Below are 57,017 nucleotides of genomic sequence, written 5' to 3' on the forward strand. Positions count from 1 at the left end.
GACGCCGTATAGGCGCCAGTATCCATCTTGGCCTTGAGCGTCTGGCCAATCTCCGGCAGCGCGATATTCTCGTAGCGCCCGTACAGCGTAGGTTCGGCGGCCATCACCGGTAGCGTCAACAACGTCAGCACGGCAAACAGTGATTTCACAAGCAAGCTTCCTTGATCGATTTACGGGTTAGACCGCACAAGCAGCCCAGGTTCGCGGTCCAAAGCCTAACCAACATAATGTGAAACATTTGTCCGTGCCGCCGGGCATTGGAGGTTTGGCGTAGTCCGCAAGCCTGCTTATCATTGCCGATCGTTATGGTTCTGACAGAAAGAGTCTCCTTATGCGTCGCGTGCTGACCGGCATACTCACAGCCACCTTGCTGCTGCTCAACACCTTGGTGTTGATCGGGCCCCTGCTGGTGTTCGCCTTGTTCAAACTGGTGCTACCTGGCCGTGGGCGCGACCGTGCATCAGGGGCCGTGATGTGGGTGGCCGAAACCTGGTCGGAAATCGACAAAGCCATCTTTGCCTTGTGCACACCCACCCAATGGGACATTCGCGGTATCGAAAACCTGCGCCGTGACACCTCGTACCTTGCAATCAGCAACCACCAGAGCTGGGTGGACATTCCCGCCTTGATCGAGAGCCTCAACCGACGCACCCCCTTCTTCAAGTTCTTCCTGAAAAAGGAATTGATCTGGGTGCCGCTGCTGGGCCTGGCATGGTGGGGCCTGGACTATCCGTTCATGAAGCGCTACAGCAAGGCCTTTCTGGAGAAGCACCCCGAGCTCAAGGGCAAGGATCTGGAAATCACCAAGGCTGCCTGCGAGCTGTTCAAGCGCCAACCGGTGACCGTGGTCAATTACCTGGAAGGCACCCGCTTCACCGAGGCCAAGCGCCAGGCGCAGCACTCACCCTACCGCCATCTGCTAAAGCCCAAGGCCGGTGGCGTGGCGTTCGTGCTCGCAGCGCTGGGTGAGCAGCTCGATGCGTTGCTGGACGTCACCATTGTGTACCCAGGCGAAAAGGCGCCAGGTTTCTGGGACTTGCTCAATGGCAGTGTCAGCCGGGTAATTATCGACATTCAGGTGCGCGAGCTCGATTCAGCGCTATGGGCGGGCGATTACGAAAGCGATCCTGTTTTCCGTCAGACAGTTCAGGCGTGGGTGAACCAGCTGTGGCTGGAAAAGGATGAGCGGATCGAGCGGTTGCGTTGGGAATGAATGCACTTTATTGCTTCTGTGGCTCTAGCGCCGGCAAGCCGGGGCCTGAAGGATCATGACAGCCATCGGGACATTCAGGCGGTAGGGCTACTTGACGCTGGAACAGCCTGCCAATGCCCGCCAAGCTTTTATTCGGCCTCCTGATACTTCTTGTCACACACCCCTTTTGTGGATAAAGATCGATCACAGACAACTACAAAAACTCTGGATCGACCGATGACCCAACCATCAAGCTCAGTCCCACCCCAGCTCCGTCGAGTTCTGGGCCTTCCTGCCCTGGTATTCTTCGGCCTGGTGTACATGGTCCCGCTGACCATCTTCACCACCTACGGCATCGTCACCGAGCTTACCGGTGGCCGCACGGCAGGCGCCTATCTGATCACGCTGATGGCCATGCTGTTCACAGCCGCGTCCTACAGCTTCATGGTCAAACGCTTTCCTGTCGCAGGTTCGGCCTACTCCTACACCCACATGGCTTTCGGCCAGAACACAGGCTTTCTGGCGGGCTGGTCGCTACTGCTCGACTACCTGTTCCTGCCGATGATCAACTACCTGCTCATCGGCCTGTTCCTGAACATCGCCTTCCCAGCAGTGCCGGCCTGGGCTTTCGTACTCGCCTGCATCGCCTTGGTGACCGTTCTCAACGTGGTCGGTATCAGCTCGGTGGCCAAGACCAGCAATCTGATCGTGGGCGCGCAAATCGTCTTCATTGGGGTGTTCATCGCGCTGTCCTGGCAGACCCTCAACCACGGCCAGCCCATCGACTGGCTGGCGCCGCTGCACGGTGACGGTAGCGCACCTGGCTTTGGTCCGATGATGGCAGGCGCGGCAGTGCTATGCCTGTCCTTCCTGGGGTTCGATGCCGTCTCCACCCTCGCCGAGGAAAGCCGCGATGCTCGGCGGGACGTGCCTCGGGCAATCATCCTCACCACGCTGTTCGCCGGCCTGCTGTTCACCGTGCTGGCCTATGTGAGCCAACTGGTGCTGCCAGGCAGCACCTTCGCCAATGCCGATGCTGCTGCGAACGAGGTCATGCTCAAGGCAGGCGGGCAGTTCCTGGCCAACTTCTTCACTGCCGCTTATGTCGCCGGTAGCCTCGGCTCGGCCTTGGCATCGCAGGCCGCAGTGTCGCGCATCCTCTACACCATGGGCCGTGACCGGGTGCTGCCGCAGCGCACCTTCGGTCACCTGTCGCCACGCCTCGGTACACCGGTATTCGCCATCGTGGTGGTGTCGGCGTTCTCACTGCTGGCGCTGGTGATCGACTTGTCCACCCTGGCCTCGCTGATCAGCTTCGGCGCCTTGGTGGCGTTCTCGGCGGTGAACCTGGCGGTGGTGAAGACGCATCTGATGGACGATGCCAGCCTGCGCACTGCGAAAGGGCTATTGAGCTATGGCGTAGTGCCACTGGTGGGCTTGGGGTTGACGCTGTGGCTGTGGACCAGTCTGTCGGCGCTGACCTTGGTGATTGGCCTGTGCTGGTTTGCGCTGGGGCTGGCATACCTGGCAGTGCTGACCGCCGGCTTCCGCCGCCCGGTGCGCCTGGTGGACTTCACCGAGGCTGCCTGACCCAATCATCTCGCGGCCTGCGCGGCCCCTTGAGCGGCCTTGCCGGGGCGCCGGACCGGTCGGAAAGGGCCGCGCAGCTGTCCCGGCAATCTCCGAGGCGAAGCTGAAATTCCGGAGCCGCTACGCCAGGGCGGCTCCCCTGAAGTAGTCTGAAGCCAGCGGCGTGCACTAGTAATTCTGCTAGTTGTACCGGGCCTCGAAAGCGCCAAGACTCAGGCTTACCGACTTGCAAGGCCAAACCCTGTGTCAGCAGCGCTGCGTGCCTATTGCCCTTACGGGTACTACCAAAATCAAGCAAGCCCTGCATCCATGCTTGGCTTCAATGGTGAGCGGTACGATCCGTTTACTTATGGGTATGCCTTGGGTCAAGGCTACCGTTGCTACAGCCCGACATTGATGCGTTTCCAAGGGCCAGACGACCTCAGTCCGTTTCTAGAAGGAGGGTTTAATACCTATGTTTATTGCAAGGGTGATCCCATTAATTACCTAGACGACTCAGGGCATGCTCCGACGCCAGCGCAACTGAATGCGGCCATCAATAAGCTGAAGCCTGTTCAATCGGGCCGTGCCAAACAGCAACCCTCTACCAGAATAAATAGACGCAACGAGCAACCCGCCGCCCTTGCGATCAAAATGGAGAAGAAGGCAAAAAGCGTGAGTTTTGCGGGAGACACCATCTCTGATAGGAACCGCCCTGCTCATTACAGGGAGTACCAAGAGCGAAAAAAACTTATCAACAAAATGAATCGGCTTCATGCCTTTAATGAGTTACTGAATAACGACCTCAATCAACTCTGGAGCCCTGTCACTCGAAGCACCTATCGAGCGTATAACCTCTTACCCGCTTATCGGCGCCGGCTTGAGTCGATCAATCACAGCCTCCGCGAAGTGCAGTTGGAAAAGGAAGCAATCCAGTTACGCCTGCAACAAATCCGCCGATAAAGCACGCTATTTCACACCGACGGAGTGGCTGCCGCTGCTGGCATAGTCCATAGACTACCCAGATTCTGCAACAACGACCCGGCTATCCCCTGCTGCCCCAGGTACTGCAGCAGCAACGGCGCGAACTGCCCGATCATCCCGGTATCCATACCCAGCGCCTTGAACGCATTATCCAGGTCGCTGCGGTTTTCCACGTCGTTGCCCAAGGCATTGCTCAAGGCCAACTGGCTTTCGCTGTTCTTGCCCAGCATTTCACCCAGCCCGCTCAAGCCAACCAGCGCATTGGCCCCGGCCAGCAGGTCCAGCCCCGGTACCGCCTTGGCCAACTGGCCATAGTCCTCGCTGCTGAGGTTGTTACGCGCCAACCCCATCATCGCTCCCGCCCCGCCCACGGCCTGTTCGGGGGTGATCTTCAATTCGCTGCCCAATATGTTGAGCAGGTTGGCCTGCGCCTCGGGCGCCTGCACCTGGCCCTGCTGTTTCTGGTTCTGCACGGTCGACACGGCATTGGCGGCATCGCTGAGATTGAAGGCAAACACCGGGCTTGCGGCCAAGGTCATCAGGGTTACCAGGGTGGATGCTTTCATCGGGAGGGACCTCATGGGCCGGGCTGGCCTAGGAAACGAGGCTTTAGACTGACCTTAAGGGGGATTGTTCCCAGCCAACTGACGGGGCTTCGGGATGGCTTGCAGAGGCGACCTACCTGATATTTCTACTAGTTGATACCTGTCATGGAATGCCAGAAGCTGACCGATGTGACTTATCAGGTTCGAAAGGTGAGAAAATGAACAATCATAAAATGCGAACTTACACTGCGTACGGCTACTCAAACAAGACGTTATCACCAAGTTCCATTCTTGAATTTAATGGTGAACCTGCGGATGTTTTCACGGGATTTTACATTCTCGGCGCCGGATATAGGGCTTATTGGAATTATTTGATGCGATTCCTATCACCTGATAGCTTAAGTCCATTTTATGCCGGCGGCATTAATGCCTATTGCTACTGTGCCAATGACCCGATTAACAGCGCTGACCCTTCAGGTCATGTTGGAGTGCGCCTTACTATTTTGAGACGACAGCAAAAACCAATGCTCCAAAGTCGATCACAAATACTGGCTCAACTAGACAGCCCTGCGCAAGTCAATACAAGCTATCGACGAGATGCACCTCCTTATCTCACTACCCATCCCCATGCTTTCTCGACATCAGGTACTCCACCCTCCTACGATCCAGGCACTCTACCAAGCTATTCAAAGCGGCTACCAGCTGGACACAAGCGATTGGTTACTCCTACCCTATCGCCCACTGGGAAATTTGTAGAACAAAGTAAACCACCCAGCTACGAAAGACCTAAACTCCTTCAGCCTCCTGAAATCCAAAAATATCGAGCTGAACTTGAAGAAATCAATTCCCGACATAAAAGACTGAAAATGGCACGTAGAGAGCTTAAGCGCAGAAACCTGTATATTCCAGACTATTATAGGCGAGATATTAATGAACTACGCAGTGAGCGCACTCGTATCCGAGAACTGCTTGCAGCCTGATGGGAATCCGCTGCGCCGCGTGATGTCACTCTTACTAGGCTCTGTGTGAAAAGTCTTGAGACGAAGGTCAGGCAAGGCGAAAACAGCCGAGGAAGCGGAGTTTACGGGTTGTAAATGAGCATTCCGAGGCTGTTTTCAACGCAGCATCACCGAGTATCAAGGCTTTTCACACAGAGCCTAGGGGCAGTCCCCGTTTTTTCAACCACAGGGCCAGATATGAAAAAAGCCCCTCAATCTGAGGGGCTCTTGTTAAGCAAAACTCCTTACGCCGCCCCCCACATCTTATGCGGGTCAATCACAAACTTCTTCGGCACACCCGCATCGAACTCGCCATACCCTTCCGGCGCCTGATCCAGGTTGATCACCTGCACGCCCACCACTTCGGCAATGTTGATGCGGTCCCACATGATCGCCTGCATCAGCTGGCGGTTGTACTTCATGGTCGGGGTCTGGCCGGTGTGGAAGCTGTGCGACTTGGCCCAGCCCAGGCCGAAGCGGATGCTCAGTGCACCGATTTTTGCAGCGGCGTCCACCGCACCCGGGTCTTCGGTCACGTACAGGCCGGGAATACCGATCTGCCCAGCCACACGGGTCACCTGCATCAGCGAGTTCAACACAGTTGCCGGTGCCTCATGCTTGGCGCCTTCATGGCCATGGCCGCGAGCTTCGAAGCCTACGGCATCGACGGCGCAATCCACTTCCGGCTCGCCAAGAATGTCCACGATCTGTTCGTGAAGCGGCGTGTCCTTGGACAGGTCGACCACTTCGAAACCCTGGGACTTGGCGTGGGCCAGGCGCGCAGGGTTCAGGTCACCGACGATGACGCAGGCAGCGCCCAGCAGGCGGGCCGAAGCGGCAGCAGCCAGGCCTACTGGGCCGGCACCGGCCACGTAGACGGTGCTGCCAGGGCCGACCCCAGCGGTCACCGCACCGTGGTAGCCGGTCGGCAGAATATCGGACAGGCACGTCAGGTCACGGATCTTTTCCATGGCCTTGTCGCGCTCAGGTAGCTTGAGCAGGTTGAAGTCGGCGTACGGCACCAGCACGTATTCGGCCTGGCCACCCGTCCAGTCACCCATGTCGACATAGCCGTACGCACCACCGGCACGGGCCGGGTTGACGGTCAGGCAGACGCCAGTGTGCATTTCCTTGCAGGAGCGGCAGCGACCACAGGCGACGTTGAACGGTACCGAGACCAGGTCGCCGATCTGCATACGCTCGACGTCACTGCCCTTCTCGACGATTTCGCCAGTGATTTCGTGGCCCAGCACCAGGCCGACCTGGGCAGTGGTACGGCCGCGGACCATGTGCTGGTCGGAACCGCAGATGTTGGTGGAAACCACCTTGAGGATCACGCCGTGCTCGATCTTCTTGCCGCGTGGGTCTTGCATTTTCGGGTAGTCGATTTTCTGCACCTCGACCTTGCCCGCGCCGAGATACACCACTCCACGATTGCCAGACATGCTCTTACCTCGCTTTATTTGTATTTATGCAGCGGTGGTGAACGCGCCGCCATCCATGGGCGGCATGTGTTACTGGATGGGGGAATTGTGGGCTCGATGGGCGATGTCGCAGTGACTGGTTGCGACAGGGGTATATCTGTTTGCGGCGCCTACCGCCTGGAGGGTGAGCGGTCGCAGCCAAGCCGCTACCTGACATTATTTGTATTCAGGCAGCGGTGGTGAACGCGTCACCCTCCATGGGCAGCCCATGTCATTGAAGTGTTAAGCCACTGTGCGGTGGCTGGAAACAGCAGGGGGATACTTTTTCACCGTGGCCCGTTTGGCAACCTATTAGTTTTGCCAGTGGTAGAGGCACGGTGGGTGTTCAAAATGGACGTGTGTCAACCGCACACATCCGTTGCACAGAGACGTTCATCATGACGACAACGAACCGTTTGCTTTATTTCTACCAGGCTAACAGGCTCATCGCAGTGCAACAGAGCGGCGACCACCGCTCTGTTTTTCGCATCGCAGGCACGCCCTTAGCCGAACAACTATCAGGACAACTGGCCATGAGCCTGCTCGCAGCCGAGGGGAGCGGGACCGTACTGCGGGCCGGCTGTGCTGGTCAGAACGAACCACACCACTACACAGCTTACGGGTACGATCCGAAACTGCCTTCCTCCATGACGCTGCTGGGGTTTAACGGCGAAGTACTAATTGCGTTGCAAGATGACTACGCCCTTGGCCAAGGCCATCGCTGTTTCAGTCCGGCGAGAATGCGCTTCAATACACCCGATAGGTTGAGCCCTTTCGAAGCGGGCGGTTTGAATACTTACTGTTACTGTGAAGGGGATCCAGTCAACTACATAGACCCCAGCGGAAAAATGAAAGGCTTAGGGAGGAGCGCCAAGCCGTCCGTGAATGCTCCTAATGCAAGTACCCGACGACCCCGCCACTCACCGCCTCCCACCACCAGGCTGTCAAACTTAACGAACAACAACACGGTGGCGGCCGCACAACCGTCTGCGTCAAGGAAACCCGTTGGGCTTTTACCCCGGCAGGCCGTATTACGTTCTGACAACCCTAATCCCAGCCCTAGGTCTGACTGGATAGAGGACCCCAGAAGTGACTCATTTATATTCAACGTAAATACAAACCCAAAACCCACGGCCGTGATCACACCCATTCAAACTTCGCAGTCATCAGGCCCCTACCCGCAGCAGCCCCACTCCCCTGCATCTTCAGCGAACTCGTCAAGGGACTCGACGCCCGCTGAAAGTCGATCATCCAGTCCTCCACCTGGACTGATACCCGACTTCGTTCAGAGAACTATCGATATTCGCCAAAGCCCTTTTTACAGCCGTCGACACGACCCATCTAATTTTTATGGCTCATAGCCAGCATGCCGGCTCCCACACGGGCGTCAACTGCCCTGATGTCCAAACAGCCAGCACAACCGGTCAGAGCACAACCGTCCGATTGGCGTTCAGAAACACCCGTCTTTCTATGTGATACCCCACCGCCCGCGCCAGGGTCAGGCACTCGATGTCTCGTCCCTTGGCGATCAGGTCCTCGGGGTAATAGGTATGGTCCACCACCTCCACGCCCTGGGCGATGATCGGCCCTTCGTCCAGGTCGTTGTTGATGTAGTGCGCCGTGGCCCCGACCATCTTCACACCCTTGTTGTACGCCTGGTGGTATGGCTTGGCGCCTTTGAAACCGGGTAGCAGTGAATGGTGGATGTTGATCGCGCGGCCATCGAGCTGCCGGCACAGTTCGGGCGAGAGCACCTGCATGTAGCGGGCAAGGATAACCAGCTCTACGCCGGTCTGTTCGATCACCTGCAACACCTTGCGCTCCTGCGCAGGCTTGTCTTTGGGATCGAGCGCGAAGTGGTAGTAGGGAATCTTGTGCCAGTGTGCCAAAGGCTCGAGGTCGGGGTGGTTGGAAACCACTGCCACCACGTCCATGCCCAGTTGACCGATGCGCTGGCGATACAGCAGGTCGTTCAGGCAATGATCGGCCTTGGAGACCATGATCACCACCTTGGGGCGATGGTTGGGCGCCGTCAGCTCGAACGCCATGCCAAACGCCTCGCTGCGCTCGGCAAGGCCTGCACGCAACCCGTCTTCGTCGAAGCCATCAGGCACGCGAAACTCCACGCGAATGAAGAAGCGCCCTGACAGCCGATCATCGAAGGAGTGGTGCTCCGTCACGTAGCAGCGTTGCTCGAAGAGGTAACGCGTCACCACGTCGACGGTACCGAGCATGCTCGGGCAGTCGGCGGTGAGAATCCAGGTATCCGGTGCCCGACTCATGGTGGTTCTCCTTAAGCCTCGATGGCCAGTCCGTACTCGGCCGATGCGTCCTGCAGCCACAGCCACCAGTAATCGGAGAAGCTGCGGCGGATGACCAGTTCCCAGGTGTCTTCGGCGGTGCGCCGAATCACCAGCTGCGACTTGGCGAACACCGTACCGACAGCCTTGCCGACCGGGAAGTTGTTCGGATGCACGTCGTAGCTGGTGGATTTCATCAGCACTTCACGCACGTTCGGGCCGCGCAGTTCCAGCAGGCTCTGCCCACCGCTGACGTTGACCACCTGGATGTGTTGCCCTTCCAGGGCATCGCGCAACTTCTGCTCGATCGCCACTTCCTGTCCACCCGGGACGATCAGCAGCCACTCATCAGGGCCGACCCATTGCAGCGACAGGTCGCCGCTGGCCACAACGGTCAATGCCACCGGCAACTCCAGGCCAAGGGCCTTGTGTACGCCACCGGCAAAGGCGGGATCATGGCCGTTGCCACGCAGGGTCAGATGGCCGAGGAACTTACGCTCGCGCAGGGTCACGCCGGCGTTGTTGCGGCCCTTGCCCACCAGGCTTGCCAGGTCGGCGTGGTGCAATGGCGACTCGGCCTTGGCCGAGGCACCGGGGTTTTGCTCGAAGACGTTGATAGCGCTCATTTCATACCTGCCTAGAATTCTTGTTCGTCGATGGGATGCAGGCATCCGGTCCAGAAAGCTCCGCCGGCCTCATCGCCGGTGAGCCTGCGCCTACTAGAAGCGCATGAACCTTGATGTCTGCACCGCGCCTGCAGGAGCCGGCTTGCCGGCGATCGGCCTGGCCTGCTCCCCCAGGGGCCCGGAGTCAAACGTTCTGCCGCTCACCCTTCGGATCGAAGAACACCGAAGACACGATTTCTGCCTCGATCACGCTGCCATCAGCCTGAGGCGAGTAGACACGCTCGCCCATGCGCTTCAAGCCACCTTTGACCACGCCCATGGCGAACGAATAGCCCAGGGAGTTGGCGGCGTAGCTGGAAGTGACGTGACCAACCATGTCCATCGGGATGGGCTGCTTCGGATCGAACACCAACTGAGCGCCCTCGGGCAGCCACTGGTTCGGGTCGATCGGTTTCAGGCCAACCAGCTGCTTGCGGTTTTCACGCACGCAGTCTTCACGGTTCATGCCGCGCAGGCCGATCCACGAATAGGGCTTGTTGCGCCCTACGCACCAGCTCATGTTCAGGTCGTCCGGGGTCATCGAGCCGTCCGTGTCCTGGCCGACGATGATGAAGCCCTTCTCGGCACGCAACACGTGCATGGTCTCGGTGCCGTACGGGGTCAGGTTGTACTTCTTGCCTGCCTCGACGATCTGCTCCAGCACGCCCATGGCGTAGTTGGCCTGCACGTTGATTTCGTACGACAGTTCACCAGTGAACGAGATACGGAATACACGGGCCGGCACACCGCCGACGTTGCCTTCCTTCCAGGTCATGAACGGGAAGGCTTCCTTGTCCATGTCGATGTCGGTCAACTCGCTGAGCAGCTTGCGGCTGTTCGGCCCGGACAGGGTCATGGTCGCCCAGTGGTCGGTCACCGAGGTGAAGTACACCTTAAGGTCCGGCCACTCGGTCTGGTGGTACAACTCCAGCCACTGCAACACGCGCGCCGCGCCGCCAGTGGTGGTGGTCATGATGAAGTGGTTGTCGCCGACGCAGGCGGTTACGCCGTCGTCGAACACCATGCCGTCTTCCTTGCACATCAGGCCATAGCGCGCCTTGCCCACATCGAGCTTGGTCCAGGCGTTGGTGTACACGCGGTTGAGGAACTCGCGCGAATCCGGGCCCTGGATATCGATCTTGCCCAGAGTGGAGGCGTCCAGGAAGCCGACGCTGTCACGCACCGCCTTGCACTCACGGGCAACGGCGGCGTGAATGTCTTCACCGGCCTTGGGGAAGTACCACGGGCGCTTCCACTGGCCGACGTCTTCGAACTCGGCGCCGTTCTTCACGTGCCAGGCATGCAGGGCCGTAAAGCGCACGGGCTCGAACAGGTGCCCACAGTGACGACCCGCCACCGCGCCGAACGTCACCGGCGTGTAGTTGGGGCGGAACATGGTGGTGCCCATTTGCGGGATGGTGATGCCCATCGAACGCGCCGCAATGGCCAGGCCGTTGATGTTGCCCAGCTTGCCCTGGTCGGTACCGAAGCCCAGCGCGGTGTAGCGCTTGACGTGCTCGACCGACTCGAAGCCTTCACGGGTAGCCAGCTCGATGGCAGCGGCCGTGACGTCGTTCTGCTGATCGACGAACTGCTTCGGCGCACGGGCGGTGCCCTTGTCGTGTGGCACCTGGAACAGCGCCAGGGTGGCGTCTTCCTTGCGCGAAACGGTTTTCGGCAAGGTGCCTACGGTTGCCTTGAAGCCTGCTTCGGTGGCTGCACGCACGCCGCCTTCGAAGCCGTCGGCAATGGCATCGCCCAGCGGATAGACACCGTTGATGCCGCCAACGCACTCGCGCTTTTGCGGGGCATTGCCCGGCACGAAGCCCAGGATGTCTTCACGCCATACCGGACGGCCGCCCAGGTGCGAAGCCAGGTGAACCACAGGGCTATAGCCCCCGGAGGTGGCGATCAAATCGCACTCGAGGGTTTCACCAGGGCTGGTGACCTTGTGGGCCTGCACATCGATGGCCGCCACACGAGCGCCAGTGACGTGCTTGCTGCCTTTGGCTTCGATGACGGCACTGGAGGTGAGGATACGAATACCCTTGGCGCGCGCTTCTTCGACCAGCGAGCCACGTGGGTTGTGGCGCGCATCGGCGATGGCCACCACTTGCAGCCCAGCATCGTGCCAGTCCAGCGCGGTACGGTAGGCGTGGTCGTTGTTGGTCGACAGCACCAGCTTGCGGCCAGGTGCTACGCCGTAGCGACGAACGTAGGTCGAAACGGCGCCGGCCAGCATGTTGCCCGGCACGTCGTTGTTGCCGTACACCAGCGGGCGCTCATGGGCGCCGGTGGCCAGTACCACACGTTTGGCCCGTACACGGTGCACGCGGTGGCGCACCTGACCGAGCGGAGCACGGTCGCCCAGGTGGTCGGTGAGGCGCTCATGGATGGTCAGGAAGTTGTGGTCGTGGTAGCCGTTGACCGTGGCGCGTGGCAGCAAGGTCACTTCCGGCAGGCCTTCGAGCTCCTTGATGACGCCACTGACCCATTCAGCGGCCGGCTTGCCGTCGAGGGTTTCACGGGTGTCCAGCAGGCTGCCACCGAATTCTTCCTGCTCGTCCGCCAGGATCACGCGAGCACCGCTGCGCGCAGCGGCAAGGGCCGCCGCCAGGCCCGCAGGCCCTGCACCGACGATCAGCACGTCGCAGTGCTGGTTCATGTAGTCATAGCTGTCCGGATCATTCTGCAGCGGCGCGCGGCCAAGGCCGGCTGCCTTGCGGATGTACTTCTCGTACGTCATCCAGAACGACTTGGGGTACATGAAGGTTTTGTAGTAGAAGCCCGGCGGCATCATGCTGCCGCCCACCTTGCCGAGGATACCCATGACGTCATTGTTGACGTTCGGCCAGCCATTGGTGCTGGTGGCGACCAGGCCCGAATACAGGGCTTGCTGGGTGGCGCGCACGTTGGGGATCTGGGTGGCTTCGCTGGAGCCGATCTGCAAGATGGCGTTCGGCTCCTCGGTGCCTGCGGCGATGATGCCGCGCGGACGCGAGTATTTGAAGCTGCGGCCAACGATGTCGACGCCGTTGGCCAGCAGGGCCGCTGCCAGGCTGTCGCCGGCATAGCCCTGGTAAGTCTTGCCGTTGAAGGTGAAGTTCAACACCTTGCTGCGGTCGATACGGCCGCCGCTGGCGAGGCGATAGGTCTGGCTCATACGTTGACTCCCCGTTCGTTTACAGCAGCCGAGCGCGCCGGTGTGTGTTCACGGGCGCTGACTTGCGGCTTCTCGCCAATCTTGTAGGTTTCCAGGATCTCGTAGGTTTCGGTGTTACGGGTGACGTTGAAATACTGACGGCAGCCGGCAACGTGATCCCACAGTTCGTGGTGGATACCGCGCGGGTTGTCACGGTAGAACATGTACGTGCCCCACTCCTGGTCGGAACAGGCGTTGGGGTCCAGCGGGCGGGCAATGTGCGCCTGGCCAGAGGCGTGGAACTCTTCTTCGGAGCGCAGCTCGCCGCAGTGGGGACAGAAAATATGCAACATGACGGTGTCTCCGGTTAGTGGGCGACGGCGGCAGCGCCGTGTTCGTCGATCAGGGCGCCGTTGTAGAAGCGGTCCATGGAGAACGGCGCGGCCAGTGGGTGCATCTCGCCCTTGGCCAGGCTCGCGGCGAAGACGTTGCCCGAACCTGGGGTCGCCTTGAAGCCGCCAGTACCCCATCCGCAGTTGAAGAACATGTTCTTGACCGGGGTCTTGGTGATGATCGGGCAGGCGTCCGGCGAGGTGTCGACGATGCCGCCCCATTGGCGGTTCATGCGCACACGCGAGAGGTTGGGGAACATCTCGACGATGGCCTGCAAGGTGTGCTCGATCACCGGGTAAGAACCACGCTGGCCGTAGCCGACCCAGCTGTCGATACCCGCACCGATCACCAGGTCGCCCTTGTCCGACTGGCTGATGTAGCCGTGCACGGCGTTGGACATGATGACGCTGTCGATGATGGGCTTGATCGGTTCGGAAACCAGTGCCTGCAAGGGGTGCGACTCGAGCGGCAGGCGGAAGCCGGCCAGCTTGGCCATGTGGCCGGAGTTACCTGCCGTGACCACACCCACGCGCTTGGCGCCGATGAAGCCCTTGTTGGTTTCCACGCCGATGACCGCGCCGTTTTCCTTGCGGAAACCCGTCACTTCGGTCTGCTGGATCAAATCCACGCCCAGGGCGTCGGCGGCACGGGCGTAACCCCAGGCCACGGCATCGTGACGGGCAACGCCGCCACGGCGCTGCACGGTAGCACCCAGGATTGGGTAACGGGTGTTCTTGGAGCAGTCCAGGTACGGAATCTCGGCCGCGACCTGGGCGGTATTGAGCAGCTCGCCATCGACGCCATTGAGGCGGTTGGCGCTGACCCGGCGTTCGGAGTCACGCATGTCCTGCAGGGTATGGCACAGGTTGTACACGCCGCGCTGGGAGAACATGACGTTGTAGTTGAGGTCCTGGGACAGGCCCTCCCACAGCTTCATGGCGTGCTCGTAGAGGTGGGCCGACTCGTCCCACAGGTAGTTGGAGCGCACGATGGTGGTGTTACGGGCGGTGTTGCCGCCGCCCAGGTAACCTTTTTCGATCACCGCGACATTGGTGATGCCGTGTTCCTTGGCCAGGTAGTAGGCCGTGGCCAGACCGTGGCCACCACCGCCGACGATGACCACGTCGTACACCTTCTTCGGTGTCGGCGTACGCCACATGCGCTGCCAGTTCTCGTGGTGGCTGAGGGAGTGCTTGAGAAGGCCGAAGCCCGAGTAACGTTGCATGGTGTGGGACTCCACTCAGCGGTAAACAGGGAAATCTGCGCACAGCGCCGCGACATTGCTGGCCACATCGGCTTCGACATCAGCGTCACCGAGGTTGTCGAGCACGTCGCAGATCCAGCCGGCCAGGGCCACGCATTGGGCGACCTTGAAGCCACGGGTGGTGACCGCCGGGGTGCCGATGCGCAGGCCCGAGGTCACGAACGGCGATTGCGGGTCGTTGGGTACGGCGTTCTTGTTGACGGTGATGTGCGCGCGGCCCAGGGCAGCGTCGGCATCTTTGCCAGTCAGGCCCTGGCGAATCAGGCTGACCAGGAACAGGTGGTTGTCGGTGCCACCGGAAACCACGTCATAGCCGCGTTCGATGAACACCTGCGCCATGGCCTGGGCGTTTTCGATGACCTGCTTCTGGTAGCTCTTGAACTCAGGCTCAAGCGCTTCCTTGAAGCACACCGCCTTGCCGGCGATCACGTGCATCAGCGGGCCGCCCTGGGCGCCCGGGAAGACGGCAGCGTTGAGTTTCTTCTCGATCTCTTCGTTCGACTTGGCCAGGATCAGGCCGCCACGCGGGCCGCGCAAGGTCTTGTGGGTAGTGGTGGTCACCACGTCCGCGAACGGGATCGGGTTCGGGTAAAGGCCCGCAGCGACCAGCCCGGCCACGTGGGCCATGTCCACGAACAACAGCGCCCCGACTTTGTCGGCGATGGCGCGAAAACGCGGGAAATCCAGGGTCTTGGAGTAGGCCGAGAAGCCCGCGACGATCATTCTGGGCTTGTGCTCGACCGCCAGTCGCTCGACTTCGTCGTAGTCGATCAGGCCGGTATCGGTGTCGATGCCGTACTGCACGGCGTTGTACAGCTTGCCCGAAGACGACACCTTGGCGCCGTGGGTCAGGTGGCCGCCATGGGCCAGGCTCATGCCCAGGATGGTGTCGCCAGGCTGCAGCAACGCCAGGTACACCGCGCTGTTGGCCGAGGAGCCGGAGTGCGGCTGGACGTTGGCATAGTCGGCACCGAACAGCTGCTTGGCGCGCTCGATGGCCAGCGCTTCGACCTTGTCGACATGCTCGCAGCCACCGTAGTAGCGCTTGCCTGGGTAGCCTTCGGCGTATTTGTTGGTCAGGCCGCTGCCTTGGGCCTGCATCACGCGCTTGGACGTGTAGTTCTCCGAGGCGATCAGCTCGATGTGGTCTTCCTGACGCTGCTCTTCGGCACTCATCGCCGCCAGCAGTGCATCGTCGTAACCCTGGATCTGGTCTTGCTTGCTGAACATCTTGTATCTCCCGGCAGCGATCATTTTTTGTTCGGAGGGTTCACTTTGACCCTTTGTGGCGATGGTAGGGCTGGCCGGGGTGTGCCAGATGCCTGCGCACGCCTTGCAATGGCGCGTTTACGACATTCGTTTTTTTGCTGGTGCTGACGGCCTCTTCGCGGGTGAACCCGCTCCCACTGGTACAGCGGAGCCCTGAAGGTTGTACTGGCCCTGTGGGAGCGGGGGTAACCTGCGAAGAGGCCAGCCCAGACAACCAGAAACCCAACAATGCACAGCTTGTATAGGCAACTGCCGAAACGATGGTTTAGAGTGCTGATCTGCGTCGTTCAAAGGACAGTGCCATGACAGACAAGAGCCAACAATTTGCCAGCGACAACTACTCCGGCATCTGCCCCGAAGCCTGGGCCGCCATGGAGCAGGCCAACCATGGACATGACCGCGCTTATGGCGACGACCAGTGGACCGAACGCGCCGCCGAGCACTTTCGCAAGCTGTTCGAAACTGACTGCGAGGTGTTCTTCGCTTTCAACGGCACCGCCGCCAACTCGCTGGCCCTGGCCTCGCTGTGCCAGAGCTACCACAGCGTGATCTGCTCCGAGACTGCCCACGTCGAAACCGACGAGTGCGGTGCACCCGAGTTCTTCTCCAACGGCTCAAAGCTGCTGACCGCGCCCAGTGTGAACGGCAAGCTGACACCCCAGTCGATCCGCGAAGTGGCCCTCAAGCGCCAGGACATCCACTACCCCAAGCCACGGGTGGTGACCCTCACCCAGGCCACTGAAGTGGGCACCGTCTACCGGCCCGACGAGCTGAAGGCCATCAGCACCACTTGCAAGGAGCTGGGCCTCAACCTGCACATGGACGGTGCGCGCTTCAGCAATGCCTGCGCATTTCTGGGGTGCAGCCCGGCAGAAATCACCTGGAAAGCCGGCGTCGATGTGTTGTGCTTTGGCGGTACCAAGAATGGCATGGCGGTTGGCGAGGCCATCCTGTTCTTCAATCGCCAACTGGCCGAAGACTTCGACTACCGCTGCAAGCAGGCCGGGCAACTGGCGTCGAAAATGCGCTTCCTCTCCGCCCCCTGGGTCGGCCTGCTGGAAGGCGGCGCCTGGCTGCGCTACAGCGCCCATGCCAACCGCTGCGCGCAGTTGCTGGCGTCATTGGTGAGCGATTTGCCAGGGGTGCAACTGATGTTCCCCGTAGAGGCCAATGGCGTCTTCCTGCAAATGCCCGAACCTGCCCTCGAAGCTTTACGCAACAAGGGCTGGCGGTTCTACACCTTCATCGGCAGCGGTGGCGCGCGCTTCATGTGCTCATGGGATACCGAAGAAGCACGGGTGCGGGAACTGGCGGCGGATATACGCTGTTTCTTAAACTGCTGACAATTACGTGAGCACGACCTAAGGCCACATTAGCATCGTGCAGACGACATCAGTATCTCTGTAACGCTGGTTACGGTTGAGTCGTAAACTCGTGTGCCCGGCGTTCGACCTGCCATTAAACGATGTCTTGGCGAATTTGCTCAACCGCTTGTTGCGGAGTTCTGCTCAATTCAGGCTCCGCTTCCATCAATAATCGCTGGGCCGCAAGCTCCACCCGAGATTTAAGAGAGGGTTCAAATGCGAGCTGATGAGCGAGGTGAATGTGTTGCGGTGAGGCGCCGCTTCTGGTCAGGTAATGTACCACCGAGGACGCGGTTGTGCTGGAGCTGCCGCCTAAATTTTTCAGATCTACAATACGCAATTTTTGCAGCAACGCATCGGTTGCAGGGCTGCGCTCCAACAGAAGGCGTTCGAGTCGGGAGGCCTTTTGTAGAGACCCAAACGGCCGGGGTCTCGATTCGTCTTCATACCAGAAGGCGGTAGGGCGGGTATGACCGCTAATTGGCTGAGGGCCAGGCAGCTGATTCTCCACATCCCATTCCCTGCTAGTGGCAATTAGATGTCTGCCTGGAGTTGATCGGCTAGTGAGTTTGCGACTCCCAAATACACTCCATTGGGGTACACGTCCGGTCGGGTCCTGCTGATTGACCGGATCGTTGGCCACGTACGAATAGCTATTCAAACCACCGGCTTCGAACGGGCTGAGTTCATCAGGGGCTTGAAAACGCATCAAGGTCGGGCTGTAAGTTCTGTAGCCATTTCCGAGCGCATACCCGCCAGTGTCATGACAAAAGACCTGCCCATTGAAACCTAAATGAATGGCGCTTGCCCCGGGTCGAAGATAGCCGTAAGCCGTATAGCTAACGGTCGTGACTCTACCCTCCAATCCCAGCACGGATCGGGCAGCCCTCGATACTGCATTCTTTTCGATCATCATGAAATCTCACAACCTCGCCATCAAGATGCTTATCCTTGCGCAAAGCAAGTCGATGTTGAAGCTGACAGAAATGATGGTGAGCAAACCCTCTTGCCACCGAGGGTCTGCAATAGGCGATCTAGTGCCTGACCTAGTCGCATAGCGGTAAGTCAGCTTTCACTAATCGTGCGAGCAATAACATCGACTGTTGCGTCGATACGTGCCTGAGCCCGCTCCAGATCACTTTTGTGATCGATCTTCAGCTGAATTTGCTGAGAACACAGATTCAATGCCGCCAGCACCAGCAATTTGTCACCGATCAGCGTGGGGTACTGGCGCTTGGTCTGGGCCAATACGTTGTTGAGCATCTGTACCGCCTGGGCGAGGATTGCCTCCTGGCCTTCGGGCGCCTTGATCGAATAGTCGTTGCCAAGAATCGACACGACATTGACCGGCTGCGCTTGCAGGTTCATGCGTTGACGACACCCGCGCTGGCGCGCTCGACCAACGCCTGGATACGGGCAGCCGTGGCGCCGTTCTTTTCTTCCTGCTCCATCAAGGACAGCTGCAGGGTTTCGTTCTCTTCGTTTGCCTGGGCCAGTTGCTGGCCGAGTGCGTTGTTCTGCTCGGTGAGTTGAGCGTTCTTTTGCATCAGGTCGCTGACCAGTTGCTCGAGTTGATTGAGGGAAGCTTCAAGCATGGGTCTATCTCAGGTTGTTGCGAGGGGCGCACACGATAAAGAAAACCGTTGCCCATCGCCATTAAATATCGGATTCACAAGGTTTCTACCCCGCACATTGACAGGGTAACCCCCCTCTTGTTCCGACCTGAGTCAACCATCGGTCAGTCAAACACAGGGAGCTGCACGGCAGCCCCCCCTGACAGATCCAAGGCCGTGCCAGAAACTCAGTAGTCGATGCGCACATCCCCTTTCGGCACGCTGCAGCACGACAGGATGTACCCCTCGGCTTCATCTTCCTCGGTGATACCGCCGTTGTGCTCCATTTCGACTTCACCACCCAGCTTGAGCACCTTGCAGGTACCGCAAATGCCCATGCCGCAAGCTTTCGGGATCATCAGGCCGACCTTGGCCGCTGCAGCGTGCACGGTTTCGCCAGGGGCGATGCGGATGCTCTTCTCGCTGCCGATGAACTCCACCAGGTTGAGGTCGGCGGCGTCCACTTCCGGTGCATCGGCGGCCGCTTCGGCGTGTTCGACCGCATCGGCCTTGGCTTCGGCTGGCGTCGCCCCGAACGACTCCTCGTGGTAATTGTTCATGTCGAAGCCGACAGCCTCGAGCATGCGCTTGACCGCCGTCATGTAAGGGGTCGGGCCACAGCAGAACACCACACGCTCCATGTAGTCCGGCGCGATCAGTTCCATCAACCGCTGGTTCAGGTAGCCACGGTAGCCCGCCCAAGGCTCGCCCAGGCCATGCTTCTCGCAGATGATGTGCAGGCTGAAATTGGGCACGCGGGACGCCATCTGCTCCAGTTCGCGATGGTAGATGATGTCCTTGGGTGAACGGGCACTGTGAACGAAGACCATGTCGACATTGGCGTTGGTGTCATAGAACCAGCGGGCCATCGACATGACCGGGGTGATGCCCACGCCGCCAGACAGGTACAGCACCTTGGCGCCTGGAAAATCGATGGCATTGAACAGCCCTACAGGTCCGTGTACCGGCAGCTCGGCACCTTCGTGCATGGTGTCATGCAGGAAGTTGGACACCAGGCCGCCAGGTACGCGCTTGACCGTGATGGAGAAGCTGTAGGGCACCGAAGGCGAGCTGGATATGGTGTAGGAACGCATCACCGGCTTGCCTTCGATTTCCAGCTCCAGGGTCACGAATTGCCCGGGCTTGAAGAAGAACATGATCGGCTGGTCTGCCATGAAGCAGAAGGTGCGCACGTCCCAGGTCTCCTGGATGACCTTGACGCAGCGCACGATGTGGCGGCCGTTGGCCCAGGTCTGGGTAGTGACCGGATTGAGGAAGGTTTCGGACATGTTCATCTCCAGCAGCCGACAGTTGGCCTTTTTATGGCTCGGATGATGCTCAAGCTTGCGACCTTGAACATTCCTGCCAGCGACATCGGCGTACTTATCGCGACCAGCCCCGCACGACAAGGGTTGCGGCGTCGTAATTCAAATCGGCCATGTCGCCCATGGATACGGTTCACGCCGCCTTCGGACGCACACTCCACCGCAAAACAACACGCTGTTCATGGTTAACAGCCTTGCGGCACCACAACAACGATTAGCCACCTTTTGCCGGCCGCACACGGCCCCGAGGAATACACGATGGACGTCACCGCAACCCTGAGCCTGGGCGATCCACTTGAACCTGCACGCAAGGCGACTGCCCAGATGCTGCAGAACCGCGAGCGCACCTACTCGCTGCCCCAGCCGTTCTACACCGACGAGCGTCTGTTCCAGATCGACATGCAGGAGATTTTCCACAAGGAGTGGCTGATCGCCGGCATGACCTGCGAGATCCCGGCGAAGGGCAATTACCTCACGCTGCAGATCGGCAAGAACCCGATCATTGTAGTGCGTGGTACCGAGGGCAAGGTGCATGCGTTCTACAACGTGTGCCGTCACCGCGGCTCGCGCCTGTGCGTCAGCGAAAAAGGCAAGGTGGCCAAGCTGGTGTGCCCTTACCACCAGTGGACCTACGAGCTGGACGGCCGCCTGCTGTTCGCCGGCACCGAGATGGGCGCCGACTTCGACATGAACCAGTACGGCCTCAAGCCTGTGAACGTGAAGGTCGCGGGCGGCTACATCTTCATCAGCCTGGCGGAAAACCCGCCAGCCATCGACGAGTTCCTGGCCACCCTGGACCACTACATGGAACCGTACGACATGGAAAACGCCAAGGTGGCGGTGCAGACCACCTTGATGGAAAAGGCCAACTGGAAGCTGGTGCTGGAAAACAACCGCGAGTGCTACCACTGCAATGGCTCGCACCCGGAGCTGCTGCAGACCCTGCTGGAATGGGACGACACCAACGACCCGCGCGCCAGCCAGGAATTCAAGGACCACGTGGCCGCCTCTGCTGCCGCCTGGGAAGCCGAAAAGATCCCGTACCTGCACAAGAGCCACGGCCTGCGTAACCGTATCGTGCGCATGCCGCTGCTCAAGGGCACCGTCTCGATGACCATGGACGGCAAGCAGGCCTGCCAGAAGCTGATGGGCCGCATCAAGAACCCAGACCTGGGCTCGATGCGCATCCTGCACCTGCCGCACTCCTGGAACCACTGCATGGGCGATCACATGATCGTGTTCACCGTGTGGCCGATCAGTGCCCAGGAAACCATGGTCACCACCAAGTGGCTGGTGCACAAGGATGCCGTGGAAGGCGTGGACTACAACCCTGAGAACATGCGTAAGGTGTGGGACGCCACCAACGACCAGGACCGCCGCCTGGCCGAAGAGAACCAGCGGGGCATCAACTCGACGGCGTACCAGCCTGGCCCCTACTCCAAGACGTATGAGTTTGGGGTAGTGAACTTCATCGATTGGTACAGCGGGCGCCTGCTGAACAACCTAGGGGCGGAGCCTGCGTCGTACCTGAAGGAAGTGCAGGCGCAGTAACCGGCTGGAACCAGGATAGCGACAGATGTCGCTATCCTTTCTTTAAGCCGACGTCAGGTAGTCCTCAGCGCTGCAGCATCCATCTGAATCCTGTCCAGGAAGCCTGGGGCTGCAGAGTGCCTGGGTTCCCTGAAAGACCTGGCAACGACCGGCGCCGGTATCTCGGCCAACTGCACGTTGTTGACGAGTGTGGGTTCACTCAATCGCCAAGGTTTCGCTTGAGCCAGCCTCCATGCTTCATAGGTTGAGGTGCCCAGCGACACTATCGTCAGCGCTGCAAGCGCCCAGGTTTGCCAATCGCTATCCGGGTCTACCGTTCTGGTCACACTAACGGTCAGCCCCGCCGTACCCGAAAGGGCGCTGACACTCGATAGCACCCAGTCAGCGCGCGACGGCTTAGGGATAGTCGCTCCAGAAGACTCCAGGGCAGTCCGTGGGGCCGAATTGATTTGCTTGTAGAAAGACCTGAAACGTAGGCCGCTGATAAAGACGCCCATGAGGTTGGTAAAGATGCTCAGCACTGGCAGTACATAGTCCTCTGGCTTTTGCCCAGTAGGGTCGCTGTGGTTGACTGGGTCACCCACACAGTAGGCATAAGCATTCAAGCCGCCGTCACCAAACGGGCTCAGCGTGTCCGGTGTTTGAAAGCGCATGATCGATGGCTTGTAGTTCCGGTGTCCATTCCCTAGCGGGTAGCTGCACGTCAGCGGATCGCGCAACTCTCCACAAAAGGCAAGGCTTGACTCCGAGAGCTCGTTCCCAGCGCCATAGGGCGAATAAACGCGATGACCTGGGCGCCGCTTGTCTGATACGGGATATCGGCGGTCTGTGTTATGGAGAAAGGTCTGCATCATTCCCGAACTCGCATGGCATGCGTGCAGGATAGACAGGTATGGAGCGTTTGGAGTACTGGCAGAAATGGCAGGTCGATATGGAGCGCCCCCCCGCTGCGCTCGCTTGGGGGGGGACGGGTTTACCCGCGATCACCAGCACAGCCGGTGCGAGCCACTGCGCTGGATGCCTCGCGGGTTCAGTCATGTGGCACGCCCGTCAGCGCAGCACGCCTTCCTCCACCAATAGTTTCATGATGGCTTCGGCGCCTTCCTGCGGCGTGACGTCCTTCAGCACCTTGCCCCCGCCCCCACTGGCCTTGGCCGTTGCGGCCTTCATCCGGTCAGCGCCGCTCTTGGCCTTGATAACCTTCAAGCGCTTGGGCCGTGGGCGCGCCGGCTGCAGGGCCTCTTCGCCCAACAGCTCATCCTCCACCACCTGTACGTCCTGCGCCGCCAGCACACCACGGCGCGCTGGCCCAAAGGCGCTCTGGCGCGGCTTGGGCGCGGCGTTATCCACCGTTGCCACCATGGGTAGGCGTACTTTCAAACGCCGGCGCTGACCGCGCGGTAGCGCCTGCAACACCTGGGCAGTACCGTTCTCGATGGATTCCACCTCGGCCAGCCCCACCACCAACGGCCAGCCCAGTTTTTCGGCAAGCAGGAACGGCAGCATGCCCGACCCCTCCCCCGTCTCGGCCTGGCTGCCGGCAAGCACCAGTTGCGCGCCGGCACCGCGCAGATAATCGCCTAGCGCTCCCAGCACATCGGCGCCAGCGGGTTGCTCAAGCACATCCAAATGTTCCAGGCCCATCCCTAGGTAACCGCGCAACGCTTCCTCACGGGGATCCCCTGCATGCACGACTTGCAGGTCTTCGCCGGCCAGTTGCAGGCCCAACTCGACTGCCCGCGAGTCCTGCTCGGCGCGCCGCGTGCGACCGGAGCTTGGATGCGCACCGATCGAAACCAGGCTGATGACTTTCGTACTCATGCTCGTGCCCTTATGCCGCGTCACGCTGGGCGCCGTTGCGGAACTGTTCCACAGCGTCGATCAGTGCCTGAAGAATCGCCGCGCTGTCGCCAATCACCGACAGGTCGGCGCGTTTGATCATGTCGCAACCCGGATCCATGTTGATCGCCACCACCTTGTCGCAGGCGCCGATGCCCTGCAGGTGCTGGATAGCGCCAGAGATACCCACCGCCATGTACACCCGAGCCGTCACCCACGTACCCGTGGCGCCGACCTGGCGATCACGCGGCATGTGGCCATCGTCCACCGCCACCCGCGATGCGCCCTGGGTCGCGCCCAGTGCCGTGGTCGCTTTGTGGAACAAGGCCCAGTCCTTGACCCCGTTACCGCCGGATACGATGAACTCGGCTTCGGCCATGGCGATCTTGGCCGGGTCGACGGCCACCGAGCCCAGGTCCTCGATGCGCGAGATACTGCGCGCCACACTGCCGGACAACTCGACCGGCAAAGCCTCGTGACGGGTTTCGCTGACAGGCTCTGCACATTCGGCCGCAGCCAGGATCAGGCGTGGCAGCGCGCGTTGCATGTCTTGCTGACCCGCACCGGCGCGGCCGATGCACTGCCCGTCCTTGACCTGCCAGACGCGCGTGGCCGGACGCTCGCCCAGCGCAGCACCCAGGCGTCGGCCGAGCTCGCCACCGCCGGTGCGGCTGTCTGGCAGCAGCCAGTGGCGCGGAGCGAACTGGTTGTCGACAGCGCGCAGGCCCTGCACCAACTGCTCCGGTGCATACCCTTGATACGCCTCGCCTTCGATGACCAGCAAGCGGTCCACACCTGCGCCGGCAAAGTTGGTTTCCTTGTGCTCGCCGAACACGATTGCCAGCACCGCACCATCACTGCCCGCCAGCCCATGGGCCAGGCCCAGCAGGTCGCGGTCGTGGCTACCCAGGCGTCCGCCGATCATGTCCGGTACTACGGCAATGTAGAACGCAGGCTCTGGCACCTGGTGCAGCGGCAACTGCACTTCGGCCGCAGCGCTACGCCGTGCGCCACCACTGGTGCCCTGTTGGGCCCCCGAGCGGTCGATGCGCTTGAGGCCGTTGGGGCCGATGAAGCCCGCTGCACTGGCGTGAGGGTTCTTGCGCACGAGGCCGTTGGGCCCCATCCAGCTGGTCTGTTGCGTCTGCATGGCTGCATGCAGCGGATGCAGGCGGTTACGGGCGATCCACTCGGCGCGAGGGTCGCGGCGGATGATGTCGCTCATCAATGCACCTCCGCAGGTTCACGTTTGGATTTCGCAGGCTTGGCAGCCGCTGGCTGGGCCTCTTCCTCGATCAGTACATCGGCCACCAGTTCGGCCAGGTCCTTGATCAGCGGCCGTGGCTCTACCACCCCTTCAAGCATGGCCGTGCACTGCGGGCAGCCCACGGCAACCACTTCGGCTTCGGTGGTGCGGATGTCGTCCATGCGCATGTCGGGAATACGCTGTTTGCCAGGGATGTCAGTGATCGGCGCACCGCCGCCCCCGCCACAGCAACGTGAGCGAAAGCCCGAGCGCTCCATTTCGCGAACTTCGATTCCCAGCGCGCGGAGCACCTCGCGAGGCGCCTCGTACTCGCCGTTGTAGCGGCCCAGGTAGCACGGATCGTGGTAGGTGACGCTGCCGCCCTTGTGCTGACCCAGGTTGAGCTTGTTGGCGCCAATCAGCTCGGCGATGTAGGTGCTGTGGTGCTGCACCTGGTAGTTGCCGCCCAGTGCGCCGTACTCATTCTTGAGCACATGGAAGCTGTGCGGGTCGCAGGTGACGATGCGCTGGAACTTGTACTTGGCCAGGGTCTGGATATTGCGTTTGGCCAGTTGCTGGAACGTCGCTTCGTCACCCAGGCGGCGCGCCACGTCGCCGCTGTCGCGCTCCTCCAGGCCCAGCACGGCGAAGTCCACACCCGAAGCCTTGAGTACCTTGACGAACGAACGCAGCGTGCGCTGGTTGCGCATGTCGAACGCGCCGTCGCCCACCCAGAACAGCACCTCGGTGCTCTTCACCTCGGACAGCAGCTTGAGGTTCAGGTCGGCAGCCCAGTTCATGCGGCCACCCGGTGCGAAACCACCGGGGTTGTCAGTGGCAATCAGGTTGTCGAGCACCTCGGCACCCTTGTTCGGGGTGGCGCCCTTTTCCAGGGTGAGGTGGCGGCGCATATCGACGATGGCATCGACGTGCTCGATCATCATCGGGCACTCTTCAACACACGCGCGGCAAGTGGTGCACGACCACAGTGTCTCGGCATCGACCAGACCATTGACGATGGGCTGGTGGGGGTGGCCGCCGTGCTCACCCAATGGCTTGCCAGGATAGGGGCTGCCAGCAAACTTGGCGTCGGTCCCGCCCGCCAGGCCGATGACCATGTCCTGAATGAGTTTTTTCGGGTTCAACGGCTGCCCAGCGGCGAAGGCCGGGCACATGGCTTCGCACTTGCCGCATTGCACGCAGGCGTCAAAGCCCAGCAGCTGGTTCCAGGTGAAGTCCACCGGCTTTTCCACGCCAAGCGGCGCACGGGGGTCTTCCAGGTCCAGCGGCTTGAGGCCAGTGGAGCGGCCACCACCGAAACGCTCGGCGCGCCGGTGCCAGGCCAAGTGCAGGGCACCAGCGAAGGCGTGCTTCATGGGCCCGCCCCAGGTCATGCCGAAGAAGAGCTCCGACACGCCCCACAGCACGCCCAGGCCCAGAATGCCGACCATCACCCAGCCGCCCGTGTTGGCCGGCAGAATACCGGCCACCGGCAAGGTGGCGATGAAGAAGCTGGCAGCAAATACCAGCAGGCTCTTGGGCAGGCGCATCCACGGGCCCTTGGACAGGCGCGAAGGCGGGTTCAGGCGACGCTTGAAGACGAAGATGGCGCCGGTGAACATGACCACCGTGGCCAGCAGCAAGGCGTAACCCAGGATCTTGCTCTGCAGGCCGAAACCGTGCACCAGGATCGCCAGCAGCGCCGAGAGCACGAAACCACCCGCGGTGGCCACGTGGGTGTTGGACATGTACTTGTCGCGCTCGACCACATGGTGCAGGTCCACCAGGTAGCGGCGCGGCATGGCCAGCAGGCCGCCGACCAGGTCCACCTTGGAGGGCCGGCCACGGCGCCACATGTTCACACGGCGCAGCGCACCGAGCACGGCAAGCCCGAGCGCGGCGAACAGCAGGATGGGTAGAAGGGTGTTCAACATGGGAAGCTCCCACAACAGCTAGATTCTTGCGCCACCCCGAAGGCCAGCGCGGACCCCTGTAGGAGCGGCCTGTTGCCGCGAAAGGGCTGCGAAGCGGCCCCAGCATCCGTGGTACTGATCAAATGCTGGGGCCGCTGCGCGACCCTTTCGCGGCGCAAGGCCGCTGCTACAGGGGGGCCAGTCCCGCTTTCAGAAAGGCGGTGCGATCAGAAGTCCTTGCACAGACGCAAGGCATCGTAGATCGCCGCATGCACGTTACGCTGGGCCACACAGTCGCCGATGCGGTACAGCAGGTAGCCTTCGCCTGGCTGGCTCAAGATCGGCTGTGGCTTGATGGCGAACAGCGCCTCCACGTCGATCTGGCCCTTGTTGCGCGAGCCGTCCTTGAGGGCGTAGTACAGTTGCTCGTCCGGACGCACCCCGTTCTCCACCACCACCTGATCGACCACCCGCTCTTCCTTGGCGCCGGTATACTCGTTCTCCAGCACAGCGACCAGCTTGTCGCCCTCGCGGTAGACTTTCTCCAGCATCATGTCCCCGGTCATGATCACTTCCTTGGGGTACATGCTGCGGTAGTAGGTCGGGAAGGTCGTACCGCCCATGGCCACACCCGGCTTGATGTCGTCGGTGACGATCTCGACCTGGCTCCCCTTGTCAGCGATGAAGTCGGCCACCGACATGCCGGTGAACTCGCAGATGGTGTCGTACACCAGCACGTTCTTGCCCGGTGCGACCTTGCCATCGAGCACGTCCCAGCTGCTGACCACCAGCCCTTCTGCTGCACCCCAATGTTCGTTCTGCTCCAGGAACGAATGCCCGCCCACGGCCAGCACGATGATGTCCGGGCGCAGATCCTGGATGGTGTCTACATCGGCCGCAGTGCCCAGGCGCAGGTCCACCTTCAGGCGGGCCAGCTCCAATTGGTACCAGCGGGTAATGCCAGCAATCTGGTCACGTTGCGGCGCCTTGGCCGCGATGGTGATCTGGCCACCGATCTGGTCGCGTTTTTCGAACAGGGTCACATCGTGGCCACGCTCGGCGGCCACGCGCGCCGCCTCCATGCCTGCAGGGCCGGCACCGACGATGACGACCTTGCGCTTGGCGCCCGTGGTCTTCTCGATGATGTGGGGCACACCCATGTACTCACGGGAGGTCGCGGCGTTCTGGATACACAGCACGTCCAGGCCTTGGTACTGGCGGTCGATGCAGTAGTTGGCGCCGACGCACTGCTTGATCTGGTCGATCTGGCCCATCTTGATCTTGGCGATCAGGTGCGGGTCGGCCATGTGTGCACGGGTCATGCCGACCATGTCCACATAACCACCTTCGAGAATCCGGGTGGCCTGGTTCGGGTCCTTGATGTTCTGCGCGTGCAGGACCGGGACCTTGACCACTTCCTTGATGCCAGCTGCCAAATGCAGGAACGGCTCTGGCGGGTAGCTCATGTTCGGAATGACGTTGGCCAGGGTGTTGTGGGTGTCGCAACCCGAGCCCACCACACCGATGAAGTCGAGCATGCCGGTGCCATCGTAGTAGGCAGCGATCTGCTTCATGTCCTCGTGGCTGAGGCCATCGGGATGGAACTCGTCGCCGCAGATCCGCATGCCCACGCAGAAGTCGTCGCCCACTTCGGCACGCACGGCCTTGAGTACTTCCAGGCCGAACTTCATGCGGCCTTCGAAGCTGCCGCCCCACTCGTCGGTACGCTTGTTGACGCGCGGGCTCCAGAACTGGTCGATCATGTGCTGGTGCACCGCCGACAGCTCGACGCCATCGAGGCCACCTTCCTTGGCACGGCGGGCCGCCTGCGCGTAGTTACCGATCACACGCCAGATCTCTTCCACCTCGATGGTCTTGCAGGTGGCGCGGTGCACCGGTTCGCGGATGCCCGAAGGCGACATCAGGGTCGGCCAGTTGAAGCCATCCCAGCGCGAACGACGACCCATGTGGGTAATCTGGATCATGATCTTGGCGCCATGCTTGTGCATGGCGTCGGCCAGGTTCTGGAAGTGCGGAATGATACGGTCGGTGGACAGGTTGACAGACGACCACCATTCCTGCGGGCTGTCGATGGCCACCACGGATGAGCCGCCGCAGATGGCCAGGCCGATGCCGCCCTTGGCCTTTTCTTCGTAATACTTCACATAGCGGTCGGTCGTCATGCCGCCGTCAGTGGCGTAGACCTCGGCGTGCGCGGTGCTGAGCACGCGGTTGCGGACGGTCAGTTTGCCGATCTGGATCGGCTGGAACATTGCTTCGAATGCCATGACGCTATCTCCGGCTTACAACGGCTTCGTTACGAACAGGCCATCTTCGTGGCCTTCTTCCGACCCGCCATATACCTGCTCGGCAACGGTGCGGATCGAGCTGCCGCGGGCAGCAAGAATCTGGTCCATGGCACCGGCGAACCAGCCAGTGAACATGTAGTCGACCTTGCGGCCGCACTTGCCATAGACATAGACGAAAGCCGAGTGCTTGAGCTTGACGCTGCACGTGCCCTTGTCCAGATCGATGTCCTGAATCTCGAACAGCCCCCAGCCGCGCTGGCTCAGGCGTTTCATGTAGTGCTCGAAGACCGCGACCCCTTCCAGGCCATGGCACTCGGCTTCCTTCTCGCACCAGTGCCACGCCGACTTGTAACCGGCCTTGTAGAGAATTTCGGCGTACTTGTCGGCGCCCAGGACTTCTTCGATGCCCATGTGGTTGTTGACGAAGAAATGGCGTGGCACATACAGCATCGGCAAGGCGTCGCTGGTCCAGACACCGGTCTCGCTGTCGACTTCGATTGGCAATTGGGGGGCGATCTTGGCCATGGAAACTCAACTCCAGAAAAAATTTTTATTGGGTTGCCCCGGCGTTGCTGGCAGGGGCTTGAAGCTTGGAGAGCGGCTTATTCGCCCCAGACGTCTTTCAATACGTTGACCCAGTTCTCGCCCATGATCTTGCGAACCACACGCTCGGAGTGGCCACGTTTGAGCAAGGTCTCGGTGAGGTTGGGGAACTCGCCCACGGTGCGAATGCCCAGTGGGTTGATGATCTTGCCGAAGTTGGTCAGGCGACGGGCGTAGCCCTTGTCGTGGGTGAGGTATTCGAAGAATTCCTTGCCGTGACCTTGGGTGAAGTCGGTACCGATGCCGATGGCATCTTCACCCACGATGTTCATGGTGTACTCGATGGCCTCGGCATAATCGTCGATGGTCGAGTCGATACCCTTGGCCAGGAACGGTGCAAACATGGTCACGCCAACGAAACCACCGTGGTCGGCGATGAACTTCAGTTCCTCATCGGACTTGTTGCGAGGGTGCTCCTTGAGGCCCGATGGCAGGCAGTGGGAGTAACACACCGGCTTTTTCGATTCGAGGATGACTTCCTCGGAGGTCTTGGAGCCGACGTGGGACAAGTCGCACATGATGCCGACGCGGTTCATTTCGGCAACGATCTCGCGACCGAAGCCTGACAGGCCGCCGTCGCGCTCGTAGCAGCCGGTGCCCACCAGGTTCTGGGTGTTGTAGCACATCTGCACGATGCCCACGCCCAGCTGCTTGAACACCTCCACGTAACCGATCTGGTCTTCGAAGGCATGGGCGTTCTGGAAGCCGAAGAGGATACCGGTCTTGCCCAGTTCCTTGGCCTTGCGAATGTCGGCGGTGGTGCGCACGGGCATCACCAGGTCGCTGTTCTCGCGGATAAGCTTCTGGCTGGCGGCGATCTGGTCGACGGTGGCCTTGAAACCTTCCCAAACCGACACGGTGCAGTTGGCGGCGGTAAGGCCACCTTTGCGCATATCCTCGAACAGCTCGCGGTTCCACTTGGCGATGATCAGGCCATCGATGACGATGCTGTCGGCGTGTAATTCGGCTGGGCTCATCAGGCGTCCCCTTTTATTGAATGGGCTGGCGCCAAACCTTGTGCCGGCGCTTTGGGGCCAGCATATGCCTGTGCCCCGAGGCGCCCCGATGCAAAAACGACAGGGGGTTTGCCGAAAGCGTCAACGCGCGACAACGCGCGCTCTGGCGCGGTCTGTGGCGATGAGACACAGTCTCGATAACGACCATGGAGAGTCCTTTGATGAACACTCTGCCCAGGTGATACCGTACGCGCCGAGAGTGCGCGAGAATCGTCGGCATTCGTCAGCCGGTGGAGGAAACAGCGAATGAAAACGATGGCAGCAGTGGTACTGCTGGCGGTGGTGGCGGCAGCCCAGGCCGGCGAGGAGGAAAATACCCCGTGCGACAACGTCGAGACAGAGGCGCAAGCCCATGCCTGCGCAGCGTTCAACAAGCATGCCTCCGAGCGGGAGCTGAAATCGGCTTATGACGAACTTCTCCAGCGCGTTCATGACGCGTTCGACGACAAAGGCAGCATTGCAGCAACGATGATCGAGCGCTTGAAACAGGCTCAGGGGCTATGGACGCAGCTTCGCGATGCCGATTGCAAGGCGGAAACCTCCGCCCTGCCAACCAACGGCGGGGCTTACCAGGCAGCCTGGGACACCTGCGTTGCGCAGCGCACTGATGACCGGTCCGAGTACCTGCAATCGATTCTGCAACAGTAGAGTGGGACTGCCTGGTTAGGAAAAATTTGCGGCTTATTCATCAAGCTGGCTCGTATCAAAGTGACTGCCAAGCGCCCTTATCCAAGGCGCTTCACCCACTTAACAGGAGTCGCAGATATGACCGTGAACCTCACTAAAACCGACATGGACAGTGCCATCGCTGCCTTGAAGAAAGAAGGCGAAGAGCGGGCCGTCATGGTGGCCAACACCGTGTGCATCTTCGCACCAGACGTACCGGCCAGCGTCGCTGAAGACGTGCTGGACGGCATGCGCCTGATGAACCTGTCGGCGAACAAGAAGTTCGACAAGGAAACGCAGCAGCGCGAGTGGTACAACTTCTACAATGACGGGCTCGGCAAGTTCGGCTGGACGCTCACTGGCGCCGCCCACGTCGAAGAGGCAATCGACAAGGACACCCATACCCTGGCAACCCTGGTGCCAGAAATCGTCTCGGTGCAGATTGGCCACAGTCATCGCCTGAACCGCTGCGTCAAACGCTCTTTCGAAGTGATCGTCAAGACACCCAAGGCCCAGCAGTTGCTGGAAGAAAGCGCCGCGAGCGTTTCCGGTAAATCCAGCACCGTGCAGATTTCGACCTGCGAAATGTCGCCACAGGGGCTGCCGATCATGCACATGACCAGTGTTCAACTGAGCTACGACAAAGCTGAGAAGACTGCCGGCGCCACTGGCCGCACCCTCGACAAGTCCAATACCCGCGTGTATCGCGCCTCGCAGCAGGGTTCCTTCAGCATCCGCCACTTCAATGCCATGCGCGAAGCGGTCAGGCTGAAACTGGCTAGCCAGGCCATCGATATTCTGGCCCTGGACATCTGACCAAGCCCTGGCGCCGCGCTGCGGCGCCAGGCTTCCCTGTTTGCCGAAGGCCTATCTAATGCCCATGGAAGTTGTCAGCCACCCTTACGAGGACCTGCAGGGCTGCCTGCGCGTGGCGCAGTTGGAAGCCAACCTTGTCCACAATCAACACCTGGACAATCAACGCTGGTTCGAGCATTTTCTGAACAACCTGGAGCGCTACGGCGCCTTGTTATTCGGGCGGACCACCAGGACGATACCTTACGTGCCCACCGAGGCAGTTTTCGAAGATATCTTCTCGGGTTGGATACCCGCCCCCCAAAGCAAGAATCTCAAGTTCCAACGTGTGGGCAACGACATTCTGCAGGGCCTGAAGCAGCCAGACCTGGCCTTGTTGAAGACTCGATCGGCAAGCTCACACATGCTCATCGACTTCGACACTGACGAGGCGGCGCGGCCCGTGGCCATCGTTCTGCACATGGCCTGCTCGACCCACCCAGATACGAGTCGAACCAAGGCGTTGCTTGAACTGGATCACTTGGGTATCCGGCTTGTCGATGAGTACGCAGCGCTGCACAGAGACTGCGTAGAACGACGTCTCGAGGCGCATAGCAGCGTCGATCACCTCTAATTCGGCGGTGACGACTTCAAGACCTTGCGCTCTTCGCGTGGGCAGCGCCCGAAGCGTCGCTTGTAACGTCGGGTGAAGTACGACGGCAGTTCAAAACCGCATGCCACGCTGACCTGGGTGATCGTCATCTGGGTCTGGCGCAGCAACTGGCAGGCCTTGTCCAGGCGCAGGCCAAGGTAAAAGCCGCTGGGCGTATCGTTGAGATGCAACCTGAACAGGCGCTCCATCTGACGACGCGTGATCATCACGCGCGCGGCCAGTTCCGTAGTACCAAGGGGATGTTCGGTGTGCTTTTCCATCTCTGTGATCACCTGCACCAGCTTGCGGTTGCTGATGCCATAGCGTGCAGCGATCTGCATGCGCTGATGATCCTGGCGCGGTCGAATACGGCTCAACACGAACTGCTCGGAAACCTGCACGGCGAGCTCGGCGCCATGGGCCTGGGCGATCAGATCGAGTATCAAGTCGATCGAAGCGGTCCCGCCCGCACAGGTGATGCGTTGCCGGTCAATTTCGAACAGCTCCTGGGTGGCATGCAGGCTGGGATAGTTTTCCCTGAACGCATCCAGCGCCTCCCAATGCACGGTCGCACGATGACCATCGAGCAAGCCTGCCTCGGCCAGCACTACAGCGCCAGTATCGATACCGCCTAGCATGACGCCCTCGTGCCCCAGGCGCCGTAGGCTTTGCTGAAGCTTGGGGGCGTAGCAGCGCAGGGGTTCGAAGCCTGCCACGATCAGCAATGTACTGCAGGGCATATGCGCGCCCAGCGCTGCATCGGCATTGACTGACATGCCATTGCTGGCGTTCACGGCGCTCCCATCCAGGCTCAACACCTGCCAGTGGTATGCCTGGGCTTTGAACCTGTTGGCCACGCGCAGAGGCTCCAGGGCACTGATGAACCCCATGGCAGAGAAACCGGGTAACAACAGAAAGTGGATGATCTGCGCCATGGCATGCTCCAGCGAACAGGTCGCCTGCGTGCAAATGTTGGTCGCCGGCGTGCGATTTTCAATAGTGCCACCAGCGTAGCGTGTTCACACGGTCCGCAGAGACCGCCACCATAACAATCTGTACTGCCGATGGAGAGCCACCATGCACAGCTTGATCCGCCGCAGCCTGTTGACCTTGGCCCTGACCAGCCTTGCTACCCCCTCGCTTTACGCCGCCGATGCCGCTGCTTGCAAGAATGTCCGTCTGGGCGTGGTCAACTGGACCGATGTGATCGCGACCAGCGCCATCGCCCAGGCTTTGTTCGATGGCCTGGGTTACACCACCAAGCAAACCAGCGCGTCGCAGCAGATCATCTTCGCTGGCATTCGCGACAAACGCCTGGACATGTTCCTGGGCTACTGGAACCCGATCATGACCCAGACCATCACCCCCTTCATCGATGCCGGGCAGGTCAAGGTCATGGACAAGGCCAGCCTCGAAGATGCCCGGGCCACCTTGGCAGTGCCCAAATACCTGGCGGACAAGGGGCTGCGCACCTTCGCCGACATCCATAAATTCGAGAAGGAACTTGGGGGCAAGCTCTATGGCATCGAGCCGGGTTCGGGCGCCAACACCCAAATCAAGGCCATGATCGCCAAGAACCAGTTCGGCCTGGGCAAATTCCAGCTGGTCGAGTCTAGCGAAGCGGGCATGCTGGCCGCCGTGGACCGGGCAGTACGGCGCAAGGAAGCCGTGGTGTTCTTCGGCTGGACCCCACACCCCATGAACGTGAACATCGACATGGTGTACCTCGGGGACAGCCAGGACGCACTCGGCCCGGACGAGGGCCGCGCGACGGTGTGGACCGTCACCGCACCCGATTATGCCGCGCGCTGCCCCAATGCAAACCGTCTGCTGGCCAACCTGAGTTTCAGCGCCGAGGACGAGAGCCGCATGATGCAGCCACTGCTCGATCACAAGGACGCGCTGGAATCGGCGCGCCAATGGCTCAAGGATCACCCCGAGGACAAGGCCCGCTGGCTTGAGGGTGTGACCACCTTCGATGGCAAGCCGGCCGCCGACAATCTCAAGCTTACCGCCAACTGAAACCGCCCCGTCACCGACAAACCAGCCCCTACAGGTCCACGGACACCAAGGTTCGTCCAGAACCTTGCAGGGGTCGGCTTGCCGGCGAAAAGCCCACAACAGATCGCACAGGATCCCCCATGAACCACGACGTCATCATTACGTGCGCCCTGACCGGCGCCGGCGACACCGCCTCAAAAAGCCATCTGGTCCCCGTCACGCCGAAGCAGATCGCTGCAGCGGCCGTGGAAGCCGCCAAGGCCGGCGCCACAGTGGTCCACTGCCACGTACGCGACCCGCAGACGGGGCGCTTCAGCCGTGATGTCGCCCTGTATCGCGAAGTCATGGAGCGCATTCGCGAAGCCGACGTGGACATCATCGTCAACCTCACTGCCGGCATGGGCGGCGACCTGGAAATCGGGCCCGATGAAAACCCCATGGCATTCGGGCAGGGCACTGACCTGATCGGCCCGCTCGAACGCCTGGCCCACGTGGAGGCGTTATTACCGGAAATCTGCACCCTGGACTGCGGCACCCTCAATTTCGGTGACGGCAATTCCATCTACGTTTCCACGCCCGCGCAACTACGCGCCGGTGCCCGGCGCATTACGGAGTTGGGGGTCAAGGCAGAGCTGGAAATTTTCGATACCGGCCACCTGTGGTTCGCCAAGCAAATGATGAAGGAAGGGCTGCTCGACAACCCCTTGTTCCAGCTGTGCCTCGGGATACCGTGGGGCGCACCGGCTGACACCACCACCATGAAAGCCATGGTCGACAACCTGCCCGCCAATGTCACCTGGGCCGGCTTCGGTATCGGCCGCATGCAGATGCCCATGGCCGCGCAGGCCGTGTTGCTCGGCGGAAACGTGCGAGTCGGCCTGGAAGACAACCTGTACCTGGACCGTGGCGTACTGGCGAGCAACGGCCAGTTGGTCGAGCGCGCGGTAGAGATCATTTCGCGCCTGGGTGCCCGAGTCCTGAGCCCCGCAGAAGGCCGGGCAAAGATGAACCTGAACCGTCGCTGATCGCTTCTGGAGACCCGCATGACCTTCATCACTGACATCAAGACATTTGCCGCGTTGGGCAGCGGCGTGATCGGCAGCGGCTGGGTTGCACGCGCCCTCGCCCATGGCCTGGACGTGATCGCCTGGGACCCGGCGCCAGGCGCCGAACAGGCCCTGCGCAAACGCATCGCCAACGCCTGGCCTGCCCTGGAGAAACAGGGCCTTGCGCCTGGCGCATCGCAAGCCCGCCTGACCTTTGTCGACACCATTGAGGCGTGCGTGGGCGAGGCTGATTTCATCCAGGAAAGCGCGCCTGAGCGGCTGGACCTGAAGCTCGATTTGCATGCACGGATCAGCGCCGCTGCCAAACCCGATGCAATCATTGCCAGCAGCACGTCGGGCTTGTTGCCCAGCGAGTTCTACGCCTCGGCCGTTCACCCTGAGCGCTGTGTGGTAGGCCATCCTTTCAACCCGGTTTACCTGCTGCCGTTGGTCGAGATCGTCGGCGGCAAGCAGACTGCGTCGCAGGCCATCGAGGCGGCCAGCACTGTTTATACCGCCCTTGGCATGCGCCCGCTGCACGTGCGCAAGGAGGTCCCCGGTTTCATCGCCGACCGGCTACTCGAAGCGCTGTGGCGCGAGGCGCTGCACCTGGTCAACGACGGGGTCGCCACCACGGGTGAAATCGACGACGCCATCCGTTTTGGCGCGGGCCTACGCTGGTCGTTCATGGGCACCTTCCTGACCTACACCCTGGCCGGTGGCGATGCCGGCATGCGCCACTTCATGTCGCAATTCGGGCCAGCATTGAAGCTGCCGTGGACCTACCTGCCGGCACCGGAGCTGACCGACAAACTGATCGACGATGTGGTGGAAGGTACGTCGCAGCAACTGGGTGATCGCAGCATCGCCGCGCTGGAACGCTACCGGGATGACACGCTGCTGGCGGTGCTGGCAGCGGTGACCACCAGCAAGGCCAACCATGGCATGTCGTTCAGCGACTGAGGAGAGCACGATGCCTGCATTGATCACCTACCGGACCCAGGTGCTGGAAGACTGGGTCGATTACAACGGTCACCTGCGTGATGCGTTCTACCTGCTGATATTCAGCTACGCCACCGACGCGCTGATGGAGCGCATTGGGCTGGATGCCGAAAGCCGTGGTCAGAGTGGCAACTCTCTGTTCACGCTCGAGGCGCACATCAACTACTTGCACGAGGTAAAGCTGGGCACCGAGGTGTGGGTGCAGACGCACATCGTCGGTTTTGACCGCAAGCGCCTGCATGTCTATCACAGCCTGCACCGCGCGGGGTCTGAAGATCCATTGGCGGCGAGCGAACAGATGCTGCTGCATGTGGACCTCGCGGGGCCGAAATCCGCACCCTTCAGTCAGCGCAGCAGCGCTGCCCTGGCCGCCACCCTCAATGCTCAGGGGCCTTTACCGGCCAACGCCTATACCGGGCGGGTGATCCGCCTTCCAGCGAACGGCTAGGGTCTTGCGAGCGATTGAAAATGGATAGGTGATCTGCAAAAAAATAACCCCGGAAAGCCGTGAGCATCCGGGGCCAAGAGCGAGCAACATCCACTGTGCACGAGTGAGGGTGACCAAACCCTCCGTAGCGGTAGATGACTAGAGTGTGCGCAGTTCCTGGGCAGCGGATTTAGCCGGAAACGACCTGTTCATAGCCAAAGCGGCCACTCTGCCCTTTCGAGGTTGCGAGCATGACGGCGGCGCCACAGAATCGGTCGTGATCACTGCAGCACTCTCTATGCGATAAAAGGGACAACAGCCATGATGCATGCCGATTTGATTGATCAAGACGACCTGGCGGGCCATCTGCGGGCACGCGGGTTCGACATTCCGGCCGGTGCCAGCGCCGAGCAGGCGTGTGAGGCCGTAGTACGCGGGCTCACCGAACCGAACGCGCGGGCGCTCAAGGGGATGGTCGAGCAGATGTACGCGGGCAGCGCCACCCTCTTACCGGCCGTGCGGCAGGCGATTGATAAACAGCTGCTGCCAGCCTTGGCGCAATTCAACAAGCGCGCCTGAGCGATTGCTCCGATGCCGGCGTGATCGTCGGCAAGCCGGCCCTTAGATGGGCCGTGCGATGCCGGCGAACGGGCTGCAGCGCAGCCCTGAGCTGAGCCCTTAGAGCCTTACACTGGCAAACGTTGACTCATTACGCGCCTGGCTCAATGCCGCCATCGGACCACTGTGGGGCGACAGGGTGATGGCCTGTGGAATCGGCATCATCGCCACCTGCTGGGTGGTATTGGAGCCAACACGCTCGTCGCGCGGTGGAATGCCGAAGTATTCGCGGTAGCACTTGGAGAAGTGCGGCGTGGACACGAAGCCGCAGACCGAAGCCACCTCGATGATCGACATCGGCGTCTGCTTGAGCAACTGGCGTGCGCGTATCAGCCGCAGCTTGAGGTAATAGCGCGAAGGCGAGCAGTGCAGATACTTCTGGAACAGCCGCTCCAGCTGCCGACGCGACACGGATACGTAGACGGCGAGTTCGTCCAGGTCGATTGGCTCCTCGAGGTTGGCTTCCATCAGCGCGACGATTTCCTGCAGTTTCGGCTGATTGGTGCCCAGCATGTGCTTGAGCGGTACGCGCTGGTGGTCCTGCTCGTTACGGATGCGCTCGTAGACGAACATCTCGGAAATGGCCGCCGACAATTCCCGACCATGATCGCGGCTGATCAAGTGCAGCATCATGTCCAACGGCGCGGTGCCGCCAGAGCTGGTGAAGCGGTTGCGGTCGAGCGTGAACAGGCGGGTGCTCATGTTGACCCGTGGGTAGGCCTCCTGCATGGCCGCCAGGCATTCCCAGTGCACGCTGCAATCGAAGCCGTCGAGCAGGCCGGCACAGGCCAGCGCCCAACTGCCGGTGCACACTGCCCCAAGGCGGCGCGACTGGCGAGCCTGGGCTTGCAGCCAGGTCACGTGCTCACGGGTCACGGTGCGCTGGATACCCACACCGCCACAGACGATGACCGTGTCCATGGGGGGTGCGCTGTGCATGGCGGCATCGGGTGTGATCTGCAAGCCGTCGCTGGCCCAGACCTGGCCGCCATCGACGGTCAGGGTATGCCAGCGGTACAGCTCGCGGCCGGACAGCTGGTTGGCCATGCGCAGCGGCTCGACCGCCGAGGCCAAAGAAATGAGGGTGAAGTTGTCCAAGAGAAGAAACCCGATGGACTGGGGGGTTGTGCGGTTCTGGGTTGGGTTCCCGGAGGTGTACGACGTCATCGCGATTTCTCCTCACACAAATGCAGGGCGTGCCTCAGGCGGACACTGATTTCTTGTTATTGCCCCGGGGTCGTCCACGGGGCTTGGTTGTCTATCACTACGCAAACGCCGTGCCTGAAATTGAACAGCTATCCGAAAAAACCTGAAAACGACCTACTCAGTCGTCAAAATCAGGACTTTCCTACAAGTCTGTTACAGCGCTCAAACAGGCGTTCTAGGCGGCATGCGTGTAACCCCTGAGCACTTTGGTGACACGCATTACCCAAGTTGCCCAGAAACGACACTCTTGAGTGTCACCGACAACGCCTGCACCGATCGCGACATCCGACTGACGGTAGGCATCGTCTTGCACGTTTTAAGGTCACGAGGTGGTGCTTTGCACCGTTATGATGAGCGTGGTGCCAGCGCCGATCGCTCGACGATGACACCGCAGGTCGAAGAAGTGCATCAGCACTCGATGGCGCTGACGGCAAGGCCGCCGCGCGAGGTTTCCTTGTACTTGTCGTGCATGTCGGCACCTGTATCACGCATGGTGCGGATCACCTGGTCGAGGGAGATGAAATGCTCGCCATCACCACGCAACGCCATCTGCACGGCGTTGATGGCTTTCACCGCAGCAATTGCATTGCGCTCGATGCAGGGCACCTGCACCAGCCCGCCTACCGGATCGCACGTCAGGCCCAAATTGTGCTCCAGGGCAATCTCGGCTGCGTTTTCGACCTGGGGCGGGGTAGCGCCCAGTACCTGGGCAAGTCCTGCAGCGGCCATGGCGCAGGCCGAGCCCACTTCACCCTGACACCCCACCTCGGCCCCTGAGATCGAGGCGTTCTTCTTGCACAGGATGCCCACGGCGGCGGCCGCCAGGAAGAAATCCACCACGCTGGACTCGTCCACCTCGTCACTAAAGCGCATGTAGTAGTGCAGCACCGCCGGAATGATGCCGGCCGCGCCATTGGTAGGCGCGGTGACCATGCGCCCGCCTGCGGCGTTTTCCTCGTTCACGGCCAAGGCGAACAGGTTGACCCATTCCATGGCGCTCATGGTCGAGCCGATCACATTGGGCTTGCCGATTTCCTGCAGGCTGCGGTGCAGCTTGGCAGCACGACGACGGACATTCAGCCCGCCCGGCAGCGTGCCTTCGTACTTGAGCCCATTGTTGACGCACTCCTGCATGGCATCCCAAAGCGTGTGCAGGCCGGCCCGAATTTCTGCCTCGCTGCGCCAGACCCGTTCATTGGCCATCATCAATTGCGACACACTCAGGTCGTTTTGCTTGCACAGGCGCAACAGCTCGGCCGCGCTGTTGAAATCGTAGGGCAGCACGGTCTGGTCGGCGTCCAGTACGCCACTGGCGGCCTGGGCGGCATCGACCACGAAGCCACCGCCGACTGAGTAGTAGGTGTCTCGGTGAATTTCGCCCTGCTCGCCTTCTGCCAAAAGGGTCATGGCGTTCGGGTGGTAAGGCAGGTTCTCGTCAAGCAGCAGCATGTCACGGGCCCAGATGAAATCGATGGGCAGGCGGTTATCGAGTTTGAGCACCTGGGTTTCGCGCAGGTCGGCAATACGCGGGACGATCTGGGTAGGGTCAATGGCGTCTGGCCATTCGCCCATCAGGCCCATGATGGTGGCGTTGTCGGTTCCATGGCCGATACCGGTAGCCGACAGCGAGCCATACAGGCGCACCTCGACCCGCTTTACCTGTTCCAGCTCGCCGCGCTCGCGCAGCCCCTGGACGAACAGGGCACCGGCTCGCATGGGGCCGACGGTATGCGAGCTGGAAGGCCCGACACCGATCTTGAACAGGTCGAACACGCTGATGGCCATTGTCGAATCACCTCTTGCTGGGCTTGTCTGTACGCGCAATGCGCAGGGCGGGGCAGCTGCTAGGCTGGACTGCAGGCCGCCTTCAATGCACGCATCATCGGGCTTTTGCCACCCTGCTCGCCGTCTGCAACCGACGTAGTCTTGTCCAGCCGCGCCGCCTGTTTTGCAGGCTCAGTGCGCCGCTTTCCAGTGCCTTGGTGACGCAAAAAAGCGGCAGGATGGGTAGAAGAATCCATAAGCGACATTGCCCATACTGGATGCGACCCGTTGCGTACTGGATACGACCCCACCAGTAGGCGATTGCCCGGCGCTGGAGGATTATCGAAAGCGACTCGTAAAGCACGGCCACGCAACCTGCCCTCTGCAGGCCTGATCGATCGGACCCTCAGAACGTCCGACGAACCACGCGAACCCGAAGACAAAATCACAGGAGTCCACCCATGAAAGGTTCACCCTCGCTGTTGCTGGTCGCGTTGCTGTCCGCACCGGTACTGGCCCAGGCCGCAGAACCCGAGCAGTGCCAGACGGTGCGGTTTTCGGATGTCGGCTGGACCGACATCACGGTAACCACGGCCACCACCAGCGCTGTGCTCGACGCCCTGGGCTACAAGACGCACACCACCATGATCTCGGTGCCGGTGACCTACAAGTCGCTGGCGGCCGGCAAGGACCTGGACGTGTTTCTCGGCAACTGGATGCCGACCATGGAGAACGACATCAAGCAGTACCGCGACGCCGGTACGGTCGAAACCCTGCGCGCCAACCTGGAAAACGCCAAGTATACGCTCGCAGTACCGCAAGCCCTGTACGACAAGGGCTTGAAGGATTTCAGCGACATTCCCAAGTTCAAGGATGAGCTAGGCGGCAAGATCTACGGGATCGAGCCGGGCAACGATGGCAACCGCACCATCCAGAGCATGATCGACAAGAACGCCTTCGGCCTGAAGGACGCCGGCTTCAAGATTGTCCAGTCCAGCGAGGCCGGCATGCTTTCCCAGGTGGACCGCTCGCAGAAACGTGGCGAGGCCATCGTGTTCCTGGGATGGGAGCCGCACCCGATGAACACCCGGTTCAAGATGCAGTACCTGACCGGTGGCGATGAGTTCTTCGGCCCCGATTTCGGCAAGGCGACGGTATACACCAATACCCGCAAGGGGTATGCGCAGGAATGCAGCAACGTCGGCCAACTGTTGAAGAACCTGTCGTTCGAGCTCAAGGACGAAAGCACCATGATGGGCTATGTCCTGGACGACAAGATGAAGCCTGACGCCGCTGCGCGCAAATGGCTCAAGGACAATCCCGGCAAGCTGGACACCTGGCTGGCAGGCGTGACCACTGTGGATGGCAAACCTGGCCTCGAGGCGGCCAAGGCCAAGCTGACGCAATAACCGAACTACGCAGTAGCGCTACCTCGGGGCAGGACCGTGCCCGCCCCGGGTTGATTTCAATCTACGCAGGTGGAAGCTCGCTATCATGCTTATCGATCAGAAAATACCCCTGGGCCAGTACATGTCCTCGTTCGTCGAGTGGCTGACCCAGCACGGCGCGAATTATTTCGACGCCATCGCCCAAGGCCTGGAGTTCATGATCCATGGCGTCACCAGTACCCTGACCTGGTTCAACCCGCTCGTGCTCATCGCCCTGTTCGCTGCACTGGCGCACCTGATCCAGCGCAAGTGGGCATTGACCGCCTTCGTCGCATTGTCCTTCCTGCTGATCCTCAACCTGGGCTACTGGCAGGAAACCATGGAAACCCTGGCCCAGGTCAGCTTCGCCACCGTGGTCTGTGTGGCCATCGGCGTGCCGCTGGGTATCGTCGCCGCACACAAGCCGATGTTCTACACCGCCATGCGGCCGGTGCTCGACCTGATGCAGACGGTCCCCACCTTCGTCTACCTGATCCCTACCCTTACCCTGTTCGGCCTGGGCGTAGTGCCTGGGTTGATCTCGACGGTGGTGTTCGCCATCGCCGCCCCCATCCGCCTGACCTACCTGGGCATCTGCGATGTCCCCCAGGAACTGATGGACGCCGGCAAGGCCTTTGGCTGCTCGCGCCGTCAACTGCTCACCCGTATCGAACTGCCCCATGCGATGCCGAGCATCGCCGCAGGTGTCACCCAATGCATCATGCTGTCGCTGTCGATGGTGGTGATCGCCGCCCTGGTGGGCGCCGACGGCCTGGGCAAACCCGTGGTCAACGCACTGAACACCGCCGATATTTCCCTGGGCTTCGAAGCGGGCCTGGCAATCGTGCTGCTGGCGATCATGCTCGACCGTATCTGCAAGCAACCGGAGCTGCCGGCCAGGAGTGAAGCATGAGTATCATTCGATTCGAAGACGTCGACGTCATCTTCTCCAACAAGCCACGCGAAGCGCTGTCGTTGCTGGACCAGGGCAAGACCCGCGAAGAGATTCTCAAGCAGACCGGCCTTGTGGTCGGCGTAGAGAAAGCCAACCTGGACATCCAGAAAGGCGAGATCTGCGTGCTCATGGGCCTTTCCGGTTCGGGCAAGTCCAGCCTGCTGCGCTGTATCAACGGGCTGAACACCGTGAGCCGCGGCAAGCTGTTCGTGGAGCACGAAGGCAAGCACATCGATATCGCCCACTGCACCCCGGCTGAACTGAAGATGATGCGCACCAAGCGTATCGCCATGGTGTTCCAGAAGTTCGCCCTGATGCCTTGGCTCACGGTGCGCGAGAACATCAGCTTCGGCCTGGAAATGCAGGGCCGCCCCGAGAAGGAACGGCGCAAGCTGGTCGACGAAAAACTCGAACTGGTAGGCCTGGCACAGTGGCGCAACAAGAAGCCCGATGAATTGTCCGGCGGCATGCAACAGCGCGTAGGCCTGGCACGCGCGCTGGCCATGGACGCCGACATCCTGCTGATGGACGAACCGTTCTCGGCCCTGGACCCTTTGATCCGCCAAGGCCTTCAGGACGAACTGTTGACCCTGCAGAGCCAGCTGAACAAGACCATCGTCTTCGTCAGCCACGACCTGGACGAGGCGCTCAAGCTGGGCAGCCGGATCGCGATCATGAAGGACGGACGGATCATCCAGTACAGCAAGCCCGAGGAAATCGTGCTGAACCCGGCCGATGAATACGTGCGCACCTTCGTGGCCCATACCAACCCGCTGAACGTGCTGTGCGGACGCAGCCTGATGCGCTCGCTGGACAACTGCAAGCGCGTCAACGGTTCGGTCTGCCTGGACCCCGGCGGCGACTCGTGGCTGGACCTGGGTGAAGGCAATTCGATCAAGCGTGCGCGGCAAGGCCAGAATGGCCTGGAGATGCAAAACTGGGCGCCTGGGCAGGCAGTGGAAGGCCTGAGCCGCAGGCCAACCCTGGTGCATGCCGACATCGGCATGCGTGAGGCCCTGCAGATTCGCTACCAGACCGGCAACAAGCTGGTGCTGCAGGAAAACGACAAAGTCGTGGGCATTCTGGGAGACACCGAGCTGTATCACGCGTTGCTGGGCAAGAACCACGGTTGATTGCACGAGGGCCGCACTCGCGGCCCTCTTCTTTGAGGGGAGCGGTTCGCGCTGCGGGCTAGCTTGCCTACATCTTCAGAAACGCTTTACAGGCTGCCAATTCATCAGGTTAGAATCGGTTGGCACGCGACCTGCTAGCAAACATCGAATACGCGCTACCACGTCTTCCCTCCTCGTTGTCCCGGAGTACCTGCCTTTGGATGCCAGTACCATCAATAGCCTGTTCCTGATCGGCGCATTGCTGGTAGGGGCAAGCATCCTGGTCAGTTCGCTGTCGTCGCGGCTCGGCATCCCGATTCTGGTCATTATCCTGGCCGTCGGCATGATCGCTGGCGTGGACGGGGGTGGCATCATTTTCAACAACTACCCGACCGCCTACCTGGTGGGCAACCTCGCGCTTGCCGTGATCCTGCTCGACGGTGGTCTGCGCACGCGGGTAGCAAGCTTCCGGGTCGCCTTGTGGCCGGCGCTTTCGCTGGCAACGGTCGGGGTCATGATCACCACGGCGCTGACCGGCATGGTGGCGGCCTGGTTGTTCGACCTGAGCCTGATCCAGGGCCTGCTGATTGGCGCCATCGTGGGCTCCACCGATGCCGCGGCGGTCTTTTCACTGCTGGGCGGTAAAGGCCTGAACGAACGGGTCACCGCCACGCTGGAAATCGAATCGGGTAGCAACGACCCGATGGCGGTTTTCCTCACCGTGACCCTCATCGACATGATCGCCAGCGGCCAGACCGGGCTGCACTGGAGCCTGCTGGGCCACCTGCTGCGCGAGTTCGGCATCGGCGGGCTGCTGGGGCTGGGCGGCGGCTGGGTGATGCTGCAGCTGGTCAACCGCATCAACCTGGCAGGCGGCCTGTACCCGATTCTGGTCGTGGCCGGTGGCCTGGTGGTCTTCTCGCTGACCAACGCCCTGCATGGCAGTGGTTTCCTGGCGGTCTACCTGTGTGGGCTGGTGCTGGGCAACAAGCCGATCCGCAGCCGCCACGGCATTCTGCACATGCTCGACGGCATGGCGTGGCTGGCCCAGATCGGGATGTTCCTGGTGCTAGGCCTGTTGGTGACGCCTCACGACCTGCTGCCTATCGCCCTGCCGGCACTGGGCCTTGCCCTGTGGATGATTCTGATCGCACGCCCCTTGTCGGTGGTCGCCGCACTGCTCCCCTTCAAGGCGTTCCACGACCGCGAGAAGGCCTTCATTTCCTGGGTGGGCCTGCGCGGCGCCGTGCCCATCATCCTGGCGGTATTCCCGCTGATGGCCGGCCTGCCGGACGCCCAGCTGTTCTTCAACCTGGCGTTCTTCATTGTCTTGGTTTCGCTGCTGGTGCAGGGCACCAGCCTGCCCTGGATGGCCAAACTGCTCAAGGTGACGGTCCCGCCAGACCCGGCGCCCATTTCACGCTCGGCACTGGAAGTGCACATCACCAGCGAATGGGAGATGTTCGTCTATCGCCTGGGTGCCGAAAAGTGGTGCATTGGCGCAGCGCTAAGGGAGCTGAAGATGCCAGAGGGCACGCGCATCGCCGCGCTGTTCCGTGGCGAACAATTGCTACACCCTTCGGGCAGTACGGTGCTGGAAGTGGACGACATGCTGTGCGTGATCGGGCATGAGCACAACCTGCCTGCGCTGGGCAAACTCTTCAGCCAGGCACCCCAGCGCGGCCTGGACCTGCGCTTCTTCGGCGACTTCGTGCTCGAAGGCGATGCCGAGCTCGGCGCCGTGGCATCGCTCTACGGCCTCAACGTCGACAGCCAGGATGCCCACATGCCGCTGGCGCAGTTCATCCGACAGAAGGTCGGAGGCGCGCCAGTGGTAGGCGACCAGGTCGAATGGCATGGCACGATCTGGACCGTGGCGACCATGGACGGGAACAAGATTCAGAAAGTGGGCGTCAGATTCCCCGAAGGATCGCGACCAGGACCAGGATTGTTCCTCTAAACTTCGTTTCTGCCTGATCCACAAGTAGTCTGCCTATGTCCTTTCGCCTGCACCTTCGCACAGCCCTGCTCGGGCTGTGCCTTTGCCTTCCCCTGGCGGTCGCCGCCGCTGAAGCCCCCACCACCGCCAGCGTCCAGGAAAGCCTCGACAAGATCGCCGAGCGCAAGCTGCCCGAAGCCGATCAGAAGGCCCTGCAGCAGGTGCTCGAGCAGACCCTCGGCCTGCTGGCCAGCAAGGAAGACAACGAACGCAAGCTGGCTGCCCTCAAGCAGCAACTGGCCAGCGCGCCCAAGGAAACCAGCGACAGCCAGAAGGAGCTGGCAAGGCTCAAGCAGAGTTCGGTGCAGTCGGTGGCCCAGCGCTACGCAAACCTAAGCGTGCCGCAGCTCGAGCAGATGCTCAGTGAGCGCACTACCCAGCAAGGCGAGCTGCAAAAAGCGCTGTCCGAAGCCAACAGCCTGATCATCAATTCGCAGACCCGTCCCGAACGGGCCCAGTCCGAGATCAGCAGCAGCCAGGCGCGGGCCCAGCAAATCAACAGCATCCTCAAAAGCGGCAAGGACGCGGGCAAGCCTGTCAGCCCCGACCTGCGTAACCAGCTCAACGCCGAACTGGCCTCGCTCAACGCCCTTACCCAGTTGCGCCGCCAGGAGCTGGCTGGAAACAGTGTGCTGCAGGACCTGGGCAATGCCCGCCATGACCTGCTGATCGAGCGCACAGCACGCCTGGAACAGGAAATCCAGGACCTGCAGACCCTGATCAATGACAAACGCCTGGCCCAGTCCCAGGAAACCGTCACGCAGCAGTCGATCGAAGCCCAGAAAGCCGGTGGCAGCAGCCTGTTGGCCACCGAAAGCGCAGCCAACCTCAAGCTGTCCGACTACCTGCTCAGAAGCACTGACCGGCTCAACGAACTGACCCAGCAGAACCTGCGGACCAAGCAGCAGCTCGACACCTTGACCCAGGCCGACCAGGCGCTGGACGAGCAGATCAGCGTTCTCAAAGGCAGCCTGCTGCTGTCCAAGATCCTGTACAAACAGAAACAGACCCTGCCGCATCTCAAGCTCGACCGTGACCTGGCTGACCAGATCGCCGACACACGCCTGTACCAGTTCGAGGTCAATCAGCAGCGCGAGCAGATGAGCAGCCCGGTCAGCTATGTGGACAAACTGCTGGCAGCCCAGCCCCCCGAAACCGTCACCCCCCAGCTGCGCAAGGCATTGCTGGAAGTGGCCATCACCCGCAGCGACTTGCTCGAACGCCTGAACCGGGAACTGTCGGCCCTGCTCAACGAATCCATTACCTTGCAGCTGAACCAGAAGCAGCTGCTGGGCACTGCCCAAAGCCTGCGTACCACGCTGGACGAGCAGATGTTCTGGATACCCAGCAACAAGCCGTTGGACTGGGACTGGCTGGCCTATGTGCCGCAACGCCTGGCTGACCAGGTGGCGGACCTGCCGTGGGGCTCGGGCCTCAAGGAGCTGGCTGACGGGTTGAGCCAGCGCCCGTTGCTGTTCCTGCCGCTGTTGCTGGTGATCGGCGCGTTGCTGTGGCGACGCAAGTACCTGTACCAGCGCCTGGGCAAGGTGCACCAGGACATCGGCCATTTCCGCCGCGACAGCCAGTGGCACACCCCTCAGGCGATCTTGATCAACATCCTGCTGGCGATGCCGGTGAGCCTGGGTCTTGCGCTGTGCAGCTATGCCTTGCAAATCGACGCCCGCGGGCAGAACGCCAACCTTGGCGCGGCGCTGTGGCAACTGGCCCAGGCCTGGCTGGTGTTCTATACGGCCTACCGCATTCTCTCGCCTGGCGGGGTGGCCGAGATTCACTTCCGCTGGTACAAGCCGCAAGTGGAGTTCCTGCGCGGCTGGGTCCGGCGTCTTGGCACCGTGGTGCTGGCATTGGTAGGGGTGGTGGCGGTAGCCGAACACCAGCCCTCGGCGCTGGCCGATGACGTGCTGGGGATTGGCGTGGTACTGACTTGCTACGCATTGATGGCCTGGTTGCTCAGCCGCCTGTTGCTGAGCAGCCCTGCCCACCGCGACACCTCGCTGTTTCGCAAGGCAGTGGGTGTGGCGTTCACGGCCTTGCCCATCGCCCTGTTCATCGCCGTGTGTTTCGGCTACTACTACACGGCGCTGAAACTCACCGACCGCCTGATCTACACCCTCTACCTGCTGCTGTTCTGGCTGGTGATCGAGGCGGCATTCGTGCGCGGGCTGTCCGTGGCCGCCCGACGCCTGGCCTACCAGCGCGCGCTCAGCAAGCGGGCTGCGGCCAAGGAAGGGCTCGATGGCGAAGTCGTCGTCGAAGAGCCGACGCTGGATATCGAACAGGTCAACCAGCAGTCCTTGCGCCTGATCCGCCTGGCCTTGCTCGGCGGTTTCATCGCCGGCCTGTACTGGGTGTGGTCGGACCTGCTCTCGGTGTTCGCCTACCTCAACAACTTCGTGCTGTACGAATACACCAGCGGTACAGGCGCTGCGGCGAGCATGGTCCCCATCAGCCTCGGTGACCTGCTCGGCGCACTGGTGATCGTGGGCATCACCTTCGCCCTGGCCGGCAACTTGCCCGGCCTGCTGGAGGTGCTGGTACTGTCGCGGCTGAACCTGGCCCAGGGCAGCGCCTACGCCACCACCACGCTGCTGTCCTACACCATCGTCGGCATCGGCATCGTCAGCACCCTCTCAACCCTGGGGGTCAGCTGGGACAAGCTGCAGTGGCTGGTCGCCGCGCTGTCGGTAGGCCTGGGTTTCGGCATGCAGGAAATCTTCGCCAACTTCATTTCGGGCATCATGATCCTGTTCGAACGCCCGGTGCGTATCGGTGACACCATCACCATCGGCAACTTGTCGGGCACGGTGAGCAAGATCCGCATCCGCGCCACCACCATCACCGACTTCGACCGCAAGGACATCATCGTCCCCAACAAGACGTTCATCACCGGGCAACTGATCAACTGGTCGCTCACCGATACCGTCACCCGCGTGACCCTGAAGCTGGGCATCGACTACGGCTCGGACCTGGACCTGGTGCGCGACCTGCTGCTCAAGGGTGCACATGAGAACCCCCGAGTACTCAAGGACCCCGAACCCCTGGTGTATTTCCTGCAATTCGGGGAAAGCTCGCTGGACCACGAGCTGCGCATGCACGTCCGTGACCTGGGTGATCGCAACCCCACGCTGGACGAGATCAATCGCTACATCAACCGGGAATTCAAGGCGCACGACATCAAGATCTCCGTACGCCAGGTCGAGGTGTTCCTGATGGACCCCAAAGCCGGCAAACAACAGTTGATACCGATGGACTCGCCAAAATCCGATGGCACTCCCCCGGTGTGATTGGACTCCATAGGGCAGATACGCCCGTTCCACCCGCGAGGGCCTGGCCCTCGTTCACGGCCGGTCCGCCCGCACAGGGCCACGCAGCGGCCTCTTGCCACCCCGACTCAGGAGCAGCCCTGTGAAAGCCCTCGACCAGCTCACCTTCGACAACCGCTTCGCCCGCCTGGGTGACGCATTCTCTACCCAGGCACTGCCCGACCCCATTGCAGACCCTCGCCTGGTGGTCGCCAGTGCGTCGGCCATGGCGCTGCTCGACCTGGACCCGGCCCAGGCCGAGCTGCCTTTGTTCGCCGAGCTGTTCAGCGGCCACAAGCTCTGGGAAGGCGCCGATCCGCGGGCGATGGTGTATTCCGGCCATCAGTTCGGCGGCTACAACCCGCGCCTGGGGGACGGGCGCGGCCTGTTGCTGACCGAGGTGGTCAACGATGCCGGTGAACATTGGGACCTGCACCTCAAGGGCGCCGGCCAGACACCCTACTCGCGTATGGGCGATGGCCGTGCCGTGCTGCGTTCCTCGATCCGTGAGTTTCTGGCCAGCGAAGCCTTGCATGCCCTGGGCATCCCCAGCAGCCGAGCCCTGTGCGTGATCGGCTCCAGTACCCCGGTGTGGCGCGAAACCCAGGAAAGCGCTGCCATGCTCACCCGCCTTGCCCAGAGCCATATCCGCTTTGGCCATTTCGAGTACTTCTACTACACCCAGCAGCCCGAGCAGCAGCGCGTGCTGATCGACCATGTACTCAATGAGCATTACCCGCAGTGCAAAGACGCCGAACAGCCTTACCTGGCCATGTTCCAGACCATCGTCGAGCGCAATGCCGAGCTGATCGCGCGCTGGCAAGCGTACGGTTTCTGTCACGGCGTGATGAACACCGACAACATGTCGATCCTGGGGATCACCTTCGATTTCGGTCCGTTCGCATTCCTCGACGATTTTGATGCCAACTTCATCTGCAACCACTCCGACGATCGCGGCCGCTACAGCTATGCCAATCAGGTACCGATCGCCCATTGGAACCTCAGTGCGCTGGCCCAGGCCTTGACCACGGTGATCGATGTCGAAGCGCTCAAGCAGGCGCTGGCGCTGTTCCTGCCCCTGTACCAGGCCCATTACCTGGACCTGATGCGTCGCCGGCTCGGCCTGACGACGGCCGAGGACGAGGACATGGCCCTGGTCGAGCGCCTGCTGCAACGCATGCAGAGCGGTGGCGTGGACTACAACCTGTTCTTCCGCCGACTGGGCGACCAACCGCTGGCCGACGCGCTGCAATCGGTACGTGACGACTTCGTCGACCTGGCAGGTTTCGATGCCTGGGCGGTGGACTATCAAGCCCGCTGCGAACGTGAACCGAACCATGCTGGCGGGCGGCGTGAGCGCATGCACGCCGTGAACCCGCTGTATGTGCTGCGTAACTACCTGGCGCAGAACGCCATCGAAGCGGCCGAGGCAGGTGACTACACTGAGGTCAGGCGCTTGCATCAGGTGCTCAGCCGCCCGTTCGAGGAACAGAGCGGGATGCAGGCCTATGCAGCGCCGCCACCTGCCTGGGGCAAGCACTTGGAAATCAGTTGCTCGTCCTGAAACCCACTTACTCGAACGGAGATGAAATGACCGATTCGCTGGTTGTCCCTTGCCCCCACTGCAACGGCCTGAACCGCTTACCCGCCGACCGCCTGGGCGACGCGCCCAAGTGTGGCCGCTGCAAGCAGCAGGTCGTGCTCCAGACGCCGTTCGTGCTGACCGAGAGCAGCTATGCCAGCCAGGTCAAAGGCGACCTGCCCTTGCTGATCGATGTCTGGGCCGATTGGTGCGGCCCCTGCAAGGCCTTCGCGCCAGTGTTCGAACAGGCGGCCCGCCAATTGAGTGGCCGCTGCCGCCTGGCCAAGCTCGACAGCGAAGCCAACCGCACCTTGGCGGGGCAACTGGGCATTCGCTCGATCCCGAGCCTCATCCTGATGCGCAACGGCCGCGAGGTCGTGCGCCAGGCGGGGGCTCTTCCCCTTCAGGCACTGCTGGAGTGGCTGCGCAGCAAAGGGGTTTGACTTCAGGTACCCCCCAGCAGCGACTCATAGGGGATGCGTAGCCCCTCGTGCAGGCGTCTGATCATGGAGAGGCTCAGCCTACGCTTTCCATTCAAGACCTCAGATACCCGGCCACTGGGCCCGATATAGGGCTCCAGGTCTCGCGGGGTGAGGCTTTGTTGCTCCATGCAGAATTTGATGGCTTCCAGAGGGGTAGCCGACTGAATGGGGTAGTACTTGTTTTCGTACACTTCAATCAGGGTTACGAGTACTTCCATTTCATCAGCTTCGGGGGTGCCCGGTTCGGCTTGGAAGATAGCCTCAAGCCGCCGAAAGGCCGCGTGCAGATCCTCATCACTGCGAATAGGCTTAATATTCACACACTGTCTCCACGTCAATTTCGTCATAGCGTTCATGGGTGCCGACGAATTTCACCCAGGCGATACCCGCCTTATATTGCATTTCCACGACGAGGCGATATTTATTACCGCCAATGTTGAAAACAATGCGGTTCCTTCCACAGATGCTAGCGTTGCCGAGCTGATCTTTCACATCCTGCGGCGTTAGCCAAGTAGCTTTGATCACTAAGTCATACCAGCTTTCCAATACAGCCTTGGCATCGTGATTACCGGGCATCTCCCAAAATTTCACTAGACTGCTTTTGGCAATCACCCGCATTTCAAAAAATCTCCCGTTTTGGGAGATTATGATCAACACCAGACTTGCACGCAAGCTGCGCCTACCCCTCCCTACCCAGCAAATCATGCAGCGCCACGAATTGCTGGGTCAGTTTGTGACGGGGGTCGAGGTGGATCAGGGGCAGGCTGGCGTGGTGCGACTCACGCATCTTCACTGAACTACCCAGATACACCGGCAGCACCGGCAAGCCTTCGGCCAGTAGCGCGTCCAGCATCTGCTGCGGCAGGGTGGCACGGGGCTGGAACTGGTTCACCACGATGCCCTCGACGATCAGGTGTTCGTTGTGGTCTTCCTTGATGTCCTCGATCTCGGCCAGCAGCCCGTACAGGGCCTGGCGCGAGAAGCTGTCGCAGTCGAACGGGATCAGTACACGGTCCGCTGCGATGAGTGCCGAGACGGCGTAAAAGTTGAGGGCCGGCGGGGTGTCGATGTAAATCCGCTCATAGTCTTCACTCAAGTTTTCGAGCAATTTGCGCAGCTTGTTGATCTTGTGCTTGGCCTCGAGCTTGGGTTGCAGGTCGGCCAGCTCAGAGGTGGCGGTGACCACATGCAGGTTGTCGAATGGCGTCTGGTGGATTTCAACCTTGTTCTTCTTCGCTCCAGGTCCGCCGGACAGGCTTTGCTTGAAGAAATCGGCGATCCCCATGGGAATGTCTTCGCCCACCAGCCCAGTGAGGTACTGGGTCGAGTTGGCCTGTGCATCCAGGTCGATCAGCAAGGTTCGGTAGCCTTCATGGGCGCTTACCGCTGCCAGGTTGCAGGCGATGCTGGACTTGCCCACCCCGCCTTTCTGATTGAACACCACGCGTCGCATGACTGAGCTCCGGATAGGGACGAGGTTCCGAGTATGTGGCGACGCTGTGTTCATGACCAGCGCTGCTACAGCGGCCGCCACCACGCGTGGCGCCGTGCCGGCTGTCGGAAAAAGGAAACTATTCAATCGGACCACGCCACATCCGCTTGAAGGCGTTGTCTCTTTGGATCCGAATCCATTGCTACATCACCGCCGCACCGGGATAATGCGCGCCACTCGATGAACGCACCACCCCTGACAGGCAGGCGCCGAGTCGTTCGCTCGGCATGGAAGCCCCTCAGGGCGGGAAGAAGACCACCGTGATCACCTTCAACATCACCCAATGGCGTGCATGGGCTCCGGGCCTTTCGGCGCCTGCCGACTGGCACGCCTGGGCTAGCGGCAATTCGCCATCGGGTGCAGACGCCTGCGCGCCTGACGTGGCCTTCCTGCCAGCCATGCAGCGTCGTCGGCTGAGCCACATGGCGCGCATGGCGTTCGCGGTGGCCTGGCCATTGGCAGAGGGCCAGCCGCCGCTGCCGCTGGTGTTCGTTTCACGCCACGGTGAAACACCCCGCACGTTTTCGATTCTGGGCGAACTGGCTGCCGGGCAGCCGCTGTCCCCTACCCAGTTCAGCCTCTCGGTGCACAACGCGGTCATCGGCCTGTGGTCGATCCTGCGCGGTTCCACCTGCGAGATGACGGCTCTGGCCGCTGCCGGGGATGGTTTCGAACAGGGCGTGGTAGAAGCCGCAGCGCTCATGGCTGATGGCGCCCCAGCCGTGCTGCTGATCGTCACCGAAGAGCAGCCACCACCGGCCTATGGCCCCTGGATAGACGACGTACCGTTCGCCTACGCGCTCGGCCTGTTGCTGACCCCAGGCCGGCAATGGCAGCTGGCGCCCGGCGAGGTTGCCGCGTTACCTGTCGTGCCTGCGCTGCCTCACGGCCTGGCCTGGCTCAAGGCCATGCTCAACGGCCGCACCGATTTCACTCACACAGGGAAGCGTCGTACATGGAACTGGCACCGACAGCCGTGAGCAGGCCAGGCGACGCCTATATCTGGCGCCTACTGGCCACCGCCATGAGCTTTATGCTGTTTGGCGTGGGCTGCCTGACCCTGCGGCTATTCGTGTTTCCGCTGCTGGCCTGCCTGCCGGGTGGCCGGGCACGACACCGCGAGCGGGCCCGGCGCACCATCAGCTGGCTGTTCTGGCGCTTCGTGCAGTTCATGCGCGCCATGGGTGTGCTGACCTACGAAATTGAAGGGGCCGAGCGCCTGGGTCGGCCGGGTCAGATGATCATCGCCAATCACCCGTCCCTGATCGACGTGGTGTTCCTGATCGGTCTGGTACGCCAGGCCAACTGCGTCGTGAAGCAGAGCCTGTTCGACAACCCGTTCACGCGCGGGCCGGTCAGCGAGGCGCAATACATCGGCAACGATGGCAGCATGGACATGCTCGACACCGCCGTCGCCTCGCTGCAACAGGGCCAGACCCTGGTGATTTTCCCGGAAGGCACGCGTACTTCGCCTGGTCAGGCGCCGGCCTTTCACCGCGGCGCGGCTGCGATTGCCCTGCGCGGTGCAAGCGTCATCACCCCTGTCACCATCAAGGTCAGCCCGACCACGCTGACCAAGAACGAACCCTGGTATCGCATACCCGGCAGGCGGGTGCACTTCACCCTTTCGGTGGGCCCGGACGTGCATCCCGACGCCTACACGGCCCTGGGCCCTGCGCCCAAAGCTTCCCGTCTGCTCAACGATTATCTGCACAACTACTACATCAAGGAGCTCGCCGCCGATGAGCGCGCCACAGCAAAACCTTAACCGTGATCTCAAGCAACTGATCATCGACGCCCTGGGCCTGGAGGACATCAGCGTCCAGGACATCGACGACGAACAGACCCTGTTCGGCGAAGGCCTGGGCCTGGATTCGGTTGATGCGCTCGAGCTCGGCCTGGCCATCCAGAAGCGCTATGGCATCAAGATCGACGCCGATGCCAAGGACACCCGCAACCATTTCAGCAGTGTCGCCGCCCTGGCGGCGTTCGTCACCGCCCGTCAGGCCGCCTGAGATCGCACCATGCAAACCCGTGAAGACATCTTCAACATTCTGCGCGACGCCCTGGTCGAATTGTTCGAGCTCGAGCCTGAGCGCGTTAGCCTGGACGCCAACCTCTACCAGGATCTGGAGATCGACAGCATCGACGCCGTCGACCTGATCGATCACATCAAGCGCCAGACAGGCAAGAAGATCGCCGCTGACGAGTTCAAGTCGGTGCGTACCGTCAACGACGTGGTCGAGGCTGTGTTCCGCCTGGTGAACCCGGCGGCATGAAGCGACTGATCGGCGCCGGCCTGCTGATCGCCGGGCTGCTGTATCCGTTCGCCGTGCATTTCGGCATGGCGCACTACGCCCCCTGGCAATTTGGCCTGCTGCTCGGCGGCCTCTGGCTGGCACGTGCGCTGAGCGCGCCTCGCCGTCCCGGCAGCCTGTGGATGGCAATCGCCGCCTTGGTGTTCTGTGGGCTGCTGGGGCTATCGGACAGCCAGGCACTGCTGCGTTGGTATCCGGTGCTCATCAGTACCTTCATGCTGGGGCTGTTCGGTAGCAGCCTGGTGCACGGCATACCGGTGGCCGAACGCCTGGCACGCTTGAGCGACCCGGCGCTGCCGCCGCGCGCTGTGCGTTATACCCGGCAGGTCACCCAGGCCTGGTGCCTGTTCTTCCTGCTCAACGGCCTGATCGCGGCCGCCCTTACGCTGTGGGCGCCGTTGGGCTGGTGGACGCTCTACAACGGCGTGATCGCCTATGCCGCGATGGGCGTGCTGTTCGCCCTCGAATGGCTGATTAGACAACGTGTGCGAGGACGCTCATGAACTGGATCAACCTCGAACACCTGCTGCTGCCGCTGGATGCGCCGCGCCAGGTGACCCAAGCCCCCGCCCTGGACCACGCCGAACTGAGCCAGCAGGCGCTGCGCCTGGCCGGTGGCCTGCGTGCGCGGGGTGTACGCCGGTTGGCGGTGCACCTGGAGGACGCCGCGCAACTGGCCGCCGTCCTGCTCGGTGCATGGCGGGCCGAGGTCGAGGTCTTGCTACCGGCCGACCTGCAACCGGCCACCCGCGAGCGCTGGAATGCCCACGTAGACCTGTGGCTCACGGATCTGGCTGAGGACACATCGCCCAACAGCTTGCTGGACGCGCCTTTGCCACCTGCCGTCCTGGATCTGGCCCGGTGCCGCATCAGCCTGTGTACCTCCGGGTCAAGCGGCGAGCCCAAGCGCATCGACAAGCAGGTCACGCAACTGGCCAACGAGGTGAATGCGCTGGAGCACCTGTGGGGCAAGGCTCTGGGCCCTGCCTGGATCATCGGCAGCGTCGCTACCCAGCACATCTACGGCCTTCTGTTCCGCGTGCTGTGGCCCTTGTGCGCCGGGCGCGGGTTCGAGCGCCGCCAATTGCCGTTCCCCGAGGACCTGCAACGGGCCAGCCGCGCCCACCCGGCCTTTGCCTGGGTCGCCAGCCCGGCGCTGCTCAAGCGCATGGGAGAAAACCTCGACTGGCCAGCCCTGCAACCGGTGCGCAAGGTGTTCTCGTCGGGCGGTGAGTTGCCCGCCGATGCAGCCGAGCGCCTGCACCAGCGGCTGGGCCAATGGCCGGCAGAAATCCTCGGCAGCTCGGAGACTGGCGGGATCGCCTGGCGCCAGGGGCAGTCGTTGTGGCAGCCGTTTGCCGGTGTACAGCTCAGCCAGAATGATCAGGGGGCGCTGTGCATCGCCTCGCCCTACCTCCCAGCGGGGCATGTGGAACACAGCGCCGACGCCGTCGAATTCTCGTCCGACGGGCGCTTTCGCTTGCTGGGGCGACTGGATCGGATCGTCAAGCTCGAAGAAAAACGAATTTCGCTCCCCATGCTCGAACAGGCCTTGTGCACGCATCCATGGGTGTCTGAAGCACGTCTTGG

At 61.4% G+C, this 57,017-nt stretch carries 54 protein-coding genes (2 of these 54 cut by a window edge); 28 read left to right on the forward strand and 26 right to left on the reverse strand.

All coding sequences use genetic code 11. The features are described 5' to 3' along the window. A protein-coding gene (locus FS767_RS02095; RefSeq protein WP_058602983.1) for an ATP-dependent zinc protease crosses the window boundary here: on the reverse strand, window positions 1-149 show its beginning. 352 nt of this gene lie to the left of the window's left edge; only the first 149 of its 501 coding nucleotides appear in the window; the start codon lies at window positions 147-149; the stop codon falls past the left edge of the window. Window positions 150-331: 182 nt separating this feature from the next. Between FS767_RS02095 and FS767_RS02100 the strand changes: the two genes are divergently transcribed. From FS767_RS02100 to FS767_RS02110, 3 genes are all read left to right on the forward strand, one after another. Next, complete coding sequence (locus tag FS767_RS02100; protein WP_144964027.1) at window positions 332-1,213, forward strand: acyltransferase; 882 nt, start codon at window positions 332-334, stop codon at window positions 1,211-1,213. 216 nt (window positions 1,214-1,429) lie between these two features. Continuing rightward, on the forward strand, window positions 1,430-2,782 hold the full coding sequence (locus FS767_RS02105; protein ID WP_144964028.1) for an APC family permease: 1,353 nt from the start codon (window positions 1,430-1,432) through the stop codon (window positions 2,780-2,782). A 243-nt stretch (window positions 2,783-3,025) separates the two neighbouring features. Then, the gene (locus FS767_RS02110) at window positions 3,026-3,724 is read left to right on the forward strand and encodes an RHS repeat-associated core domain-containing protein (protein ID WP_256674220.1); all 699 of its coding nucleotides are present in this window, start codon (window positions 3,026-3,028) and stop codon (window positions 3,722-3,724) included. Window positions 3,725-3,735: 11 nt separating this feature from the next. Here the strand turns inward: FS767_RS02110 and FS767_RS02115 are convergent, their stop codons facing one another. Continuing rightward, window positions 3,736-4,311, reverse strand: a complete 576-nt coding sequence (locus FS767_RS02115; protein WP_144964029.1) for a DUF2780 domain-containing protein — start codon at window positions 4,309-4,311, stop codon at window positions 3,736-3,738. 197 nt (window positions 4,312-4,508) lie between these two features. On the opposite strand from FS767_RS02115, the gene FS767_RS02120 reads away from it, so the two are divergent. After that, window positions 4,509-5,270, forward strand: coding sequence for an RHS repeat-associated core domain-containing protein (locus tag FS767_RS02120; RefSeq protein ID WP_240928467.1), 762 nt, complete (start codon window positions 4,509-4,511; stop codon window positions 5,268-5,270). A 263-nt stretch (window positions 5,271-5,533) separates the two neighbouring features. Here the strand turns inward: FS767_RS02120 and fdhA are convergent, their stop codons facing one another. Next, complete coding sequence (fdhA, locus tag FS767_RS02125; RefSeq protein WP_023532721.1) at window positions 5,534-6,733, reverse strand: formaldehyde dehydrogenase, glutathione-independent; 1,200 nt, start codon at window positions 6,731-6,733, stop codon at window positions 5,534-5,536. Window positions 6,734-7,284: 551 nt separating this feature from the next. Here fdhA and FS767_RS02130 point away from each other — a divergent pair. Continuing rightward, on the forward strand, window positions 7,285-8,112 hold the full coding sequence (locus tag FS767_RS02130) for an RHS repeat-associated core domain-containing protein (RefSeq protein ID WP_256674221.1): 828 nt from the start codon (window positions 7,285-7,287) through the stop codon (window positions 8,110-8,112). A gap of 63 nt (window positions 8,113-8,175) precedes the next feature. Here the strand turns inward: FS767_RS02130 and purU are convergent, their stop codons facing one another. The 6 genes from purU to FS767_RS02160 all read right to left on the reverse strand — a co-directional run bounded on the left by purU (window position 8,176) and on the right by FS767_RS02160 (window position 15,745). Further along, window positions 8,176-9,033: a formyltetrahydrofolate deformylase gene (purU, locus tag FS767_RS02135; protein ID WP_144964032.1), complete on the reverse strand. Its 858-nt coding sequence runs from the start codon at window positions 9,031-9,033 to the stop codon at window positions 8,176-8,178. A gap of 11 nt (window positions 9,034-9,044) precedes the next feature. Continuing rightward, a complete protein-coding gene (locus tag FS767_RS02140) occupies window positions 9,045-9,677 on the reverse strand; it encodes a sarcosine oxidase subunit gamma (RefSeq protein ID WP_058602975.1) in 633 nt (210 codons plus the stop codon). 184 nt (window positions 9,678-9,861) lie between these two features. Continuing rightward, window positions 9,862-12,879, reverse strand: a complete 3,018-nt coding sequence (locus FS767_RS02145) for a sarcosine oxidase subunit alpha (RefSeq protein ID WP_058602974.1) — start codon at window positions 12,877-12,879, stop codon at window positions 9,862-9,864. Further along, a complete protein-coding gene (locus tag FS767_RS02150; RefSeq protein ID WP_027913567.1) occupies window positions 12,876-13,211 on the reverse strand; it encodes a sarcosine oxidase subunit delta in 336 nt (111 codons plus the stop codon). The genes FS767_RS02145 and FS767_RS02150 overlap by 4 nt, the downstream gene beginning before the upstream one ends. Before the next feature lie 14 nt (window positions 13,212-13,225). Continuing rightward, complete coding sequence (locus FS767_RS02155; protein WP_023532460.1) at window positions 13,226-14,476, reverse strand: sarcosine oxidase subunit beta family protein; 1,251 nt, start codon at window positions 14,474-14,476, stop codon at window positions 13,226-13,228. Between the two features lie 15 nt (window positions 14,477-14,491). Next, window positions 14,492-15,745: a serine hydroxymethyltransferase gene (locus tag FS767_RS02160; RefSeq protein ID WP_058602972.1), complete on the reverse strand. Its 1,254-nt coding sequence runs from the start codon at window positions 15,743-15,745 to the stop codon at window positions 14,492-14,494. Window positions 15,746-16,086: 341 nt separating this feature from the next. Here FS767_RS02160 and FS767_RS02165 point away from each other — a divergent pair, with 341 nt between their 5' ends. After that, window positions 16,087-17,127, forward strand: a complete 1,041-nt coding sequence (locus FS767_RS02165) for a low specificity L-threonine aldolase (RefSeq protein ID WP_144964033.1) — start codon at window positions 16,087-16,089, stop codon at window positions 17,125-17,127. Window positions 17,128-17,242: 115 nt separating this feature from the next. Here the strand turns inward: FS767_RS02165 and FS767_RS02170 are convergent, their stop codons facing one another. The 4 genes from FS767_RS02170 to gbcB form a co-directional block, all read right to left on the reverse strand. Beyond that, entirely contained in the window at window positions 17,243-18,064 is an 822-nt protein-coding gene (locus FS767_RS02170) for an RHS repeat-associated core domain-containing protein (RefSeq protein ID WP_144964034.1), read from the reverse strand. 149 nt (window positions 18,065-18,213) lie between these two features. Further along, window positions 18,214-18,516 carry a cell division protein ZapA gene (locus tag FS767_RS02175; RefSeq protein WP_144964035.1) on the reverse strand — a complete coding sequence of 101 codons (303 nt, stop codon included), beginning with the start codon at window positions 18,514-18,516 and terminating at the stop codon, window positions 18,214-18,216. Continuing rightward, window positions 18,513-18,743: a hypothetical protein gene (locus FS767_RS02180; RefSeq protein ID WP_100852392.1), complete on the reverse strand. Its 231-nt coding sequence runs from the start codon at window positions 18,741-18,743 to the stop codon at window positions 18,513-18,515. Before FS767_RS02180 ends, FS767_RS02175 begins: the two co-directional genes overlap by 4 nt. A gap of 206 nt (window positions 18,744-18,949) precedes the next feature. After that, window positions 18,950-20,050: a glycine-betaine demethylase subunit GbcB gene (gene gbcB / locus FS767_RS02185; protein WP_100852393.1), complete on the reverse strand. Its 1,101-nt coding sequence runs from the start codon at window positions 20,048-20,050 to the stop codon at window positions 18,950-18,952. 294 nt (window positions 20,051-20,344) lie between these two features. On the opposite strand from gbcB, the gene gbcA reads away from it, so the two are divergent. Continuing rightward, entirely contained in the window at window positions 20,345-21,637 is a 1,293-nt protein-coding gene (gene gbcA / locus FS767_RS02195) for a glycine-betaine demethylase subunit GbcA (protein ID WP_144964036.1), read from the forward strand. A 53-nt stretch (window positions 21,638-21,690) separates the two neighbouring features. Here gbcA and FS767_RS02200 read toward each other — a convergent pair whose 3' ends face one another. The 7 genes from FS767_RS02200 to FS767_RS02230 all read right to left on the reverse strand — a co-directional run bounded on the left by FS767_RS02200 (window position 21,691) and on the right by FS767_RS02230 (window position 30,524). Next, on the reverse strand, window positions 21,691-22,491 hold the full coding sequence (locus FS767_RS02200) for an RHS repeat-associated core domain-containing protein (protein WP_178102698.1): 801 nt from the start codon (window positions 22,489-22,491) through the stop codon (window positions 21,691-21,693). 196 nt (window positions 22,492-22,687) lie between these two features. Beyond that, complete coding sequence (locus FS767_RS02205; RefSeq protein WP_144964037.1) at window positions 22,688-23,458, reverse strand: electron transfer flavoprotein subunit beta; 771 nt, start codon at window positions 23,456-23,458, stop codon at window positions 22,688-22,690. 10 nt (window positions 23,459-23,468) lie between these two features. After that, on the reverse strand, window positions 23,469-24,701 hold the full coding sequence (locus tag FS767_RS02210) for an electron transfer flavoprotein subunit alpha/FixB family protein (RefSeq protein WP_100852396.1): 1,233 nt from the start codon (window positions 24,699-24,701) through the stop codon (window positions 23,469-23,471). Then, window positions 24,701-26,656, reverse strand: a complete 1,956-nt coding sequence (gene dgcB / locus FS767_RS02215; protein WP_144964038.1) for a dimethylglycine demethylation protein DgcB — start codon at window positions 26,654-26,656, stop codon at window positions 24,701-24,703. The genes FS767_RS02210 and dgcB overlap by 1 nt, the downstream gene beginning before the upstream one ends. Before the next feature lie 206 nt (window positions 26,657-26,862). After that, the gene (gene dgcA / locus FS767_RS02220) at window positions 26,863-28,923 is read right to left on the reverse strand and encodes a dimethylglycine demethylation protein DgcA (RefSeq protein WP_027913555.1); all 2,061 of its coding nucleotides are present in this window, start codon (window positions 28,921-28,923) and stop codon (window positions 26,863-26,865) included. Window positions 28,924-28,938: 15 nt separating this feature from the next. Beyond that, window positions 28,939-29,469: a DUF5943 domain-containing protein gene (locus FS767_RS02225; RefSeq protein ID WP_013970507.1), complete on the reverse strand. Its 531-nt coding sequence runs from the start codon at window positions 29,467-29,469 to the stop codon at window positions 28,939-28,941. A gap of 77 nt (window positions 29,470-29,546) precedes the next feature. Next, window positions 29,547-30,524, reverse strand: a complete 978-nt coding sequence (locus FS767_RS02230; protein WP_023532386.1) for a dipeptidase — start codon at window positions 30,522-30,524, stop codon at window positions 29,547-29,549. 285 nt (window positions 30,525-30,809) lie between these two features. Here FS767_RS02230 and FS767_RS02235 point away from each other — a divergent pair, with 285 nt between their 5' ends. The 3 genes from FS767_RS02235 to FS767_RS02245 all read left to right on the forward strand — a co-directional run bounded on the left by FS767_RS02235 (window position 30,810) and on the right by FS767_RS02245 (window position 32,655). After that, on the forward strand, window positions 30,810-31,211 hold the full coding sequence (locus FS767_RS02235) for a lysozyme inhibitor LprI family protein (protein ID WP_144964039.1): 402 nt from the start codon (window positions 30,810-30,812) through the stop codon (window positions 31,209-31,211). Window positions 31,212-31,328: 117 nt separating this feature from the next. Then, window positions 31,329-32,045, forward strand: coding sequence for a hypothetical protein (locus tag FS767_RS02240; protein ID WP_144964040.1), 717 nt, complete (start codon window positions 31,329-31,331; stop codon window positions 32,043-32,045). Between the two features lie 58 nt (window positions 32,046-32,103). Continuing rightward, on the forward strand, window positions 32,104-32,655 hold the full coding sequence (locus tag FS767_RS02245; RefSeq protein ID WP_144964041.1) for a hypothetical protein: 552 nt from the start codon (window positions 32,104-32,106) through the stop codon (window positions 32,653-32,655). Here FS767_RS02245 and FS767_RS02250 read toward each other — a convergent pair. Then, a complete protein-coding gene (locus FS767_RS02250) occupies window positions 32,652-33,608 on the reverse strand; it encodes a GlxA family transcriptional regulator (protein WP_144964042.1) in 957 nt (318 codons plus the stop codon). The genes FS767_RS02245 and FS767_RS02250 overlap by 4 nt on opposite strands. A 142-nt stretch (window positions 33,609-33,750) precedes the next feature. On the opposite strand from FS767_RS02250, the gene choX reads away from it, so the two are divergent. The 5 genes from choX to FS767_RS02275 all read left to right on the forward strand — a co-directional run bounded on the left by choX (window position 33,751) and on the right by FS767_RS02275 (window position 37,728). Then, a complete protein-coding gene (gene choX, locus FS767_RS02255; protein WP_058602960.1) occupies window positions 33,751-34,695 on the forward strand; it encodes a choline ABC transporter substrate-binding protein in 945 nt (314 codons plus the stop codon). Between the two features lie 119 nt (window positions 34,696-34,814). Beyond that, a complete protein-coding gene (locus FS767_RS02260; RefSeq protein ID WP_058602959.1) occupies window positions 34,815-35,699 on the forward strand; it encodes a 3-keto-5-aminohexanoate cleavage protein in 885 nt (294 codons plus the stop codon). Between the two features lie 18 nt (window positions 35,700-35,717). Continuing rightward, window positions 35,718-36,683: an L-carnitine dehydrogenase gene (locus FS767_RS02265; protein WP_144964043.1), complete on the forward strand. Its 966-nt coding sequence runs from the start codon at window positions 35,718-35,720 to the stop codon at window positions 36,681-36,683. A gap of 10 nt (window positions 36,684-36,693) precedes the next feature. Next, window positions 36,694-37,170, forward strand: coding sequence for a thioesterase family protein (locus FS767_RS02270; RefSeq protein WP_144964044.1), 477 nt, complete (start codon window positions 36,694-36,696; stop codon window positions 37,168-37,170). 300 nt (window positions 37,171-37,470) lie between these two features. Then, window positions 37,471-37,728, forward strand: a complete 258-nt coding sequence (locus tag FS767_RS02275; protein ID WP_023532364.1) for a hypothetical protein — start codon at window positions 37,471-37,473, stop codon at window positions 37,726-37,728. 99 nt (window positions 37,729-37,827) lie between these two features. Here the strand turns inward: FS767_RS02275 and FS767_RS02280 are convergent, their stop codons facing one another. Continuing rightward, window positions 37,828-38,934 carry a GlxA family transcriptional regulator gene (locus FS767_RS02280; protein ID WP_023532694.1) on the reverse strand — a complete coding sequence of 369 codons (1,107 nt, stop codon included), beginning with the start codon at window positions 38,932-38,934 and terminating at the stop codon, window positions 37,828-37,830. 447 nt (window positions 38,935-39,381) lie between these two features. Continuing rightward, window positions 39,382-40,758 carry an L-serine ammonia-lyase gene (locus FS767_RS02285; protein WP_144964045.1) on the reverse strand — a complete coding sequence of 459 codons (1,377 nt, stop codon included), beginning with the start codon at window positions 40,756-40,758 and terminating at the stop codon, window positions 39,382-39,384. A gap of 440 nt (window positions 40,759-41,198) precedes the next feature. On the opposite strand from FS767_RS02285, the gene FS767_RS02290 reads away from it, so the two are divergent. The 7 genes from FS767_RS02290 (at window position 41,199) to trxC (ending at window position 51,578) form a co-directional block, all read left to right on the forward strand. After that, window positions 41,199-42,146, forward strand: coding sequence for a choline ABC transporter substrate-binding protein (locus tag FS767_RS02290; RefSeq protein WP_023532510.1), 948 nt, complete (start codon window positions 41,199-41,201; stop codon window positions 42,144-42,146). Between the two features lie 82 nt (window positions 42,147-42,228). Continuing rightward, a complete protein-coding gene (gene choW / locus FS767_RS02295) occupies window positions 42,229-43,077 on the forward strand; it encodes a choline ABC transporter permease subunit (protein WP_178102701.1) in 849 nt (282 codons plus the stop codon). Then, entirely contained in the window at window positions 43,074-44,252 is a 1,179-nt protein-coding gene (choV, locus tag FS767_RS02300) for a choline ABC transporter ATP-binding protein (RefSeq protein ID WP_023532472.1), read from the forward strand. The genes choW and choV overlap by 4 nt, the downstream gene beginning before the upstream one ends. 196 nt (window positions 44,253-44,448) lie before the next feature. After that, entirely contained in the window at window positions 44,449-46,191 is a 1,743-nt protein-coding gene (locus tag FS767_RS02305; protein WP_023532459.1) for a potassium/proton antiporter, read from the forward strand. 35 nt (window positions 46,192-46,226) lie between these two features. Continuing rightward, entirely contained in the window at window positions 46,227-49,535 is a 3,309-nt protein-coding gene (mscK, locus tag FS767_RS02310; protein ID WP_144964046.1) for a mechanosensitive channel MscK, read from the forward strand. 121 nt (window positions 49,536-49,656) lie between these two features. Then, the gene (gene selO / locus FS767_RS02315) at window positions 49,657-51,117 is read left to right on the forward strand and encodes a protein adenylyltransferase SelO (protein ID WP_144964047.1); all 1,461 of its coding nucleotides are present in this window, start codon (window positions 49,657-49,659) and stop codon (window positions 51,115-51,117) included. A 26-nt stretch (window positions 51,118-51,143) separates the two neighbouring features. Continuing rightward, window positions 51,144-51,578, forward strand: coding sequence for a thioredoxin TrxC (trxC, locus tag FS767_RS02320; RefSeq protein ID WP_144964048.1), 435 nt, complete (start codon window positions 51,144-51,146; stop codon window positions 51,576-51,578). A 2-nt stretch (window positions 51,579-51,580) separates the two neighbouring features. On the opposite strand, the gene FS767_RS02325 is transcribed toward trxC, so the two are convergent. The 3 genes from FS767_RS02325 to FS767_RS02335 all read right to left on the reverse strand — a co-directional run bounded on the left by FS767_RS02325 (window position 51,581) and on the right by FS767_RS02335 (window position 53,070). Further along, window positions 51,581-51,937 (reverse strand): type II toxin-antitoxin system HigA family antitoxin, encoded by a 357-nt coding sequence (locus FS767_RS02325; protein WP_058638107.1) that lies wholly within the window; start codon window positions 51,935-51,937, stop codon window positions 51,581-51,583. Next, window positions 51,927-52,235: a type II toxin-antitoxin system HigB family toxin gene (locus FS767_RS02330; protein ID WP_144964049.1), complete on the reverse strand. Its 309-nt coding sequence runs from the start codon at window positions 52,233-52,235 to the stop codon at window positions 51,927-51,929. The genes FS767_RS02325 and FS767_RS02330 overlap by 11 nt, the downstream gene beginning before the upstream one ends. Before the next feature lie 61 nt (window positions 52,236-52,296). Further along, window positions 52,297-53,070 (reverse strand): ParA family protein, encoded by a 774-nt coding sequence (locus FS767_RS02335; RefSeq protein ID WP_144964050.1) that lies wholly within the window; start codon window positions 53,068-53,070, stop codon window positions 52,297-52,299. Between the two features lie 299 nt (window positions 53,071-53,369). Here FS767_RS02335 and FS767_RS02340 point away from each other — a divergent pair, with 299 nt between their 5' ends. The 6 genes in view from FS767_RS02340 to FS767_RS02365 are tightly spaced (at most 9 nt apart) and all read left to right on the forward strand, a layout consistent with a single transcriptional unit that may run on beyond the window. Continuing rightward, complete coding sequence (locus FS767_RS02340) at window positions 53,370-54,089, forward strand: beta-ketoacyl synthase chain length factor (protein ID WP_144964119.1); 720 nt, start codon at window positions 53,370-53,372, stop codon at window positions 54,087-54,089. Beyond that, on the forward strand, window positions 54,065-54,877 hold the full coding sequence (locus FS767_RS02345) for a 1-acyl-sn-glycerol-3-phosphate acyltransferase (RefSeq protein ID WP_144964051.1): 813 nt from the start codon (window positions 54,065-54,067) through the stop codon (window positions 54,875-54,877). Before FS767_RS02340 ends, FS767_RS02345 begins: the two co-directional genes overlap by 25 nt. After that, on the forward strand, window positions 54,852-55,124 hold the full coding sequence (locus FS767_RS02350; RefSeq protein WP_058602945.1) for a phosphopantetheine-binding protein: 273 nt from the start codon (window positions 54,852-54,854) through the stop codon (window positions 55,122-55,124). Before FS767_RS02345 ends, FS767_RS02350 begins: the two co-directional genes overlap by 26 nt. Before the next feature lie 9 nt (window positions 55,125-55,133). After that, window positions 55,134-55,388 (forward strand): acyl carrier protein, encoded by a 255-nt coding sequence (locus tag FS767_RS02355; protein WP_058602944.1) that lies wholly within the window; start codon window positions 55,134-55,136, stop codon window positions 55,386-55,388. Further along, window positions 55,385-55,930 carry a hypothetical protein gene (locus tag FS767_RS02360; protein ID WP_144964052.1) on the forward strand — a complete coding sequence of 182 codons (546 nt, stop codon included), beginning with the start codon at window positions 55,385-55,387 and terminating at the stop codon, window positions 55,928-55,930. Before FS767_RS02355 ends, FS767_RS02360 begins: the two co-directional genes overlap by 4 nt. Beyond that, window positions 55,927-57,017 carry the 5' portion of an AMP-binding protein gene (locus FS767_RS02365; RefSeq protein WP_144964053.1) on the forward strand. The gene runs 589 nt beyond the window's last position, so only the first 1,091 of its 1,680 coding nucleotides appear in the window; it begins with the start codon at window positions 55,927-55,929; the stop codon falls past the right edge of the window. The genes FS767_RS02360 and FS767_RS02365 overlap by 4 nt, the downstream gene beginning before the upstream one ends.

Source organism: Pseudomonas sp. DE0010 (assembly GCF_007680745.1).
Taxonomy (GTDB): domain Bacteria; phylum Pseudomonadota; class Gammaproteobacteria; order Pseudomonadales; family Pseudomonadaceae; genus Aquipseudomonas; species Aquipseudomonas parafulva_B.

Coding starts and splice junctions, on each gene's coding strand:
- FS767_RS02260 (WP_058602959.1), top strand. CDS start 34,815: ATGAACCACGACGTCATCATTACGTGCGCCCTGACCGGCGCCGGCGAC.
- FS767_RS02210 (WP_100852396.1), bottom strand. CDS start 24,701: ATGAGCGACATCATCCGCCGCGACCCTCGCGCCGAGTGGATCGCCCGT.
- FS767_RS02200 (WP_178102698.1), bottom strand. CDS start 22,491: ATGATGCAGACCTTTCTCCATAACACAGACCGCCGATATCCCGTATCA.
- FS767_RS02115 (WP_144964029.1), bottom strand. CDS start 4,311: ATGAAAGCATCCACCCTGGTAACCCTGATGACCTTGGCCGCAAGCCCG.
- FS767_RS02130 (WP_256674221.1), top strand. CDS start 7,285: ATGAGCCTGCTCGCAGCCGAGGGGAGCGGGACCGTACTGCGGGCCGGC.
- FS767_RS02150 (WP_027913567.1), bottom strand. CDS start 13,211: ATGTTGCATATTTTCTGTCCCCACTGCGGCGAGCTGCGCTCCGAAGAA.
- gbcB (WP_100852393.1), bottom strand. CDS start 20,050: ATGTCCGAAACCTTCCTCAATCCGGTCACTACCCAGACCTGGGCCAAC.
- FS767_RS02280 (WP_023532694.1), bottom strand. CDS start 38,934: ATGACGTCGTACACCTCCGGGAACCCAACCCAGAACCGCACAACCCCC.
- FS767_RS02275 (WP_023532364.1), top strand. CDS start 37,471: ATGATGCATGCCGATTTGATTGATCAAGACGACCTGGCGGGCCATCTG.
- FS767_RS02235 (WP_144964039.1), top strand. CDS start 30,810: ATGAAAACGATGGCAGCAGTGGTACTGCTGGCGGTGGTGGCGGCAGCC.
- FS767_RS02145 (WP_058602974.1), bottom strand. CDS start 12,879: ATGAGCCAGACCTATCGCCTCGCCAGCGGCGGCCGTATCGACCGCAGC.
- FS767_RS02105 (WP_144964028.1), top strand. CDS start 1,430: ATGACCCAACCATCAAGCTCAGTCCCACCCCAGCTCCGTCGAGTTCTG.
- FS767_RS02355 (WP_058602944.1), top strand. CDS start 55,134: ATGCAAACCCGTGAAGACATCTTCAACATTCTGCGCGACGCCCTGGTC.
- FS767_RS02245 (WP_144964041.1), top strand. CDS start 32,104: ATGCCCATGGAAGTTGTCAGCCACCCTTACGAGGACCTGCAGGGCTGC.
- FS767_RS02345 (WP_144964051.1), top strand. CDS start 54,065: ATGGAACTGGCACCGACAGCCGTGAGCAGGCCAGGCGACGCCTATATC.
- gbcA (WP_144964036.1), top strand. CDS start 20,345: ATGGACGTCACCGCAACCCTGAGCCTGGGCGATCCACTTGAACCTGCA.
- FS767_RS02350 (WP_058602945.1), top strand. CDS start 54,852: ATGAGCGCGCCACAGCAAAACCTTAACCGTGATCTCAAGCAACTGATC.
- FS767_RS02250 (WP_144964042.1), bottom strand. CDS start 33,608: ATGGCGCAGATCATCCACTTTCTGTTGTTACCCGGTTTCTCTGCCATG.
- trxC (WP_144964048.1), top strand. CDS start 51,144: ATGACCGATTCGCTGGTTGTCCCTTGCCCCCACTGCAACGGCCTGAAC.
- FS767_RS02270 (WP_144964044.1), top strand. CDS start 36,694: ATGCCTGCATTGATCACCTACCGGACCCAGGTGCTGGAAGACTGGGTC.
- FS767_RS02180 (WP_100852392.1), bottom strand. CDS start 18,743: ATGCTTGAAGCTTCCCTCAATCAACTCGAGCAACTGGTCAGCGACCTG.
- FS767_RS02360 (WP_144964052.1), top strand. CDS start 55,385: ATGAAGCGACTGATCGGCGCCGGCCTGCTGATCGCCGGGCTGCTGTAT.
- FS767_RS02330 (WP_144964049.1), bottom strand. CDS start 52,235: ATGCGGGTGATTGCCAAAAGCAGTCTAGTGAAATTTTGGGAGATGCCC.
- dgcB (WP_144964038.1), bottom strand. CDS start 26,656: ATGTTGAACACCCTTCTACCCATCCTGCTGTTCGCCGCGCTCGGGCTT.
- choX (WP_058602960.1), top strand. CDS start 33,751: ATGCACAGCTTGATCCGCCGCAGCCTGTTGACCTTGGCCCTGACCAGC.
- FS767_RS02265 (WP_144964043.1), top strand. CDS start 35,718: ATGACCTTCATCACTGACATCAAGACATTTGCCGCGTTGGGCAGCGGC.
- mscK (WP_144964046.1), top strand. CDS start 46,227: ATGTCCTTTCGCCTGCACCTTCGCACAGCCCTGCTCGGGCTGTGCCTT.
- FS767_RS02165 (WP_144964033.1), top strand. CDS start 16,087: ATGACAGACAAGAGCCAACAATTTGCCAGCGACAACTACTCCGGCATC.
- FS767_RS02230 (WP_023532386.1), bottom strand. CDS start 30,524: ATGAGCCCAGCCGAATTACACGCCGACAGCATCGTCATCGATGGCCTG.
- FS767_RS02175 (WP_144964035.1), bottom strand. CDS start 18,516: ATGAACCTGCAAGCGCAGCCGGTCAATGTCGTGTCGATTCTTGGCAAC.
- FS767_RS02290 (WP_023532510.1), top strand. CDS start 41,199: ATGAAAGGTTCACCCTCGCTGTTGCTGGTCGCGTTGCTGTCCGCACCG.
- FS767_RS02100 (WP_144964027.1), top strand. CDS start 332: ATGCGTCGCGTGCTGACCGGCATACTCACAGCCACCTTGCTGCTGCTC.
- FS767_RS02120 (WP_240928467.1), top strand. CDS start 4,509: ATGAACAATCATAAAATGCGAACTTACACTGCGTACGGCTACTCAAAC.
- choV (WP_023532472.1), top strand. CDS start 43,074: ATGAGTATCATTCGATTCGAAGACGTCGACGTCATCTTCTCCAACAAG.
- FS767_RS02285 (WP_144964045.1), bottom strand. CDS start 40,758: ATGGCCATCAGCGTGTTCGACCTGTTCAAGATCGGTGTCGGGCCTTCC.
- FS767_RS02155 (WP_023532460.1), bottom strand. CDS start 14,476: ATGCAACGTTACTCGGGCTTCGGCCTTCTCAAGCACTCCCTCAGCCAC.
- FS767_RS02170 (WP_144964034.1), bottom strand. CDS start 18,064: ATGATGATCGAAAAGAATGCAGTATCGAGGGCTGCCCGATCCGTGCTG.
- dgcA (WP_027913555.1), bottom strand. CDS start 28,923: ATGGCATTCGAAGCAATGTTCCAGCCGATCCAGATCGGCAAACTGACC.
- FS767_RS02240 (WP_144964040.1), top strand. CDS start 31,329: ATGACCGTGAACCTCACTAAAACCGACATGGACAGTGCCATCGCTGCC.
- FS767_RS02140 (WP_058602975.1), bottom strand. CDS start 9,677: ATGAGCGCTATCAACGTCTTCGAGCAAAACCCCGGTGCCTCGGCCAAG.
- fdhA (WP_023532721.1), bottom strand. CDS start 6,733: ATGTCTGGCAATCGTGGAGTGGTGTATCTCGGCGCGGGCAAGGTCGAG.
- FS767_RS02160 (WP_058602972.1), bottom strand. CDS start 15,745: ATGTTCAGCAAGCAAGACCAGATCCAGGGTTACGACGATGCACTGCTG.
- FS767_RS02335 (WP_144964050.1), bottom strand. CDS start 53,070: ATGCGACGCGTGGTGTTCAATCAGAAAGGCGGGGTGGGCAAGTCCAGC.
- FS767_RS02225 (WP_013970507.1), bottom strand. CDS start 29,469: ATGGCCAAGATCGCCCCCCAATTGCCAATCGAAGTCGACAGCGAGACC.
- purU (WP_144964032.1), bottom strand. CDS start 9,033: ATGAGTCGGGCACCGGATACCTGGATTCTCACCGCCGACTGCCCGAGC.
- FS767_RS02205 (WP_144964037.1), bottom strand. CDS start 23,458: ATGAGTACGAAAGTCATCAGCCTGGTTTCGATCGGTGCGCATCCAAGC.